Genomic DNA, 56,678 nt, shown 5'->3' on the forward strand with positions numbered 1-56,678 from the left:
GCGCTCACGACTTCACCGTGGTTGACTGCGCCGGCGTAGTCCGCCGCGAGGTAATCGAGCATCTGCCAGGTCTGCGGCACACTCGACGTGGGGTCGTCGATGGCTTGTTGCGCCAACGCAGGTGATGCGCCGAGTCCGAAGGCAAGGAGCAGGATTGCGAGCTTCCGGGTCACTTTACAAATGCGATCTATTCTCATTTGTAAAGTGTACTCTCGTTACGATGTGATATGCAGTGGTCCCAGGATCCGGGACGGGTGCTCCAGTGCCAGCCGGCCATGGCCGATGCCCTGGCTGATGCTTTGGGCAATACGCTCGGCCGTGCTGATGAAAAGCTCGGCCGTGGGCGGGTCGAAGACCTCGCGGGCAGTTTCACCCCACAACGCCAGCCAACGGTGAAACAGCGCCTGTGGAAACGCAGGCAGCGCGCGATGCACGCCCATTGGATTGCCGTGGTATCGCCCGGTGCGCAAGATGAGGGACGACCAGAAGTCGCGCAGCGTGTGCTTGTGCGCGGTCCAGTCGTGAATAGCGGTGTTGAACACCGGGCCCAGTTCCTCGTCTGCGCGGACCTTGTCGTAGAAGCGGTCGACCAGCGTCGCGATGCCGACCTCGTTTGCAGCAGGGAAAAGTGCCATGAGTGAACGTCGTCTCAGTGAGGCGTGCTAGCCCGGTGCGCCATCGCGCCCTGGCGTGAGGTACATCCATAACGATCGCGCCACCCAGGGCGTGAGTGCAAGCAGCCAGAGCGCTGCCGCGGCGATGTACCACGGCCACGGTGGTGACATGTATTCGCCGGCTATGCGAATCAAGGCGACCAGCTGCAGGGCGGTGTAGAGCACCAACAGCAGTCCTGGTCGTCGCGCCTTGATCTGCGTCAGATTTGCGCGCAGGTGCTGCCCCGGCTGTCCACGATGACTTCATGCACGGGTGCGTCCCCGCTTGCCGGCGCATGCTCTACGCCAGGGAGAGGGTCATGATTCGAAAACTACTGACAGGCGGGCTTTTGGCCTTGGGCATGGTTGTGGTGTCGGCGCATGCCGAAGAAGCGCCAGCAGCCTTGCGCGATGTGCTGGTCAAAACCACTCAAGCACTGATGGATGCGTTGCCAGTGGGCGACAAGACGCCCTGGGAGCAATGGGTCACGGACGACGCGGTAATCATCGACGAGTTCGGCCGGGTGGCGAGCAAGGCCGACACCATTGCATCGCTGCGCCATTTTCCCTCTGGCGTCACCGGCAGCATGGAGATGCGCGATCCGCATGCCTGGCTGCACGGCGACAGTGCCTTGCTTAGTGTCGAGGAGTACGAGCGCGAATCCTATTTTGGCCAGTCGTTCGTGGTGCGCTACCGGTCGCTGCTCACCTTCGTTAAGCAGGGTGGTCAATGGAAACTGGCTGGCGCCCAGGACGTCACCATTCCCACGCCACCGTCCAGGCTGGACGTTCCCGGCCTCGTGCTGGATGACTACGTGGGCACCTTTCGCTATGCGCCGGGGCGCGCATGGGTCGTCTCCGTCGATCATGGCGTGCTTGGTTACGTGACGCGACCCGGCGGCCCCGTGAACACGCTGCAGCCCGTGGCGAAGGATGTCTTCATGGGTACCGACGACGAGCGCAACCTGCTGGTCTTCCAGCGCGACGAGCACGGCAAGGTCAGCGCGTTGATCGAGCGGCGGAAATTCAATGACCTGAGGCTGGGCAAGGAAGGCTGACGCATTGCCGCGCCGTTTTGTGTCCCATGGATCCATACAGACATATCGACAAGGAAGCACACGCATGGCATCTCCCGCATCTGGAAAGACAGCCCTTGAGGATTGGAAGGTTCCCGTCAAATTGAAGCTTGCCGCGCTGTGGGCAAGCCTGATGTTCTGCTACATCTACGGCGACTATTTCGGGCTCTTTCAGCCAGGCACATTGCAAAGCATGCTGGAAGGAAAAATGGGGCCGCTCGGGCCCACGACGCAGGGCGTGCTGCTGGGCACCTCCATCCTGATGGCAGTGCCCAGCGTGATGGTCTTTCTGTCGCTGGTGATGAGGCCGCTGGCAGGTCGGGTGGTGAACGTGGTGTTGGGCCTGCTCTACGCGATCATCATGGCCGTGTCGATGCCGGGTGCCTGGACGTTCTATCTGTTTCTCGGCGTCATCGAGATCGTGCTTTCCCTGTTGATCGTCTGGTACGCGTGGCGGTGGCCGCGTTCAGCTTAGTAGGGCTATGGCCCCGGCATTGAGGCGACTCTGCTTGGGGCTAGGGTAGCGACCTGCGCGGATCGGCGGGGCATTGTCGCCGTGTCCGTGCGGGTGCCCGTCAGGGGCTCGCCGGCAAAATCCTGCGACGGATAGCGTGTCTGGGCCGCATTGGGTCGGTGCTCTGGCGGGGGCGGTGCAGGGCCCATGGCTTAGCGGTTAGCATCATCGGCCAGGCTTTTGCCTTGGTCCCGGCTATTGTGGGCGCCTGCATGGCGTCCAGTGATCCATCCGGGGCCAGCATCGTTACCACACCGGGAAGGACACTGAGTGAGCAAGCGAATTCTACTTTTGAGCGTTTCCGCAGGCGCCGGTCATGTGCGCGCCGCCGAAGCGCTGCGCACCTGCGCGGATGGCTACGAGGATGTGTCGACGTTGCATCTCGACGTCATGGACTATGTGCCGGACAGTTTCCGCGCGATCTACGCCGACTCCTACATCAAGCTGGTCAATGCGCATCCGACCCTGTGGGGCATGCTCTATAAGAGCAGCTCGGACATGAAGCCGACGGCCCTGGTGCAAAAGGTCCGCCGCACGACGGAGCGCCTCAGTACGCGCGCCTTGCTCAAAGCCATCAAGGAATTTGGCCCGGATGCGATCGTCTGCACGCACTTCCTTCCCGCCGAACTCCTGATGCACGAAATCCGCCGCGATCGCTTACATGTCCCGGTATGGGTGCAAGTGACCGATTTCGATCTGCACCGGATGTGGGTGATCCCGCTCATGACCGGCTACTTTGCGGCCAATGACGAAATCGCCTTCCGCATGCGGGCTAATGGCATCCCTGCCGAGCAGATCCACGTCACCGGCATTCCGATCATGCCTGCCTTTTCGCGACCGCTGGAGCGCGCGGCATGCGCTGCGCAGTTCGGGCTCGATCCGGCACGACAGACCCTTCTGCTCATGGGTGGTGGTGCGGGCGTGGGTGGCCTGGATGGCGTCGCGAAAGAGCTTCTGTCTGCCGAGGGCGACTTCCAGTTGATCGTGCTCGCTGGCCGCAACGCCAAGGCACTGGCCGCGCTCAAGACCTTGGCGGAACAGTACCCGCAACGTCTGTTTCCCCAGGGATTTACGCAGGAAGTGGAGCGGCTGATGGCCTGCGCCGACGCCGTCATCACCAAGCCCGGCGGTTTGACCACGTCCGAATGCCTCGCCGTGGGCTTGCCGATGATCGTCAATGCGCCCATTCCCGGGCAGGAAGAGCACAACGCGGATTACCTGCTGGAGCAGGGCGCCGCGCTGAAGGCGGTCGACGAGCTTGGTCTTGTCTATCGCGTTCGCCATCTGGTCCGGCACCCGGACAAGCTCGCCGCGATGGGGCGTAGCGCCAAGGCACTGGGTCGCCCGCAGGCCGCTGGCGCTGTGCTGGACGTGGTGTTTGCCGATCTCGCCGGGCGCGCGGGTTGATGGCCAAGGGTTTTCAGTCGCGACGGGCGCTCGTGTTTGCTGTTCTGTGGACCTTGCTGCTCTCCTTCTTCTTCGCGAAGGTGGAGGTGCAGATCGAAGGTGCTGCCGGATGGGCCGCCAATCTTCCGACCTGGCGCATCGAGCATCACTGGATGCTCGATCTTTTCTGGGGCGGGCGCCCGATGACCGGCTACCACGCATGGGTCTTTCCCTGCATGGCGTTGTTCTTCCATTTTCCGCTGGCGTTCGACGCTCATTGGTCGTGGCGGGCGGAGGCGCGGGTGATCGGGTGCGTCATGATGTTCTGGGTCAGCGAGGATTTTCTCTGGTTCGCATTGAACCCAGCCTTCGGCCTGGGGCACTTTTCGCCACAGTGGGTTCCTTGGCATAAGCATTGGTTGGGCCCGGCGCCGACGGATTACTGGGTGTATCTCGCTGTTGCTTTGCTGATGTTCTATCTGTCCAGCCGGCCGAAACGAAGCCGTTACCTCTGAATCACTGGCATGTGTCGGTGCGGACGCTATCCGCATGGGTGGCGTTATCTTGCCGACACGCCTATTGCACAAGACCTCTATGACTGCCGAACGCAATCCACGCTGGGCTTCCGTTGTCGATCGAAGCGGGAACCTTCACCGCATGACCGACTCGCTGTATCGCAGCGAGCAGCCGCTCAAAGGTCACATCGATCTGCTGAAATCATTGGGTGTTGCCACGGTCATCAGCTTCCGTGCGTTTCATTCAGACTGGCGGCTGCTGGAAGAGGCGGCCATGCGCCGACACAGGATTCCGATGCATACGTGGCGCATCCGTGACCGCGAAGTGGAGGAAGCCTTGCGCCACATTCGTACGGCGGAAACCTATGGCGCCGTGTTGATCCACTGCCAGCATGGTGCGGACCGCACTGGCCTGGTCTCGGCGATGTACCGCATGATCTATCAGGGCTGGAGCAAAGAAGAAGCCCTGGACGAGCTGCTGCATGGCGGCTATGGCTTCCATTCCATCTGGAAGAACATCCCTCATTACATTGAGAGGCTGGATCTCGCTGCCTTCCGCGAGCGGCTGGCTGCCTCGCCTGCATCTTGAGGCACACTCGTCGGCTCGCGTTGCCTGCGGTGACGCGCGTTTAATGACACTATCGTGAGCATGGACGAGTTCCTTATGCCCAGGACGCTCGGCAAAGGGCGTACCTACGTCTACATGCTTCCCTGGCGCGAGCAGGATCTGCTGAAGGTTGGCTTCTCGCGGCAGCCGCTGGTTCGCCTGCGCACCTTGCATCGGCGGTTTTTCGATGTGTTCGATCTCGATCGCGGGTGCTTGCTGGAAACCGAGCGGTTAGCGCAGGCACGCCGGATCGAGCGCGACCTTATTCTGCGGCATGCCGAGCATCGTTCGCCGCCACCGCTGGCCGTGCCGGATGCGGCGGCCGGCTACAGTGAATGGTTTCGTGGCGTGGAGGCGGACGTGACGGCGGAGCTGCGCGCGATCGCCGATCGCGAGGGGTTCGTGCTGCATTCTCTGCGCGACTGGGTGCGGCAAGGGTTCGAGAGTCAGGGGGACGGTCTTTACGAGTGGTCTTTGCGGCTGCTCGAGGCCATCGAATACGAGGTCTTCAACGTGCCGGCGGTGCTTCAGCGAGGCGACGCAGCGCACTCCTTACGCTACGTGATGGATGCCTGCGAGGCGGTTGGCTTGCCGCTTGCTCGTTTTTTCCCGGATAGCGCCTTGGCGTGGCGTGCGCTGAACTGAAATAGGCGTGCCATCTCACCAGTGAAGTCGCGCCCGCGCCCGGCTCGCCCGTTCACCCAGGTGGATGCCCGCCCAGGCCACGCCGAAGGTAAGTGGCAGCGCGGCGAAGCGCAGCACCGGCGGAAACAATCCGCTGGCAAGCAGTATCAGGCAGGCAAGCACCAGTAACAGGTCCGCGCCGAGTCGGCGACGCCTGCAGTCCGCCACCTTTCGCGTATAGATCGCCACAGCCTCATCGAAGGCTGGCCGTTCGGCGAGTGATGGGATGCTCCGTTCCCGCGTAGCCCATGGTCGCATGCGCTTTTCCCTCGCCAGCGCCGGCGTGGCGCTTGCAGGCATGGTAGCGAGGGCGACGGTGATGGCCAGATCAAGGAATCGTATGAACCGAGTTTAATGCGGGCGATACGTGATCACGCGCACGCCGTCTCACGCTGGCTTGCGCATACGGAACGCGATGCTGATGCGCGGGCCGATCGGGTGGCTCTGCTTGGGGATGCCGTGGTCGTAGTGCAGTTGCGTATTCCAGTCCATCAGCAGCAGGCTGCCGGCTGCCAGGTCGAGATCGAGGCGTCGGGACGCAGCGCGCTTCTTGCTTCGGATATGCATCCGCCGCGTGGCGCCTAGTGAAAGCAGGGCGATCGATTGGCCCTCCTGCAGATCGTCCAGTCGATCGTTATGCATCGCCACGCTGTCGTGTTCGTTGCGATACAGATTCAGGCCGATGCTGTTGAATGACTCGCCGGTCAGGTTGCGGACGCGATCCAGTGCGGTGCCCAGTGGCCATGGTAGGTCGGGCGTGTCATCAAAAAAGTGGGCGGTCAGGCGCGGCACATCCAGCTCCCGCTCATACATCATGCGGCGCTGCTGTCGCCAGAAGGGGCTGTCGAGCAGACGCTCGTGCCATTGGGCGGCCTCCGGCGCGTCGATGACGTCTTCTTCGTACGTGATCCGGCCGCTGGCGTCATCCAGCAGTACGAGCGGGCATTGGGCGAACAGGGAGAATTGGGACACGGAGTAGACGGCGCAAGGTGAATCAACGGCTCCTGATTATGGGGGCGGTCCGGATCAAATCGAGAGACGCTAGGGTGAAATTTGCGCCGTTGCTGCATCGAGCAGTTGGGGTAACTGCGAGAATTGCGTAGCCGTAAAGGGCGCATGAACATCAGGCGGCAACCGCCCATATCCCCAGCTAGCGAAGATGGCCGGAATACCGTGGGCGGAAGCAGCGGCGAGGTCAACGAGATTGTCGCCAATCATGACGGCAGGAAGACCGGTGAGCCCGGCGCGTTGCAGTGTGCCGTGAATATGTCCGGCGTCAGGCTTCTGTCGCTCCACCGTATCGCCGCCGCAGACCACGTCGAAGCGATCGAGCACGTTCAGATTGTCGAGGAGGGCAAGCGCGGCGGCTTCAATCTTGTTGGTGCATACCGCCAGACGCCAGCCGCTTCGCGCCAGGTGATCCAGCGTGACGCGGACGTTCGGATACAACGCCGCGCCGCCCGGTGGATGGTTCAGATAGTCCTGCAGGAAATCGTCGATGTCTTGCGTGGACGGTGACGCCCCGCGCAAGGCGTAAGCACGGCGGCCGAATGCCGCCAGGCCATCACCAAGCAGCGGAATGGCCTCGTCGCGCTGCAATGGCGTGATGCCGTTGGTCTGAAGGCTCCGGTTGACGGCGTTCGTGATGCCATCCACGGAGTCCACGAGGGTGCCGTCGAGATCGAAGATGGCGACGCGTTCAGTGTGGGTGTGGGGCTTCATGTCGTGCAAAGTCCTTATGGATCGTTTCAGCCGTTTGCCAGCGCAGCAATGCCAGCCTTGGCGATCTCTTCGTCATGCTGCGGCGTATCGGCCGAGATGCCGATGGCGCCAACGATACGGCCGTTCACCTCGATAGGCAGGCCGCCACGCATGAGTACATAACCTCGTGCGGACAGCACGGCAGGTCGTTGGCCATTGGCGGCATCTTCCAGTGCGCCGCTCGGTCGACGGAACAAGGCGGCCGTTCGCGCCTTGCCTGGGGCCAGGTCAACGCCGGCAAGCACGGCAGCGTCGTCCATCCGCACCAGCATGATCGGCAATCCGCTGGCGTCGACGATGGAAATCACACAGGGCCAGCCTTGCGCCTTGGCTTTGGCCTGCGCGCCGTCGGCGATGCGTTTGGCCGCATCCAGTGTGAGCACAGGTTGCAAGGGCAGGTTGCTGGCAACGCTTACCGCGGGCAGTAGGGCGGCTGCGGTACTCAACAAGGTGGCGGCGGCCATGGAGCAGAAGCGGACATTCATGGGTCGGTCTCGGTCGGCTTGGTCGTGCTATTCAAGCGCTTCGACGATTTCATTTCATTGCGGCGTTCCGGGCATACAATTAGGTACCACCTAATAATGAGGCACTGGGCATGGAGCTTCGGCACCTGCGGTACTTCATCGCTGTCGCGGAAGAGCTTCATTTTGCGCGGGCGGCGGAGCGCCTGGGGATCTCGGCGCCTACCTTGACCGTGCAGATCCAGGAGCTGGAGCACACGCTGCGGGCCCGGCTGTTCACGCGGTCCAAGCGATCGGTGGCATTGACGCCGGCTGGCGAAGCGTTTCTTGGTGAAGCCCGGTTAGCGCTGGCGCAGTTCGAGCGGGCGCAAAGTGTCGGACAGCGCGCGGGGCGTGGCGAGATAGGACGGATCGAGATCGGCTACGTGGGTTCGGCTGCCTACTCCGGTGCGCTACAGACGCAGATTCAGCGTTTTCGTGCCGCCCGGCCTGATGTCGAGATCGTGGCGACGGAACAACCTATGGACGAATTGCCCGGCATGCTGGAGCAGGGTAGGGTCGATATCGGTTTCGTTCGCATACCGATGCAGTTGCCGAGTGCGCTCATGGCGCATGCGCTTGTGCACGATGTGTTCTGCGCGGTGTTACCGTCCAGGCATGCGCTGTTGAAGGTGGCAGGCCCGCTTCACGCCAAGGCGCTGGCGGGCGAAACCTTCATCGTTCCCGAGCAACCCTTGGGTACGTATGAGATAGGGCGTCGCGGCCGCTTCACGCCTCGCATCGGTGCCGTGCCTGGCAGTTTGATCGCCGTGCTCACCCAGGTGTCGGTCGGCGCGGGCGTGGCGATTGTTCCCAGTGTGCTCAAGGATGTCATCGACATGCCGGGCGTGCGCTTCAAGCCGCTTGCCGGAAAGCCGGTTATCTCCGGTGTGGCGGGTATTTTTCGTCGGCAGGAGCGTTCGGCGGCCGTCAGCGCATTTATTCAGAAGATGCGCGCTACCGCGGCATTGTCAGTGATCTATCCGCAGCGTCTCTGACGCTGCGTCCCTTGTTCGATCGGCGTGGGCCGTTGTGTCAGAGGGTTTGCGCGGGCGTGGCGGGCAGATGCAGCGCCGCGCGCAGTTCCGCACGCGCCGTCTGGTAGTCCGTTTGCCAATCGGGTTGATGCAAAAGCTCTGCACCGATCACGGTTCCCGCCAGCCGGCCGGCTTCCACGTCACTCGGGAAATGCGCACCCATCACCACGCGGTGCTGCGCGTACAAGTTGGCGCGGGCGAAAATCTCCGCGCGCTTCTCCGGCACCATGTTGGCCAGCAAAATCGCCGTGGTATAGCCGAACGTGGCGTGTCCACTCGGATAGCTCCAGTCGTCCGGCTTCTCCTTGGATAGCGGATGCACCTGGTCAGATGTTACCGAGGGGCGGGGCCGTCGCCAGTACAGCTTGGCATCTGTCACCTCGGCTTTGTCCAACTTGGCGACACGCTCAAAGAACGCGGTGGTCTTCGGCAAGGAGGCCGGTGGCATCGTCGAATCGAGTGCGTCCGCAAAGCGAAATACGGAACGATCCGTGTCCGCCTTGGCCGCCGACTGTTCGTCGGCGGATCGGGATTGCTGCACGGCAAGCACTGCTTGTAGATCCTGGTGCGCCTCCGTCGAGCTTGCGGCCGGCGGGGGCGGTAACACGGTCGACAGTGCGATGAGTGCGTGATCCGAATCACCACCGTCAGCCATCACGGACTGGCTGACCAAAAGCGCCAGCAATAAGAGTGCAGGTCGTTTCATCAGAACAGGTCGGCCGAGATCGTGAAGTTGAAGTTGCGCGCAGGGATGGTCCAGTACAGCGGCGTGCCGTCCGCACCCGTGGTGCCGGCCAGGGCGTTGATGTGGGTGTTGTTGAACAGGTTGTTGAGCTGCACGCCGATCTTGAAGTCCTTCACGTTGGCCATGTGCGGGTCAAACTTGTAGCTGGCGGCAAAGTTGGTGATGGCATAGCCGCCAATCGGCGTGTCGTCTTCCGCGTTGGCTGTGTAGTAGGTCTTGCCGACGAACTTATCGACCAGCGATGCGTAGATGGCGCCGTCGCTGTAGGTAAAGCCCATCGCGGCGGTCTTGTGGGGCGTGTTCGCGTTCCACTGGTTGTCCGAGGTCTGGATCGCGCGGTTGAGCGAGCCGTTGGCGTAGATGCTGAAGCCGGCGCCAAGCATGTACGTGCCTTCCAACTCCAGGCCTTTGTAATGCACGCCGCCGCCGTTGTAGAACTCGGTGATGCCGCCGACCTTGTGACTCTGCACGAAATTGTTGAAGTCGATCTTGTACACGTCACCCGACAGCGTCAGGCGGTCAGTGGTCCAGGTGGTACCAAGTTGGATGTTGGTGGTTTTTTCCGGCGCCACTGCGCTATCGGAAACCGCCGGGTTGGGCACGTACAGTAAATTCAGGTTGGGTGCCAGATAGCCCTTGGCCCACTGCGCATAAGCCGTCCAGTTGGAGGTGAACGCATAGTGGAAGGAGGTCGACGGCAGGGTGGCTTCCCACTTCTTGGAGTACGTGAGCGGTGTCCCCGTCTTCTGGTTCACCGAGGCGTCCAGATCGCGCTCGAAGTTGTTGTACTTCACGCCGCCAATGACATACGCGTTGTCAGTGATGTTCCACTGGTATTCGAGAAACGGCTGGATCGTGATCAGCGTGTCATTCATGCGGCGGTCTGCCGCTGCATCCTGCAGCGTGGGCGCGCCGGGGTTGACCACGGGATTGAGCTGGTTGAGCGTGTCGTCGAACTCATACAGCCAGCGGATGTCGTCCTGGTGGTCGTACCACACACCGGCGCGCAACTCGCCTGGGCCGAGTTCCTTGCCTACGCGGAAAATGTCGCCCCACGAGCGGTTCGTGTTACGCATGTGCTGGCCGGGAACATTGTCGGCACCATAGAACGTGCCGTTCGGCGTCTCGCCGTTCGGATCTTCGCCGTTGAAGCCGAAGTGGTTGTAACCGTAGGTGTAAGCCTTGTTGTCGATCGTCCAGCCGTCGAACTCCGAATGCAGGCCGATATAGCCGAAATTGGTGTTGATCTCGTCCTTGTTGTAGGCGTAATAGGACTGGCTGGTCGGATCGTCATTCAGGGCGTAGTTGACACCGTGCTGCGCGATCTGCGCCTTGGTGGCGCCGGGCGGGATGTACTGGTTCAGGTAGTTCGCCATGCCGACGAAGGTCAGCGTGGTGTTGTCGCTCAGCGGCTGAACCACTTTGGCGAAAACAGTCTGGCGACGCTGGCCGGAATAGGTGAGATAGCCGTCCGATGAGCTGTTCTGCAGATTGATCACCGCGCTGGTGCCGCTGTTGGTGAAGGCGCCCGTGTTGATGGTCGCGCCTTCCACAGCCGTGTCCCAGCTTCCGTAACTGATGTACGGGTTGATGCCGAACTGCTTCTGCGGGTTGAGCGAATCCACCGAGATAGTGCCACCGAACGTGGCATTGCCAAGCGTGCCGGCCGTGCCCGGGCCGCGATCCACTGTGACGGAGTTGGTCTGCTGATTCGTGAAGTACGACGTGGAGTGGTGCGTGAAGTCGTTGGAGTCCATCCACGGAATGCCATCGAACGTCACGTTGTACTGGCCGTCCTGGAAGCCGCGGATGGAGACGACTGCCGCTTCCATCAGGCCGGAGCCGTTCGGCGTCACGGTGTAGACGCTCGGCGCGATGGACGCGATGTCGGTGTAGTCGCCGGTGGGCGGAACGTTTTCCTGGATGTAAGTGCGGCCGATGATCGATTGCGGTTGCGTGGCCACCATGGAGCCTTGCGACAGGGCGACATTGGTCACGGTGTCGGTGCCCGTCACTTGCACGGCATCCAGGCTCTTGGCCTGCTGCGGCGTAGCACTGGTGTCGGTGGCGGCGTTGTCACCAGCCCATGCGGGTGAGGCAATCGCGGCGGCCAGGCAGAGTGCGAGCGTGGTGCGGGAGCGCCCGAGTAGCGCCAAAGTGTGCCGTGTCATGGAGTGCCCGTTGGATGGATTAGAGGGTGTCTTAACGGGGCGACACCGTAGTCCGGGCATATGACAACTTAGCAACAAAATGATTATTCGATAATATGGTTAATAATCGTATTTATTTTCGCTAAGACGATTATAAGTTTTGTTAAATGGATTTTCTAAGAGAATTATAAGAGTTGTTAATTGTATTTCTAAGCTGGTTATAAGGTTGACTGTGCAAGCGGTGCTGCATCAGGCGCGATAGCGCAACGCGTCGATGACAACGCTCATGGCGCGCGACATCTCCCGGCGGTTCGCATAAAAGATATGCAGCCCGGGGAACGTGGAGCACCACGGCTCCAGTACCCGCACAAGTTGCCCGGCATTGGCGTGCTCCGCGACCATGTCGTCGGGTAGAAAGGCGAGTCCGACGCCGTCGATGGCGGCACGGAGCATTTGGTAAGAACCATTACAGGTGAGTTGACCATCGATCCGGACCTGCAGTTCGCGTTTTCCCTTTTTCAGTTCCCACGCGTAAACCCCGCCATGCGTTGGAAGTCTTAGACCAATGCAGTTGTGCGCCGTCAGGTCGGCGGGCGAACGGGGAGCCTCTCTGTTCGTCAGGTAGGACGGCGAGCCGACGATGGCCATTTTCATGTCGGGTGCGATGCGCACGGCAATCATGTCCTTGGCGACTTGGTCGCCAAGGCGCACACCGATGTCGAATCGTTGTTCCACGATGTCGACCAGACCGTAGTCGATGACGATCTCCACCTTCAGGTCCGGGTACTGGGTAAGTACCTTCGCCAGTCTTGGCCAAAGCGCCTTGTTGGTGGCGTAGTCTGTGGCCGTGATGCGGATGGTGCCTGCCGGTTTGTCGCGCAGCTCGGTCAATGCGGCGAGCTCATGCTCGATGTCCTGAAAGCGTGGCCCAATGGTTTGAAGCAGTCGCTCGCCGGCTTCCGTGGGTGCGACGCTGCGCGTAGTGCGGGTCAGCAGGCGCACGCCCAATCGGCTCTCCAGTCCTTTCAGTGTGTGGCTTAGTGCCGACGGAGAAACCCCTCAGTTGTGCTGCAGCGCGCGTAAAGCTGCGTTCTCGGGCAACGGCAAGAAAGGCGAGCAGATCGCTGATGTTCTGGCGCATGGCAAGGCCTGCATGGCTGAAGTCGGAGGGGCGCGGCGCGAAAGCGTGATGCATCTTGCTGCATTGATGAACTTAGCTCAAAAGCCCATGCGGTCCTTCCCGTCTCAGTTCTGCGGGTTTTCGTGGCCTACATTGATGCGGGAGAGGGCGGGCCATCCCCGTGCCCGCTACGCCACGAGGTCATCGACATGAACGAAACAAATAAGGCCGGACGCGCTCGGAATGCCATAGGCGACGTCGCGCCGCAGTTAGCGGCACTTACGGACGATGTGCTGTTCGGTCAGGTGTGGGAAGACGCCGCGTTGTCAAAGCGCGACCGTAGCTTGATCACCTGCGCCGCCTTGGTGGCGACAGGCAAGGTCGAGCAACTGAGCTTTCACATGCCGTTCGCCCTGGAGAACGGTGTAAGCAAGGAGGAACTCGCGGCGATGGTGACGCATCTGGCGTTCTATGCCGGTTGGCCCAGTGCGATGTCGGCCATTGCGAAGCTTCGCGAGCTGCCGTGATCGATATCACGTCGATGGGCCTGACGCACGACGACGAGGGCTGCGCCAGTGCAGCCTGCGGATTCCGGTCGGGCTGAACATCAATTTCGGTGAGCGCCGACGGCCCTACTGCTGGTGATCAGGGATGCCGACGAGCGCTTACGGCTACATTCTGGGAGTGTCCGCTTCGATCCTCGGCGGACATGGATGGCGATGGGGCATTGGCGAGATCAGTTGGCGACCATGATCACAGAACCCGGAAATGCGATTGTCGCCCTGGCGCTCTTGGTGGCGTCTTGGCCCTGTTCCTCCGTGGCAGCTTCAAGCATGCCCAAATCGGTAACTGTTTGTGATTTGGCCCATCTCGGGGCCGATAGTGAAGGACTCGCGTTCCGAGTTCGGGGGATGTACGCCACTGATTTCCGTCATGGGGCTTGGCTTTACGATCTGAAGAACGATGCGTGTTCTATTCTGTTTGGTGTTGAGCAAGGCGACGTGGATGGTTCGGTAAAGCGTTTTGATCAGACCGTTGTTGATGCGGTAATGCATCTTGGACCAGGTGCACGCCAGTTCGTAGATGCCGAGGTGGTCTTTCACTGGGTGGTCGCGGATCCGAATCAGCCCCGCCCGGGCAGTCGCTCTCCGACTGGTGCCCTGGAACTCCGACGCGTATTTCAATCGGCGACGGCATCGCGGTCTGGTGATCCCGTCTCGAACCTTGATAAGCAGGACTGAAACGACGGGCCGGGACGGAAGGACCGCTTTCGACCCATGGCGGACTCCAATAGTTGATTCGGCTATAGGTCAAAACGCTGCCCGTGATCTAGGGCGAGTATCAAGGATGCAAGGAACCCAGCGGCGCAAGATGACGACACTTATCCTGACACCCCGATACACCGACGATACACAAGCGCTCTGGAGAGCTGCGTCGCAGCTGGGATGGACCGTTGAGAGGTTGGGCGGTTGGCGCGTGCCAGACCACTTTCGGTCACGGGACGACATTGCACTCTATGTGGAGGCGTTATTTGCACAGACGATTGCGGAGCAACTGGGACTGGAGCTCCTGAGTCCACCAGAGGATTGGTTGGTGCGGCTGCCCTATGCATACAAGCATCGGAACATACGCCTCACCACGCTTAGTGAAGCTCGAGGGTTGGAAACCGCGGCGTTCGTTAAACCACCGAATGACAAGAGCTTCCCGGCGAGCGTGTATGAGAGGGGATCCTTGCCCACCGAATACGACGACCATATGTCGGTACTTGTTTCGGATGTCGTGGCGTGGGAATCCGAGTTTCGGTGCTTTGTCCTCGACCGTTCGCTGGTCACCTATTCGATCTATGCGAGGAATGGGGAGCTTCAGCGTGACACACAATTTCAAAGTGAAATGGCTGAAGACCGAGAGCTGGAGGATTTTGTGGCTGGGTTGCTGGCCGACCCCCTGGTTGACCTACCTGAGGCAACGGTGATCGATGTTGGCTATATCCAAGGTAAAGGCTGGGCTTGCGTTGAGCAGAACGCCGCGTGGGGTGCCGGCATTTATGGCTGCGATCCAGCCAAGGTGCTTGAAGTTGTTCGGCGGGCAACCGTGAAAACTACACAATAGTTCAAGCGATACATCTAACGTCCGCTTTCGACGGCGGCCTCAACCGATCGATGCAACACTCCTGCTGCTTGCGCAGTCGCTAGTGTGTTGCATCGATCGGTTGAGGCCGCCACCCGAAGCGGACGAACACCTCCGTCGTCAATGGCAGCGCACCTGCAGAAACAGCCTGTTCAAGAGGCCTCGCGATCGCGCAGCGAAGGAATCTGGCTTTTCCTGAAAGTCAGCCATAGCGCAGACAGCAGGAAATACAGGCAGCCGAACGCTGCGTAGGGTGCAAGTTGTGCAATACCCGGCGCATTGCCGAAGGATTGCTTGACGAAGATGATGCCGGCCAGAGCCGATTGCGCGCCGCTGATGATCATGAAAACTTGCCCGCCCAGCTTTCGGCGGCCAATACCCACAGCAAGCTGAAACAGCCCCGCAAGGAGTGCCCATACGCCAAATACCAGCACCGCTCCAGCATTGCCGCGTAACGCGAAGGCCGTGGCCATGCATACCGCCGTGATGATGCTAGTGAGCGCGTTGAACTTTTGCCCCGGGTTCGCCGGCAGCCCTCCGCTTCGTCGTGCATCAATCACGTTGGCGGCCGCATCCCAAGCGGGGTAGAGCACCAACAGCGCGCCCACGACGGCCACGGGTGCAGATCCCAAGAGCACGGCGAGGACAGCCCATGCGAAAGCGACGCCTGCACGAAGGAAATAGAAGTTGCGAAGTGAGTTCATGAGCGGGTCCATGTGGCGGTGAGATATCCGACTAGTAGGTAGGTACTTCGTCGACTGGACCGCCACGGTTACTCCTAGCGCCGACATTTTTTTGATGGCCTGGAAAATCAATGACATATCTACCTAGTGGTAGGATGACCGCATGGCGACGAAACAGAAGCTCATCGACTCTGCCCGGCGACTCATCCAGATGCGTGGCTACAACGGATTCAGCTACGCCGACGTCGCTGAAGAAGTGCGGGTACGCAAGGCCAGCATTCACCACCACTTTCCAGCCAAGTCCGATCTGGCGCTCGCTGTGGTCGAGCAATCGCGAGCGCTGATCCTTGAGCAGACAGCCGCTTTGGCCGCGGGCAACTTTGATCCCGAGGCGCAGCTGCGGATGTACACCGGCTATCGGGAGAAGTGCATCACCGATGCCTCGGCGCCCTTTTGTGTTGCCGGCATGCTCGCCAGTGAATTGCCGACGTTGCCTGACGATCTTGGCAAGTCGGTACGCGCGCACTTCGTGGATTTATCCAACTGGCTTGAGATCGTTCTTACGCGCGGCGCGCAGATGGGCCGGTACCACCTGCAGGGTTCGGCCCGACAGGAGGCGGAATCGTTCATGGCTATGGTTTATGGCGCCATGCTGACGGCACGCGCTTATGGTGATCCCAAAGTCTTTGCCGCCATCGTTGCAAACGGTTTGAAGAGGTTGGCCTCGTCGGCTGCGCCTAAGGCCGCTAGAACGAGGTGACTCAAGGTTGGGCCAACATGTCCAGTTCGTCGCGGGAATTTGGGCACTTCGATCTTTTTGGTTCTAATGCAATGGGTTAGTTTCCAAACGATCAATCAGCCCGCCCATTGCTGACATATCGCCAGGGTGTTGCGTTGACCCATTGAGCACGCAACCCTGAGCGGACCTTGGGACGGTGCGGTTCGATAAGGCAGGCGGTCGGGCTTCGAACCGTACTCAGCACGCAGGGGCTGGTAGGGCTCGGCTAGCTGGTCGGTATGCGCGCCTACTGGCCGCGCAGTATGGGGGTCAGTCCCTGACGATCGGGCCTGAGAGGTACTGCTCATCGGTGACCGGTTCCATCCAATTCACATTGGTGCCGTCGAGCATTTCGGTGATCGCTACATGAGTCATGGCGGTGGTGTCGGTGGCGCCATGCCAGTGGCGACGCTGACATGGACACCAGATGACGTCGCCGGCGCGAATCTCCGTACGCGGGCCGCCTTCGCACTGCGTCCAGCCCACGCCGTAGGTCACGATCAGTGTTTGTCCCAGTGGATGGGAATGCCACGCGGTGCGTGCGCCTGGTTCGAACGTGACGATCGCGCCACCGCTTCGCGCGGGCTCGTAGGCCTGGAAGAAGCTGTCGATCCGGACGGAGCCGGTAAAAAAGTCGGCTGAGCCTTTGACAGACGGTCGCGAACCATTTCGGGTGATCTTCATGCGGAGACTCCATTTGATATCGACGCGCGCGTCGCTGCGCTTGCCGCGCAACGCATCACGTGTTCTTGGTCAAATGGTATGCCCGGAATCATGGCGTGATAATCCACGTCCGCCTGCATTCACTTGTGAACAACGCTCAGCAATCACTCGCTTGCCAGTGGCGCATCAAGGTGGTTTCTGGGCGGGTGCGTAGGCGATCCATCCCTTGAACGTGAAGCCCGCATAGAACAATTCGATGGATGTGAAGCCAGCCTGTCGCATCAGAGCCACATCGTGCTCCGGGGAGATCAACGGAAGCTTGGCATCGATAGCAATGATGGCTGCTTTCGCATTCGACTCCGCGATGCCGGATGACATCGCGAACGCTGCGTATCGGGCCAGCCAGCGGGCCTTGTCGGGTGCTTCCTGCGGAAAACTGTGGTGTGCCACCACCAAGGGAGCCCCTGGCTTCAGGCGGCGTCGTAGTGCCGTGAGTGTGTGCAGTCGTTCCTCGGGCGTGAGGAAGTGCAGGGTCAGCAGGCAGGTGGCACCGTCGAAGCGTTCATCGGGAGCGTCGCCGACATAACCTTGCAGCAGCTCCACGCGTGAAGCGAGCGGCCCCAGTGTGTTTTCCGCCAGCTTGAGCATCTCCGCTGACGGATCGATGCCTAGCAGTCGCCACTGGGGATGTGCTTCGGCAAACACCTTTAGTTCAAGGCCGCCACCCGCGCCGAGGACGAGTACGCGACCATCCGTCGGGACACTCTCGGCCAGAAGGAGTGATGCCATGTGCTGAAGGGCGTGAAAGCCGGGGACTTGCCTGACAGGTCCCTCGGCGTATCGGGCAACGGCGTCGGGGTCGGAAAACGAGGACACGATGTGCTCCCGATGAAGTGAGCTAGTCAGGTTGATGGACCGTCGCTGCCGCTTCAGCCTTCCGGCCAGACAAGCGAGCGATGGATCTGCGCTCCCGCCCAGGCACCGTCGCCTACAGCAAGAGATACCGAGTGCGGCGCTCGAGCCACATCACCGCAGGCGAAGGCGCCTAGGATGCTGGTTTCCTTGGTTTCGGCCGTCCAGAGCTGTTTGCCCATGGGGGTATCCATCAGTTCGCAACCCAGGTTGCTGGCGACGGGGCTGGATGGTGTGCAGCGCGAGGCGGTGAACAGTCCGGCGAAAGGCAGTCGTCGTCCGTCGGCAAGCAGCACGTCGGCGTCGCCATCGAGCCTGTCGATGAGTGCTTCCTCGATGACTACGCCGCGCTGGATCAGGTCGCGTCGCGCATCTGCGTCGAGGGAAACACAGTCGTTGGTCAGAAAGGTGACTTGCCCCCATTCCGGAAGCAGCTGCGCCTGATGTACCGACATCGGCCCGGTAGCGATGACGCCGATACGGCCTTGATCGAGTTCGTAGCCGTGGCAATAAGGGCAATGGAACACCGCCTTTCCCCAGCGTTCGGCCAGTCCGTCAATGGCGGGGAGTTCATCGGACACGCCTGTCGCAAACAGCAGGCGTCGGCCAAAGTGGGCCTCTCCATCATCTAGCATCACGCTGAAATCGTCCTTGCTGCCGGATGCTGATGTGACCACCCCATCAATCCAGCGCAGTGATGGATAAGCCTGCAACTGGCGACGCGCCTCGGTCGCGATATCAGCGGGGCTCGCGCCGTCCTGTCCAAGGAAGCCGTGCGAATGACTGGCAAAACGGTTGCGTCGCTGGCCGGCATCAATCACCAGTACCGTCTTGCGGGCACGTACCAACTGCAGTGCCGCAGCCATGCCGGCATAACTGCCTCCAACCACGATGACATCGTGCATGTTCTAAACCTTTCGTGTGCGCCGTTGTTGTGCGTGCCGCCGCGCAAAGTCGGTGGCAAGGTCGGCAAGAGTGACGTGGGCGAAGCGCTCTAGCAGGACGGCTTCCGCTTCAGAAATGGCGTCTGCCAGCGCGGCGTTCACGGCCTGCTCGACCAGGCATTCGGGTCTTTCGTTTCGATTGCCGATAGCGAAGATCGCCGGTTCGCCGAGTGCTTCGTGCAGATGAAGCAGCGTGACGCGGGAGAGGTCGGCGGCAATGCGCCACCCGCCGGCATGCCCTCGATCTGACGTGACGAGTCCCGCGTCGCGCAGCAGTCCCATGGTTCGCCGAACAACGACCGGGTTGGTGCTGAGGCAATCGGCCAGGGCACCGGACGTCATGGGCTGATCCTGCTCCGCCATGTGCAGAAGGGCGTGCAAGACAGAGGAAAGGCGGCTGTCGGATTTCACGTAACAACGATAGTTACATGAAATCCGACGGGCATCAAGCGCATGGCGAGAGTTCTAGCGCCGGACCATGACGGCTCCGGCGATGAGCATGGCGGCGCCGAGCCATCGGATTGGATGGGCGATATGTTGCGGCACGCCAAAGAGGCCGAAGTGATCAATGGCGATGCCCGCCGTCATCTGTCCCACCACGATAAGGGCCAGCACGGTGGCTGCCCCGAGTCGTGGAATCATCAGAATCGCCGTGCCCACGAAGATCGCGCCGAAGACGCCACCCATCCAGGACAGGGGTGTTGTCCGGGCCAACAGCATGTCGCCAAGGCGAGGACCCTTGGTTGCCAGGGCGAGCATCAGCATGACCATTGTGCCGATCAGGTAGCTGGTAAAGCCCGCCCACCATGGAGATCCGATCGCGGCGCGCAGATTGGCATTGAGTACTTGCTGCACGGCCATGCTGATGCCCGCGCCGATCACGAGCAGGTAAAGGCAGGCATTGAGTGCGATGGTCATGAAGGTTCCGGCACGAGAGGGGCTGTGTGCAGAAGCGTAGGCTTCACTGGCCGCACTGTCTGGAACGAATGTGACCTGCGCTATCGGGCTCGGTAGCGCCCAGGTGTCACGCCAAAGGCGCGGCGGAAACAGCGCCCCAGGTGACTTTGGTCTGCAAACCCGGACATGACCGCGGTGTCGACGAGTGGCGTTCCCGCGCGAAGGAGCTTTCGTGCGTCGTTAAGTCTGGAAGTCATCGCAAAGGTTTTGGGTGGCATGCCATGAGCGCGTCGGAATGCCCGTGAGTAGCCCTCGCGACTCATGCCGATGTTCGTGGCGGCGAGGTGAACTGGGGTCATAAAGTCACTGGGCAATGACGGCGTGCTTTCGACAGAGGATGCGCGATGCTCGGGGAATGCATGAAAAAGTATTGCCGGCGAAAAGTTCTCCTCGTTGCGCCAGTCACCCTTCAGGCGAGTAAGTAATGCAGCCACGTCTAGAGTGCGGGCAAGGGTGTAGATGTTCAGGCAGGTTACGCCGTGTGGTTGTGGCAAGGATCGATGGGGCAGGCCGGATGGAATGCATATGCCTTCGCCGGCCTTTACGATGACCACTTTGCCGCCAATGATGAAACGCCTGCGACCGGTGAGCACGAAAGTGATCTGGTCTTCATCGTGAAAATGATCGGGAAGTGCCACCTCGGTGCCGTGCACCAGCGCAAGCTCCACGATGTCCTCGATGCCCGGGCTCCAGTACGTCCACGCGCCGCTGGGGTTTGCGACGGAAACGATGCGGTCGATGGCGAGTGCGGAGTTCAATAGGGTTCCCGGGAAGACGCTTGCCTAGCCGGATGGGGAGGTGGTGGCGCGGGGCGCTTCGCATCCATTCTAGATCCACGTGCCACCGGTTTTTGCTGTCGTCTCCCGGATAGCTTGCGTTATCACGTCTGTTTCTCCATGGGGCGTGTCGGGACTGGGCAAGTGACGGCTTTAGAGGTAATGCTGTGATCCGGGATGGGCGCTTTCGATGCGGGCGGCCACGGTCGATGGATGAGAGCCTGATCTTTGTGTCACGCCACCAGGAGCGACGCCATGCTGATCATCAAGGGAAGTCTGGGGTTAGAGTCGGACGGGCGAAACTTTGGCGGACACGATCGCATCGCCCTGTTGGCCAAGATAGGTGAGCTGGGTTCGATCGCTGCGGCAGCGAGAGAGGTTGGCTTGAGCTACAAAGGGGCCTGGGATGCTGTGGATGCCATGAACAATCTGGCAGACGAGCCCCTCGTTCTGCGCGCTGTGGGCGGGCGTAGCGGCGGCGGTGCTGGCCTGACGGATCGCGCGCGCCGACTGATTGGCGTCTTTGGCCACATGGAGGCGTTGCATCAACGATTCATGGAGCAACTGAGTGCTTTCGCTGATGATCCCCTTTCCGACATCGACCTTGTGAGGCGATTCCTGATGAAGACGAGTGCGCGAAATCAACTGGCTGGCGTGGTGGCGTCGGTAGAGGCTGGTGCGGTCAACGACGTGATACAGCTCGATATTCAGGGCGGGCAGCGGTTGGTGGCCGCCGTGACGAGCGAGAGCACCAAGAGCCTGGGTCTGGCGCCCGGAAAAAAAGCGTTTGCCTTGATCAAGGCATCCTCGGTCATTGTTGCGATCCCTGACGGCTCCGTGCGGCTTTCGGCACGCAACCAGTTGGCCGGCGCTGTCTCTTACATTCGGCGTGGCGAGGTCAATGCAGAAGTGGGGATCGAGCTCAAGGGCGGCACCGTACTGGTAGCCATCATTACGCTTGCCAGCGTGGATGCGCTTGGGTTGCGCGAGGGCCTGGATGCAATGGCCATCGTCAAGGCATCGAGCATTATTCTGGGGACGCTGGAATGACCCTCGCGGCGTGCGGAGCGCTACGCGTTCCCGCACGCCGTTGGTCCTGCATCGCTAGCTCAGAACTTGTAAGAGATCATCAGCCGGTTGTAGGTGAATGATTCATTGCCCGGATTGAGGTTGGCGATGCCACCCACCGAGCGTTCCCAGCGGTCGCGCAACTGAAAGCCTTTGAGCGCGCCGTCGAAGTTGTAGATGATGTCCAGGTACAGGTCGTGGCTGTCGCCACGCTCAAGTGCCGTGTACTTCGCGTAGGCAGCCACCAGTTGCAGCTTCTTGTCGAAGAAGTTGTACAGCGCGCGACCCTTCCAGGCATGTCCCGGGCCGATTTCCACCAGGCCGCGAATCATCGAGGTGGTGAATAACGGGTCGGTGCCGTAGTTCACCGTGTACGGTGAAATCAATGCACCGTCGCCAACGGCGCCCGATTCGCCATCCAGCTTGTTGTAGGCAAAATCGATGCGTCCGTCGTAGATCGACGTACCGATATCGGCGCCCCAGGCTTGCGCCTTGACGCGATCGCCCGCCACGCCCACCAGCTTGGTCTTCGTCTCGACCAGAATGTTGTCGCTGCCACTACCGTTCTGGGTGAGTGCCTGTACGGCGATGAACGGATTGAAAGGCGTTTCGGTAGTGAACGTGTAGCTGCCGTTGATGTAACCCATGTGCGCGAAGCGCAGAAAGTCGTAGTACCACGCTTCGGCCTTCAGGCCGCCGTTGACGTAGTTGGTGCCTGCCGCCCACGTGCCCGGCGTCTTGGGTGAGTTGATGGGCAAGGAGCCGTTGTTGCCGTACATGGAATCACTGTCGAACTTGGACGGGTAATACAGGTTGTCCGCATACATGCCGTTGGATGTGCGGCTCTTCCAGCTGTACTCGCGAATGGCGTAGATGTTCCAGTCCGTTACCGGCGTGAAGCCCATCAATAGCGCGTTGTAGGACGAAGGGATGACGCGCGAGTCGTTGTTGCCCATCCATGGCGTGTCCAAATACTGGTAGCCACCGCGGAAGAGAAACCAGTCGCGCTTGTACTGCACAAACGCCTGGCTCCATGCGCCCAGCGAACTGTTGGGGCCCATCAACGAGGTGTCTACTTTCGCCGGGTTGTCGCTCTTGGTGCCAAGCATATTGGCCGTGACGAACGATCCGCCGAAACTCAGGCCGCCGAGCACCGTGCCGGTTTGTGCATTGATCAGGGCGGCAAGGGATAGTGCATGCGCATCGGGCGTGGTGCGGGCGTCGTACATGCGGTTGAAATCGTATAACCGCAATTGGCCGTCCACATGGCCGTTGGTAAAGAGGTCGTTGAAGCTATCGTCTGCGTGGGCTGATGAGCATGCCGCGATAACGCAGGCGGAGAGCATCCACAAGCGGGAGTTGCGCATAAACACCCCTTTTCATTTCTCTGAGCCGCGGTGATGGGAGCGCCTGCCGAAACAGCGCAGGCGCGCGTGACGACCGTACAAACGCAGGATCCTATCGATATCACCTTCACTATATAGCGGCTGGAAGCTTTGGTGAAACCGCCCTGGAACAAGGCAACGGGGCTTCATGCCGCATCTTTTTGCGATGCGGACGAATTGAGGGGAGGGGCTGCCTTTCTGTCGTCCGGGCGGGGTTTCCGCCCGCATAGTGAGATGCGCCCGATCGTCTTGGCGGCAACGAGCGATCAGCCCCTTTCAGCCGGCCCGTTCCATGGCTGGCCTGCGGCGACGCGCTCGCCAGAACAGAAACCCTGTGACGAGCATGAAGGTGGGTAGCGCGGCACCAATGGCGAGCAGCGCACGCCATATGCCGCCGCCGACAGCGGCGGAATGGATGGGAAAGAGCGCGTTGGCCAGGCGTGCCCCGGGGCCTAGTCGGGTGGCATCTTCACCACCCAGCACCTGGGCGGTGTAAGGGTTGAGAAAAAGTGTGCTCCTGCCGCTCGGGTTCCATTCCCCTGGGCGCCGCACACGCATGACGAGCGCAGCGCCGGGGCGCACCGGCAAGCTGATGCGCGTGATGATGGCGTCCGCGGCCGCCGCGTGTGCGGCCTCTAGCAAGTCGGGCCAGCGGACGTCGCCGCCATCGCTGGTTACCTTGGGCGGCCGAGCCGGCTGCGGTTCGCCAAAGGCCTGGATGAGCCCGGTGCGCACCGCGCCGCGATACGCCATGGTGGTGCCGGTGCCGATGGTTACGAGCAATAGGGGAAACGCGAGCACGCCGACCATGCGATGCCAGCTTGCCCAGCGCAGGATGGGCGGATGCGCGTGCGGCTTCAGGTGGGTAACGGCCCGGCGTCGGCCTGGCCAGTAAAGCCACAGGCCGGAAGCAAGCATGAAGAGTCCGGCGCATGCCACGATGCCGAGTACGGTTTCGCCCGTGTCACCCGAGAGCAGATGGGTGTGCCAATCCAGCAGAACCAGCAGCACGTCGCGGTTCGCGGCACGCACCAGCAAAGGGTGTCCGTCGACGGGATCGAAATAGTGGCGGTCGCCGTTCTTTGCGACACCCTCAAACGCGGTCAATCCATCACCGGGCAGGGCGATGCCGCGCAGTTGCTTGCCTTCACTGGTGGCGAGTATCTGTTCGAGCGCTGGCCCAAGCCCCGTCTGCTCGGGAACGGTGCGACCGATGAGCTCGGGATGCGTCATGGCAAGCAGTGGCCGCTCGAACAGCAACACGCCACCGGCCAGCATCACCAGGGACAAGAGCACACCGAGACTAAGCCCAAGCCACAAATGCAGCGTCTTCAGCGCGTGGCGGAAACGCCGCCGTTGGTGTGCTTGCGGCGTGCCGCTCATGAAGCCTTCCTCAGAAATCGAATGATGCCTGCACGTAATACGTGCGCGGCTGCCCCACGTAAAGCCCGTCGTTGTTGTCGGTGGACCGCGTGAAGTAACGGCGGTCGAAAAGATTCTTCACGCCCAGGCCCAGTTTGAGGTTCGAGAGTGACGGCCCGAAGGCATATTCACCGCGCACGTTCCAGGTGGTCCAGCCGGGGATGTTGCCGAGGTCACCGTCTGGCGTGCCTATCGTCTGGTAGATCGTGGGGTGCGCGGGATCGAAGCTCGGCGAGCCTGGGGAATGCTGGCGCGACTGCGAGAACGCATCGAGATTGAACGTCCATGCGGTGCGCTGGTAGCGCAGGCCAAGGTTGGCCGTGCGGCGCGAATAGAACGGCAGGTCACGTCCCGCGAACGAACCGTATTTGTACATGGCATGCGTATAGGTGGCCGTGCCCCACAGGGTTAGGCCCTGTAGGCGGGGGTCATACGCACCTAGATCCACATGCCCGCCGGACTCGATGCCTTTGTGCGTGGTGGCGCCGAGACTGGTCCAGCCATCCACCGAGTCCGGCACGCCGGGCAGCTTGCCCACGTACTGGAGTTCGTGGTCGAAATTGATGCGGAACAGCGTGAGTTCTCCGCCCCAGGCTCCGTTGTCGTAACGCGTGCCTATCTCGTACGTGCGTGCCTTCTCGGGCTCCAGGCCCTGAGCGAACTGGTTGCTCGAATCCTTCTGGCTGATCTGGAAATACTGCAAGGCACCGAATGACGTTTCGGCGTTGGCATACAGCTTCCACGCGTCCGTCAGGTGGTAGATCACGTTGAGCGAGGGCAGGGGCTGCGAGTAGTGCTCGCGGCGGAAGGTCGGGCCTTTCACGATAACGGTGCTACTGGGATGCGCCTGCCACCAGCTATTGATGCGCTCATAGCGAAGGCCTGGCGTGATGGTCCAGTTGCCGACATTGATGGTGTCGTCCACGTAGAGCGCGTTGGCTTCGTTGGAGCCGGTGTTGTTGCCCGTGAGTACGTAGGGCGCCTCATAGATGCCACTGTCGAATGGCGTGTAGCTCAGTCGCGAGACGAACTTGTTGTTGCGCAGCGTGCGCTCGTTCATCCATTCGGTGAGATAGCGATAGCCCACGCTGATCTCGTGCGTCCACTGCCCCCAGTCGAACAACTGGGAGTAGCGCGGCTCGATGGCGAAGGTGTGGTAATTGCGCGGGTAGGCGTTGAGCTGGTGCGTGTACAGGCCCGTGGCCGCGTTCTGCGTGATGGTTTCGATATGGCTGCCGCGGAAGCTTTGGGTGTAATACGTCTGCACCTCGAAACTGCGCCGGTCATCGGTGTGGCTGTAGCGCAGTACGGCATCCTGGCGGCGACCGTGGAAGTCATCGAACGGACGGCGCGACTGGAACGGGTCGGCGTTGTAGTCGGCCTGAGTGAGGCCGCCGGGCATGCCTGCCTGGCCGTCGTAGTAATGCAGGCTGCCGCTGATCTCATCGGTGGAACTGAGAGCGTACTTTGCCTTCAGCATGAGATCGTCGATGCTTTCGTTGTCTTCCTTCTCGCGATAGCCCGGACCGAGGGAGCCGTTGTAGAGCAAGGCGAGGCCAAGGCCCGATGCTGTGGTGCCGCCAAGGAACAGGTTGCTCTGTGTGCGGATGCCGCCGTACTCGCCGCCCTGCAACTGCACGCCCGCATCGCCGCCGAAGTTCTGCGGGATGTCGCGCGTAACGAAGTTGATGATGCCGCCGACATTCTGCGGCCCATAACGCACGGAGCCGCCCCCGCGCACCACATCGATGGCCTGCAGGTTGCCCAGCGCCACCGGCGCCATCGAGACCTGAGGCTGCCCGTAGGGCGCCACGGCAATGGGTACGCCATCCAGCAGCAGCGTCGAGCGCGGTGAGAGGCGTGAGGTCAATCCGCGCACGCCCACACTAAGCGACACATCGCTGCCGCCGGTGCCGTTGCTCTCCTGTACTTGCACGCCCGGCACTTTGCGCAATGCGTCGCGCAGGTTCACGGCGCCGGCTTCGCGCATGTCTTCGCGACGAATGACGGTGCGTGCGCCGGGATGGTTGGCCACCACGTTCTGGTTCGCTTCGCTCAGCCAGTCGCCCACCACGGTGACGCCCTCCAGGTTGGCGGGCTTCTTGGCATCGGTGGAGGCGGGTAGCGGGGCAGGTTCTTGCTGGGCACTGGCAACACCGGTGTAGGCGGTGCCGGCAAGCGCCAGCAGGACGGCGCGTCGAAGGGAGGGCATGGCGAGGAGGCAACTTCTTACGAAAAGTCGCACATCCTAGTTGCGAATGATTATCATATCAAGCATTGGGCCGGCTGCCGTGCGGACGGCGGCGCTGCTTCACAATGTGCATAACCAAAGACTGATATCTGTCTGCTGTCAGTGGCGTGCTGATATGTCCCTTCGCGCGTCACTTATGTGGTGAACATGACACTCATGACGTGGTACTGGAGCACATCTTGCGTACTCGCCGCTTTATGTCTTCCTGAAGGCGGGGGTGTTTCACTGCCGCTTCACAGCCGAACCGCTGTCATCAATACTTTGCGCGTGCGTACAGGGTCGAATTGGACTTTGGAGGGGAGCAATGCACGTAGGACCGAGGGCGGGGGCCCTTTTGCGACAAGCCGGAGTGGCTGCGATCTACCTGGTCGCGCTCATGTTGTTTCGTCAGATTTCCATCCCACACTGGATATTGCTGACTGGATTTCACCTGGCGGTTCTGATGCTCGTACCGTACCGGTACTGGCCAGCGCTGTTTGTGGGTGACTTCGTTCGTCTGGCCTACATCAGCCTTACATGCCTGGATCAATACGGCCCACTCTGGGCGGTAGCGAACAGCATTCCTTCGATCGCGTACGAGGCGCCGATCGTGTGGTGGTTCCGCGAGCGCTGGCATTTGTTCCCGGCGAAGGGCGCAGTGAACATGGTGGCCTTCGTTGCGTGCGCGCTTGTCATCGCGGCCATCGCCACCGTGGAAACCATTGGTCAGGTGCAACTCGCGCCGCTGCCGCCGGGCTACGACATACAGTACGGTGAAGTGATTGCCCGGTTGATGCTGGGCAACTTCATGGGCGTGCTGACCATCACGCCTTTTGCGTTGGTGATTTACCAGAGTTTCGTCGCCGCGAATCATCGTGTATCCAGCTGGATTCACCAGGTCCTGGACAGTCGGCTCTTTCTGGAAAGCGTCTTCATGGTGGTGCCGACGCTGGGGTTTCTGGCGTGGATCGGTGAACACGACGATCACACGCGCATCGTGGCGCAGATGGCCATGTTCCTGCCGGTCATCGTCATGGCGTTCCGTCATGGCTGGCAGGGCGGTGCGATCGCCGGCACGATAGCCAGCATCGGCACGGTGCTGCTGATGCCGGCCACCAACGATCACGCCACACTGCAGGCCGAGACACTGGTTGCCATGGCCATATCCACCATGTTGCTAGTGGGGGCGCGCCGTCCCATCTCGACCGACGTGCGGAAGAAGAGCGGTTCGACACGCGCATGGCGATGGCGTTGGCCCAGCGCAACGTGGCCCTGGGTGAGGCGCAGTTGCGCGTCACCGCTCAGGCACTGGATCAACTGCGCGACTCCATTGGTGGCGTATTCGGGATGATGCTGGGGCGCTTGCGGCATTTGCAGCCTGTAGCGGACGACGCAGGCTTTCGCCGGCAGGCTCAGATTGCGCAGGAGCAGATCTATCTGCTGACTGATTGCCTCAGTCCTTCCCAGCTCCGGGAGCGCGGCCTCCCGGCGGCGCTGGTTCACGGCAGCCTGGCGCAGACCCTCCAGGAGGCCGGTGTCAAATACTGGTGCGACCTGCGTGGTCCAGTGAGCCTCTTTCCGCAGTCAATGACTTTGGCCGTCTATCGCATGACATGCGAAGCCATCGCCGACGCGCTGCTTACGCGGGATGCGTCCGATGTGTTGGTGAAGATCCGCTGCGGTACTCGGCACGGCGGATGGATCGTTCTAATGATCGAGACAAAGCGCCACCCGGTGAGAATGCAGCACGTCGACTGGGCGCTGGCGCATCGGCTTCGGGCTAGTGCGACGGGCTTGGGGCGCAAGGCTATCGAAGATCGTGCCGCCACGTTCGGCGGCCAGGTGCGGGAACGAGCCTTGCGCCATGGCCGTCGATTGATCGCATCACTGCACGAACCGCACCCCCGCGACTGATCGCGGGGGTATGGGAATTGCCGGATTACTGAATGCCCTTGATGTTGCACTCGATCGGGTCGCAGGTGCCCTGCGGCGTCAGTGCATTCACGCGCATCGTGCCGCCACCCAGTGACTGGATGCCTTTGATATTGCACTCGATCGGATCGCAGGTGCCCTGCGGTGTGGCCGCATTCAAGCGTACCGCGCTGCTGCTCTGAGCCTGGATGCCTTTGATATTGCAGTCGATCGGATCGCAGGTGCCCTGCGCCGTCGCTGCATTCAAGCGCAGCGTTCCATCGCTCAGGGGTGTGACCGTCACGGCCGTTTGCCCATCGTTGTAAACGTTGGCCGGGTTTGCCGTAGCGGTGGCCGTGGTGGGAACTGCAGCCGGCTGGTTGGGCGTGGTCACCTGTTGCGCAAAGCGACCGATCGGCAGCGTGATGAACTGACCACCCCCGGTACCAACACTGCCCAGCACATTGCCGTTCGTGTCGTTGACCTGGATGTAGTTGATGCCACCCAGTGCAAAGACGTACACGTGGAAATGCGGGTTGGTGCTGACGTCGGAGGCATTTGGCCACGCCTGGCCTAGGCCAGTGGCCGGTGTGGCTGCCATGGCGGCGCCGGTGAGGGTGGCGAGCGACACCGCGAGAACTGCACGTGACAACAAACGCATAAAGGACCCCTTATGGGCTGATGGAAACGCAATCCATGTTTCGAGGCAGAAATCTATCACCCAACGATGAAGGGCAGGCCAACAATTTTTTCGAATGAGTCATTCGTCCTGGTGATGACTCCGTTGGGACTGAGACCTCCTCCCGGCTCCTGTTGCCTCCCTAATACCGTTTCTGTTGGCAGGGATACTCGATCCAAATGTCTCATTGGCGTCCAAATGAACCGCGTCTGCTTCGCTCAGAATGATGGCGAATGGCCAGAAGAAGTATGCCTTCCGGTGAGTGCGCCTCCCCCAAAGACAACAAAGGCCGCGTAAGCGGCCTTTGTTCTTCGTATCAATGGTAAGCCTTTACACGATGGGCACTTGATTGACGTTGTTCTTGGGGTCCAGCCAGAACGCTTCGTTCGCGAAGCGACCAAAGATGTCGCGCGGCAGGGTGGGTTGGCGCTCCATCGCTTCCACCTTGGGTCGAACGGAATGCAACCCGGGCATGCCGACGCGGGCATCGAACTCATCCGCGTTGTACTCAATCTGGTCGAAGTCGTGTTCGAACCAGGGTTCGCCGAGGAATTGGTAGACCGCACGCATCGCCGTGCCCGGGTCACTTACCAGACTTTCGTAGGTCAGCATCAACAAGTGCTCTTGCGCATATCGACCGTAGAATGCTTCCTTGGTGGCTTGGTAGGCGAAGCCCACCATGCCCCGGGGATCAGTCAAGGCCTCGATACGCGAGTACACCGTGGTGTTGGTGTCGAAGCGAAATACCTTGCTGACACTGACCGGCTGCTTTTGTACCAATCGCTCCATGCTGTCCAGCACCCACGCTAGCTGGCGCACGCACGCGATGACCTTCACTCCAGGGAACAGCGTGTTGAGCAACTGCATCCGGCTGCACCACAGCCGGCTGGTGTCGAACACCACGCCGGCATCCGCTTGAATCGAGTAGAAGTTCTCGACCAGCCCGCGCAGCACGGCGATGCGCTGCTCGTCGGAGACATCGAACGAGAAATCGTTCTTGCTACTGGCTTCCGCGATCACCACGCCCATGATGTCGGCGAGCGGACTGGTCATGCCTGCGCGGAAGCGCGGATTCTGATTGAGAATGGCGGCCAGTAGCGTGGTGCCGGCGCGCGGCAGCCCGGAAATGAAATGGAACTTCCGTGGCGGGTGGCTGGCGTCTGGCGTAGCAGGCATACGGACAATCTCCTAGTGATCAGTGGCGGGGCTGCAAGATCGCCCTCGATTCAGGGGCTGGTGCTGTTGACGCGCGCATGCGCATCTCGTAGCCGACTTCGACCATGCGGGCTTCTCCCTTGCCCGATACGCGAAGTAGCAGCTCCTCGGTAGCGCGTTTGCCCATCTCGCGCACAGGCTGATGAACGGTAGTCAGTGGCGGCCACACCTGCGTCGCGATGGTGGTGTCGTCGAAGCCGCAAATAGATATCTCGCCAGGAACGGAAACCCCAGCCTCTGCAGCGGCCCAGATTGCGCCAACGGCCATATCGTCATCAGCCGCAAAAATGGCAGTGGGTCGGCGTTTCAGCGCGAGCAGGTGGCGGGTGGCGGCCACGCCGGACTCGAAAGAAAACTGGCCCTGGACCATGTACGCAGGGTCTTCCTTCAATCCCGCGCGCTTCATGCCGTCGCGATAACCGGCGAGGCGCCAGATGCCTGCGCCGTGCTTGGGGTCGCCAAGGATGTGCGCAATGCGACGATGCCCCAGTGACGCAAGGTGTGCCACCATTTCCGCAGCGGCTTCGCGTTCGTGCAGCATCACGCCGATGCAGTCCTTGGGTTGGCGCGGGGCGATCGACGCAAACGGAAGCTCACTCTCGCGCAGGTACTTGAGCAGCTTCGCGTGATCGGTGATGGGCGGCGTAAGAATCAGTCCATCCGGTTGGTGTCGGGAAAGAATGCCCTCGACGCGCTCCACGAAATCCGGTGCGGTGGACACTAGGGGCTGCACCATCATGCTGTACTGCCTGGCTTCGCATGCTTCCAGTACGCCGGCCTGGACTTCCATGATGTAGCTCGGCGACAAGTTGTCGTAGAGCAGGCCGATGGAGAAGGAGCGGTTTGTCGCCAGACTCCGCGCTGATGTGAGTGGCCGATAGTGCAGCTCTGCTACGGCGGCCAGCACACGTTCCCGCACCGAGTCGCGCACGTTTGGCTCGTTGTTGAGTACGCGCGATACGGTCTTCTTCGAGGTGTCCGAAGCACGGGCGACGTCATTGATGGTCACGCGTGACATGGAGGCCTCTGTGTCTTCAATGAACTGTTCCTCGTGTAGCGCCAGTCGCAACACGTTGGGTGGAAACGTTCCAGCCCGTCACTTCGACGACAGGATCGGCGGTTCCCTGTGCAGTGTATTGCGCAGTCAGGACGATCGATTCACCCGGCCAAAGCGTGATGTCATTGTCAGTCCAGCGTATGGGCAGTGCAAGGTCGCCGTTCGCGCCGCGTCTGATCGATACGTGCTGGAAGAGCGCCACAGCCTTGGATGATTCGGGCACGGATAGGGTGACTGTGGTCACGTTGTCATTGCCCTCGCGTCGCGTCGTGGCGTGGACTTCACTGGTCGCGGCCGGCAGTGATGCCAGTGCCGTCAAGTCTGCGTATTGCGTCAGCGGGGTGAGATACCAGTTCGACTTCGCCCAGTCGAGCACGTCTGTCCGGGTGGATAGCCAATAGACGTTGCGGCTGATTGGCTTGCCGTCGGAAGCAGTGAGGTCGAGCTCGATAAAGTACGTGGGTGACAGCTTGGCGATGGTCGGCAGCGTTGCCAGTGGCTGCGCGTGGTTCCCCGCGAGGTCGATGCCTTGCAGATGCTTCTCGTAGAGCACGCTGCCGTCCAGATTGCGCACGCGGACGCCCGCCTGCAGGCCATGGACATCGTCAAGCGCATGGTTCACCAGCACGATGTCCTTCGAGTCATACGAGTATTGAATGTGTACCAGCTCGTTGGCTTTTTTCGCACCGAAATAGGCGCCGGCAGGGTTCATAAAGTAGTCGTACAGATGCCAGTGCAGCGAGGGCCAGGCGTTGTTGAGCATCCAGTAGATCACGCCCGTGGCCGGCTTCGCGGCATTCATGCGTGCGTTGAACGCCTCGAACTGTGCGCGAACGTTGTCGTAGTTGTCGAGCTGCGCCTTGGCGACGTAGTCGGCCAGACTGGTAGGTGTGCCGTAACGATGCGCGAGCGCGTTGTCGAACGGCGTAAGTACGGCGAATTCCGACCAGTCCGCGGATGCGTGGTATTGCCTTGCATCGGGGTATTTCCACAGCGCTTCCTGCTCCTGTGGCGACAGCATGCGCTGCACGTCCTCCAGTCGCGGGATGTCCGCGCCCGCGCTGACTTCGGAATCGAAGCCAAACGCACCGCCGAGCTTATCCGCGTACCAATAAGCAGGCGGAATCCAGTCGTACGGCCCGGCCATTTTCATGCCGGAAGGGCCGGTTTCAGCGGTACCCTGATCGGCCGCCGCCGAGATGATGGGGAGCGACCAATCCTCCGCGTGCAGCGTATCGACGTACATCTTGGCGATGGGCGGCGGAGGTGCATTGTCGCTGCCGATGTAAAAGCCGATCACGGAGGGATGGTTGCGAAGCAGGCGCGCTTCGCTGGCCATGGAGTTTTCAGCGACTTTCAGGTCGGCGGCAGTCCATGGCGAACCGCCGGTCTTTGCGGCTGACTCCCACTTGTCGCAGCACTCCCAGCCTGCCAGCACGAGAATGCCGTTCTGGTCGGCAAGGTCATAGAACCGCTGGTTTTCCAGCTTGCCCTCGCTGCGAATGGTGTTGAGGCCGAGGTTGAGCACGTAGTTGAACTCGGCGTCCATGCGAGCAGGGTCGTCGCGCAGAAACATGTCTGGCGCCCAGCCGCCACCGCGGATCAACAGCGGTTTCCCGTTGATAAAGAACTGCCGATAGCCCTGCTTGGTCAGGCTTGAGCTGACACTGCGTATACCGAACGTCGCCGTTGCCCGGTCGGAGGTGGTGCCCTCGACGGCGGCGGTCATCTCCAGTGAGTACAGCGGATGGTCGCCCATGCCCACTGGCCACCAGATCTTTGGATGGTCCAGTGCAAGTCCTGGCGTGGTGGCGGGGGAGAATGAAACGACTTGCGTCTGCCCAGATGCGAGATGGACGGTTTGCTGCAAAGCGACGCCGGCCACGGTGCCGGCGATCGTCGCGTCATGTGCCACGGTGTCGAGATTCTTTGCGGTGACTTTCACCGTCAGCGTGGCGTGCGAGAGATCCGGCAGCGATAGCGCCGAAAGAACCTCTGGGTAGCTCAAGGCGACGGGGCCTGTTTGCACGATATCCACGCCGCGCCATGGCCCCATGTTGTTGTCCGGTGGCGTCGGGTTCCAGTCCACCCAGCCAATCGACAGGCTCTTTCTCGGATCGGCGGGATGTATCTGCATGGCGAGGACATTCGCGCCCGCGTGAACCCAGCGCGTTACGTCAAACTCGTAGACAGGATAGGCGCCAGCGACGTCGGCGTGATCAGCGACCTGATGGCCGTTAAGCCAGACGTCGGCACTCGCGATCAGGCCATTGGCGCGCAGCAGTGTGTGCCGTCCTGCGGGATTCTTCGTCAGCGTGATGTCGGTGCGGTACCACCATGGCGTCACGAAGAGGTTGCCGCTGGCGTCCGGCACCTGCACGGCACGCAGGTTGTCGCTATAGAACACGTCGTTCTTGAATGCGTGATTTTCCAGCAGGCCCGCCATGACGGTCGCCCGGCCGCTGACGGGATACCATTCTTTGGTGGCAAAACCAGTCGCAGAGATATCGGCGCCACCTTCCTGCGCCTTGGCGCTGTCCTGGATTTGCCAATGATCGATGGCGGTGACGATGCCCGCGTCGACCGGCACTTTGGTGGCGGCGTAGGGCGTCTGGGCGTGTGCGTCCGGCGCGAAAAAAACCGCCATCGCGACCATCATGCAGAGTGTGTGTTTGGCTGGCGTTTGCATGGCGTCAGTGCTTCCCGAGATAGGTTTCGCGTACTTCCACCGGCGCGAATGGCCAGGACTGGTTGAGACGGGCCCAGATGGCAAATACCACCAGGCCAGCGGCGATCCATAGGCCAGACAGCACCAGCGACAGCGTGGAGGCCGACACGTACACGTAGACCCATCCCACCAGTGCGATGATGCAGGGCACGGGATAGAGCCATTGCTTGTACGGCCGCTCAAGATTCGGCTGGCGCTTGCGCAACACGACCAGTGCGGCGATCTGCGCGATGGACTGCACGATGATGGTCGCGGCTAACAGCATGTTGATGACTTCGGTGAGGTCAAAGAACGTGCCGATGGCCGTCACGACGCCCATCGTGAGCAATGCCACGTGAGGGAAGCCGTGCTTAGCGTGCAGGTGCCCAAACACGGAAAGAAACACCTTGTCCTGCGCAGCCTGGAACGGCACGCGTGACCCACCCAGCAGGCCGGTGAATACCGAGGCGAACGCAGTCACGATGATGAGGACGGTCATGACGGCGGCAGCCAGATGCCCCCAACTGCGCTCCACCACCAGCGATGCGACGGACTTGGATTGGGCGATTTCCTGCCACGGCGCCACGCCAAGTACGCTGATGTTGAGCAGCAGGTAGACGACCATCATCGCGATCACGGAGATGATGATGGTGCCGGGCATGGTTCGTCCCGGGTTGCGCAGTTCGTCGCCGATGTAGGCCGTGGTGTTGTAACCGAGATAGTCGTAGATGCCGATGATCAGTCCGGCGCCCAGGCCCATGAAGAACTTGCCGCCAAACGTGTCTGCCGGATAGGCAAAGGCATAATCCGCATGGAAGTGCGAGAAGCCCGCAGCCGACACGCCGATGACGGAAACCAGCATGATGACCCACAACCCGATCGTGATCGCACGCACCGATTCGATGCGGCGATAGAGCATCCAGGTAACGACAGCGGTTGCCGCCAGGCTGATCGCGTGCACCGACCACCAGCCCAGGTTGGGGAAGAAGAACTCCAGATACTCCACCATGCCGATGATGCCCGTAGACATCAGCAGGGGAATCGCCAGCAGCATCGTCCAGATGAACAGGAAGGGCATCAACTTGCCGGTGCGGTACTGGAACGCTTCGCGCAGGTAGACGTAGGTTCCGCCGGAGCCCGGCATGGCCGCTCCCAGTTCAGCCCAGACCAGGCCGTCGGCCATGGCGAGGATGGCGCCGGCAATCCAGCCGATGACCGCCTGCGGTCCACCCATGGCCGCGACCATGATCGGGATGGTGATGAACGGCCCGATGCCGCACATCTGCGTCATGTTGATGGCAGTTCCCGAGAACAAGCCGATAGAGCGGTGGAAGCTGTTGTCGCGAACGGGCTGGGGCGCGCTGGAATCCTGCATGCTGGCCTTGTCGTGATGGGGTTCGAACGGAGTGTCCATGGGGTTGCCCGTGAAAACGATCGTGTTGCTTTCGATTCAACCCGTGTCGCGCGATCCCCACACCCGCAAACGCGGGTGTGGGGATGCCGCCAGGCCTAGGTCCGTGCGAGAGGTTGCTCCGTTTACCACTGCCCGCGCACACCGAACATAAACATGCGCTCGGAGAACGTCGAGTGCGCAGGCTGGTCCGGCCACACCAAGTAATACTTTTGGTATTCATTGGTGAGGTTGGTGCCGTCGAGGAACACTTCGGCGTATTTGCTGAACTTGTACGAGATCGATGCGTCGAGGTACTTCTGTGGCGCTTCGTACATCTCCATGCCCGTGATGCCACCCACACTGTCCATCACCGCGCGCCGCGAACGATAGTTGTACGCAACGCGAGCCTGGAAGTGATCGTCCTGATACCACAGGATGAAGTTGCCGGATTTGGTGGAGTTGTCCTGGAACGGGATCTTGTGGCCGGCCAGATCCGTCTCGCCCGAGTTGCTGGGTGCGTAGGTGCCGTTTATCTCCATGCCCGTCTTGGACAGGAAGCTCGGAAGGAAGGTAAAGCCCTGGCGATAATCGAACTCGGCGCCATGGATGCTGTTGCCGGTGCCCTGCACGGGCTGGGTGATCACGATGCAATGATCACGAACGACGCCGTCCTCATCCGGCAGCGTACAGTTGGTCACGCTGCCGTTCTTGATAAAGCTGTCCACGTCGATGCGGAACAACGCAAGGCTGAGCATGCTGGTGGGGTTGATGTAGTACTCTAGCGATGCGCCATAGTTGGTGGAGCGCCACGGATTGAGGTTCGGGTTACCCGTCGAGGTGCCATTGGCAACACGGAAGATCGGCCCCTGCGGCGTTTCTGCCAGCGAGTAGTTCAGCTGCAAACCACCGGCCCAGGTGCTGAGATCCAGCGGCATCATGTTCTTGGAATACGCCAGTCGGAACTTCAGGCTCTCGGTCAGATCCAGGGAGAAGTTGGCCGACGGCAGCACGTCCTGATAGCTGCGCTTGGTCTGGGCGGTGCCCGCGTCGACCGGTTCGTCGCCGTAAGAGCCCGGAGCGCCACTCAGGTGCTGAGTGACATCGAGATTGGTGTGGATCATGCGCACGCCGATATTGCCGGCATACGGCATGTCCCAGAGGGTGCCGTCGAAATCACCTTGCAAGTAGCCCGACAACTCCTTCAGCTGCACGGCCCAGGTCGTTCCTGGCTCCGCCACCTGGACCGTGTCGGGGTAGAGCGATTTCCAGAACGAGATGGGATTGACCATCGCGTTAGGGTTGACCGCCCAGAAGTTGATGCCCGAGCCGAGCAGGTTGGTGTATTGCTTGAAGTTGCCTGATAGCGGGGCGGCTGCATTGGGCATCTGCACGGCGGACAGCGGGCCGGCGCGGTAGTAGCCCGTGGCGTTGCCTGCCGTGCAGGAGCCGCTATCCATGACCACGTCGGCACCGACATAACGCACCAGGCATCCGTTTGGATCGGTGGCACCCATGCCACCATAGACCGGCGTTTCCAGGGTCCAGCCGTCGTTGCTCGCGCTGCGGATGCTGTTGCGCAGGCCGAACTCCAGCTTGAAGCCATCCTGGAAATCGAACTTGCCATCAAAGCGCAGCGCGTTGAGTGCCACCTTCCGGTCGTAGTCGCCGGAAGACTCCAGCGTTTTCATCGTCCAGCCGTTGGGGTTGGCGAAATCGGAAGCCAGCGAGGCGGGCATGCTCACCGTGAGGTAGCGACCGCCGAAGTTGGCGACGATCGGCACCGTGTTCTGCGGAATGCCGTTAGCGTTGAACACGCGATTGCCGCCCAATTGCGCGGGATAGACCATGGTGCCCGGCGGCACCGAGTTCGGATCGACGCCGTCCATCAGCACGTTCGGCCACAACGCACCATCGGAATCGGACACGTTGACGTCGGTTTCCTGGTTCGACTGAGATGCGGTGTCGTGGATGCCGCGAACGCTTCCCGTGAACGGGCCGCCGTCGTCGTAGTCCAGTTGCAGGTTGAGATTCTTGGCGACGGAACTCTTCTGGATGATCTGCGAGTACGACTCCACATCGCCAGGCCACTTCTCGTACACCTGTGTGGTGTAGAACTGCGAGCCTTCCCAGCCCGGCTGCGGCGTGCCGTAGGCACCAAGGGCAGGGCTTCCCGTATTGCGTGACTGCAACGGCACGTAGGTCGCGCCCTGCCAGTTGGTGGAGTTGAACTGGATGCCGTAGTTGCGGTCGTACTCGCGCTGCTGCGAATAGAAGTAGTCGCTGGTCACGCTGAAGCCGCTGCCCAGGTCCATCTGGAATGAGGCATTGCCTGACTTGCGCTTGCGCTGCGTGATGATGTCATTGAGGCCGATGTCCTGGCTGCCCATGAAGACGCCATTGGACTTGCCGTCGCCATTGACGTCTACGCTACCGTCCGCGTTCTGGACGATCTTCGACGGAATGGGCGCGCCATTCCATGGCGTCAGGAAGCCGTTGTAGCCGCCCGCGCTGGCGGCGTTCTCGCCGTTAAGCACGACACCGTACTGGTCGAGGCCTTCGGTGGAATTAAAGCGCCGGGTGTTGGAGAAATCTCCCGAGATCAACAGGCCCCAGTGGCCGCTGTCGTTGTACGAAATGAGCCCGTTAGCCTCCGGCCCCAAATGGTTGGTGGTGGTGCCACGCTCGCCATTGGCGGAGTAACTGTAGGTAAATCCGCTGGGGAGATCCCAGGGGCGGTAGGTATGCAGGTCGATGGCGCCACTGATGCCGCCGTCGGTCTCGTTGGCGGTGGATGATTTCACCACGTCCACGCCATGGAATAGCGTGGAGGGAAGCATGGTGAAGTCGGGCTGCTGCGAATCGATTTGATCCGCCGTGATGAACACTTCGCCGTTCAACATGGTGCCGACCTGCGGCAGGCCACGCACATCCACCGAAGTACCTACGCCTGCGTCGCGATTGATCTGTACGCCGGTCACGCGCTGCAGGGAGTCGGTGATGGTGGTATCAGGCAATGCGCCGATATTCTCGGCCGTAATGCTGTCCTGAATGTTTGCGGCATCGCGTTTAAGGTCGATGGCGCGCATCTGCGACGCACGAACGCCGGAGACATTCACGGCCCCAAGCGTGGCTGCGTTCTTTTGTGCGTCACTGCCGTCAGCCTTGGTGTCGGCTTTCTTGGCGTCAGGCGCCGGCGGTGTAGCAGTTTGGGCCGGGCTGGCTTGCGCCGCCTGGCCGTCTGTCTGGACATCAAGAAATGTCGATGCTGATGCCGTCGTCGACACGGCGGCGAACAGCGACATGGTGACGGCAAATGACAATGGATGCTTGCGAAGTACGGTGGACATGGGCTTTACCCTCGTTGGTGTTGCCTGTCGAACCTCAGGTGCTCCGTGGAATTCGGAAAAACGCGTACCGCGCGGCGGTGCCTGCGATACGCACGCCGTTGTGATGCAACTGCTCGTTGTCCCCAACTTTGGCCTTGCGAGCCAAAGAGACTTACGTGGTGCTACTGCGCGGACCCCAGACTCCGCGTATCACTTACTTCGAAAACATCACTCGCCCTAACGCCCACTGGCCATCGCGTGGATCGCCGGTAGCGAAGACGCATAGGGTGTGAACGCCGGCCCCCGCCGGCGTGCCAACCTTTGCGTCAAGACGTACTTGCCCCTTCGCCTGCGCGACGCCATCCAATGGCAAGCTCGCAAGCAGCGGGCCCGTGCAGGAATCAGCATGAATCTCGAGTTCGCCGGCTGCGCTGATCTTGCGGCGCACCACGGCATCCTTGGCTTCATCGCCGAAGCGCCATGCGATGCGCTCGGCAGTGATCACGACCTGTTTGACGCCACCTAGCGACGCTTGCGGCCAAAGCCAGCACGCGTTGCCGATGTCGACGGAGTAGACGGGCCTGCTTCCCTGCGTTGGCGTGCTGCCCTCCAGACGCGAGGCGGGCTGCTTGGAACAGGTGGCAAGCTCGCTGCTGTCGCGACTCAGTAGGGTGGTTTCATCCAGCACTTGGCTGCGCGGCGCGGCAAGTTCGAAGCCATCCTCCGCAAACGTTGCGGCACGCAAGGTGGTGTTGCCCGGCAGTGTGAGCGGCTGAGCATAGGCTGTGGATTGCGCGGTTGGCTCGGAGCCATCCGTCGTGTATCGAATCGTGCCGAATTCCGCCTGGTTGGAAAGCTCGACCCGTAACGCGCCATGGCTGGCTGCGGCTACCTGGAAGGTGGGTGCGAAGGCATTGTCGGCGTAGTGGATGCCTAGCGCGCGGTAGCGCGCCAGTTCTGCCGGCAGGCGTTGGAGGAAGTCGTGCCAGTCGCGTGTGCCCGCAGGTGACCAACCAAGCTCGGACAGGGCCGCGACGCGCGGAAATATTGCATGCTGGTCGTGCGCAAAGGTGGGCATCTGCTCGGCCCATAGGCCGGCCTGTACCCCGATGATGTGCTGGGCTTCTGCGGCGCTCGCACCGTTTGGGATAACGACGGTGTCATAGGCCTGCCGCAATGTCGCTGCGGGTGGCGGCCCCGGCCAATCATCCGGGAGGTCGGACTGATAGTGGTCGAAGTACAGCGATTCCTGCGGTGTCATCACCACGTCGTGGCCTTGCTTGATCGCAGCGAGCGCCACTTGCTCATTGTGGTCGCCGTGCCAGGACATCACCACTTGCGAGGCCGGCAGCGTCGCACCGGCAACCAGTTCATCGTCCCAGCCCACCGGGGTGCGTCCGTGTTCGATGAGATGCGCAGCGACCTGATTCATGAACCAGCCCTGCAGCTCATCCATGTTCTTCAAGCCCAGCGTGTGCATCTGTGCACGCACTTCAGGCGATGCATTCCATTGCTGCTTGTCGGCCTCATCGCCACCAATGGAGATGTATCGAGAAGGGAACAGCCGCATCACGTCGTCAAGCACGTCATCGACGAACTGCAAGGTTTTCTCGTTGGGCTTGAGTAGCCACGGGCTGACGCCCCAGTCGGTCCACACCTCGGGACGCTTGCCGGTGACGCCCAGCCACGGGTAGGCGGCGATAGCTGCCTGCGAATGCCCGGGCAGATCGATTTCTGGCACTACGTCCACATAGCGCTCGGCGGCATAACGCACGATGTCACGTGCTTCGGCTTGGGTATAGAAGCCGCAATAGGGCAGGTCGGCAGAACCGGTCAGTTCGCTGTCGAGACCCACCGCCTTGCGGCACGCGCCGATTTTCGTGAGTTCCGGATACTTGGGGATTTCGAGGCGCCAGCCTTGATCCTCGGTGACGTGCCAGAGCAGCACATTCAGCTTGTTGAGCGACATCCAGTCGATCAGCTTCTTGATGTCGGCCACGCTCTGGTAGTGCCGGCCGGAATCGAGCAGAAGTGCGCGCCACGCAAAGCGCGGGTAATCATCGATGACGCCATGAGCAACCTCGACGGGCGCGCCATGCGTCCATCCGGCCGGTGTCAGCAATTGCCACAGGGTGACGCTTCCGTAAAACGCGCCGCGTGGCGTGCGTGCCGTGACCAGGATGCCGTCGTCATTGATGGTTAGGCGGTAGCCGGTATCGCCCGTGACCTCGGCGCTCGCATTGACGTCGAACGTGATCGCCGGATGCGCATCACTCGTGGATGCCATGCGCAGATGCAATCCCTGGGTGTCGGCCACACGTTGCACGAATTGCTCGGCGATGGCCTGCACTTGCTGGCGATCCGCGCCGCGCACGGCGATCAAGGCGCCATCCGTGATCTTGGTCGCGCCCGATACGGCCGGAGTGGCCTTCGCGGGCTGCGGGAGTAACGACCATACGGGAGTGGCTGGCGTGGCGACGACCGCTCCCGTCGTGACCAGCCACGCGACGGCCATTCGACAGAAGAACCTGAATGTCGCGCTGCGGCTCATGCGCCGGCCCCGCCTGCCGCGATGGGCATCGGCGCGCCCACGCCGGGCACGCTATGCCTGAGATACCACTTGGCTGCGCCGTGTACGCCGCGGAGGCCGTGTTCGGTTACCCGTACTGGTATCTGGGAGAGCAATGCGCGCGCACTGCGCCCATGCAGGAATCGCTCCTCGAAGGCGCTTCGCTCGAGCAGCTCGAAAATGGATGACAGGAAGCCGCCGGCCAGAAAGACGCCGCCGGTAGCCATGAAGGTCATCGCGAGGTTGCCGGCAAAACTTCCCAATGAGGCGCAGAAGATCTCCACGGCTTCCACTGCTTGGGCATCGTCGCCTTTCATGGCTGCCTTGGTGACGGCTTCGGGCGCTGCCAGCTTCGGCGCGTCTCCATGCATGGCGCACAGTGCCACGTAGACCGCCAGCAGGCCCGGACCCGACACGACGTGCTCGAACGGTACATAGCCGCCATCCGGCGCCAGGTGGGCAAGAATCTGCCGTTCGCGAAGCGAGTTTGGTGCGAAATCCATCTGGCCAGCTTCGGTTCCCAGCACGAAGCCGCCGCCTGCGGCGGGGATGTGTACCGCTGCACCGAGGCCAGTGCCTGGCCCAATCACCAGGGTCGGGCCGCCGGTAGGTGTGGCGGGCCCGCACAAGTGGCGCCCGCCGTCGGCAGAAGCGTCATCGAGTGCATACGCCAACGCCTCGAAATCGTTGAGTACGGCAACTTCTTCCAGCCCCAGCACGTGACGCAGTTGCGGCAGGTGAATAGGCCAGGGAAGGTTGTCGTTCACCACCTCGTTGCCCATGATCTGGCCGGCGCAAGCGAGTACGCAGTGCTTCACCGGGATCTTCACGTCGGCGTCGATAAAGGCCTGCAGCAGTTCCGACAGCATCGGAAACTCCGCGCAAACGAATACGCGATAGGCGAGCGTCTGTACTCCGCCGGCGCCATCGTGCGAGGCGCGCATCAGCGCAACACGCCCATGCGTGCCGCCAATATCGGCCGCCAGAAACGGCGCCGCCGGAATCCCCGTCAGTCGGTTTGAATGATCTGTTGCCACGTCCAGCGCGCCCTCTCGCATTGGATCTGTTATCAGCCTGTAACGACATTGACACCGGTGTCAAGCCGTGGCGCAGCATGGGTGAAAAAATGCCGGCGGGGCGGGGCCATGCTGCGGCCCAGTGATGCTCAGGGTCAGTTGCGGCTGGCCATCAATGTCCCGGATCACGCCAGCCACCCGGCCAGCCTTGTGCGAAAAGTTGGCCTGGTGTGCGCTGGGGTGGGCGAGCGCAATGGGCTTTTGATGATGGTGAGTGCCACCGCTCTCGCGTGAACGAGAACGGTGGCGTCGACACGGCTACTCCACGATATTCGCCGTGACGTGATACACGCGACCACCCCAGCCATCATTGGGGAAGGCATCGGACACCTTGAGGTAAATCGGCTTGGCGCCATCGGTGGCGACGCCAAGGTATGGTGTCAGATCGATGCCGCGAGCGGCCTTGTTCGAGCCGTCGGTGATCGGCTGCATCTCTTGCAGCACGGTTGTCCAGTGCACGTTGTCGGTGCTGACTTGCACCATGAATTCGTTGTCGATGGTGAGGATGACTTGCGCCGAGGTGGTATCGGCCGGGAAGGGAAATCGATACGTGAAGTGGGCCGTGCCGTCGGCGAAGCGGTTCTGCACGCCGTTGCTCTGCGAGCCGTCGGGGTCGAACAGCCACGGGGTCTCGTTGACCGTGCCAGTGTCGAAGTCGATCTTGTGCGCGATCAGCACATCGGCCTGGGTAGTGAAGTGCAGTCCGATCGCGGCGAGGTTTGCGGTGATCAGGTGATGCCCGTCAGTTGCGGAACTCGGCACGGTCACTTTCAGTGAAAGCGTGTCGCTTGCTGGGGCGGCGTTACCGTGCGGCTGCAGGCGTATCAGACTGGCTCGCGGGGAGATATTCCACCCGGCAGGTGGGTCGATGGAGGCGAGCGCTTGCAGCGGGAAAAATCCGGTCGCCGAGGCACGGAGATCGATCGCAATAGCAGTGGCACCTGACGCGGACGGCATGACCACCGGCTGTGCCGGAGACATCGTCGCGGCCAACGACGCCAGTGGCGTCAATGCCGGTACATCGCCGACCAGGGCGCTGAGCGCGCTGGCCTGAGTGCGCCAATCGAATACATTGGGGTGGTCGTCGCTGGTGGCGCCGGACCAGCGCGTACCAAGCCGGCCGGCGGCATCGCGATCGTTGTTCCAGATGCCTTCTGCCTGTGCGTCGAGAAATGCCGCGTACTGGCGATCGCGGGTGGTGTCGACAAGGTCAGTCCAGTAGCGCATGAAAATGCCCTTGAACTGTTTGCCGTTGTCATCACAGGTCTGGTCCGCAGCATCACAGCTCTCGGTGAGGATGCCATCGGTCACCAATGCGTTCGGAGCGATCGCTGCATCAGCCAGGCGTCGCACGCTTGCCAGAATCTGCGGATCTCTGGTGGCACGCCATAGTTCCAGGCCGGCACCTATCGCCATGCCTTGGTTGTAGGTCCACACAGTCTGGCCATTGTTGGTGCAGGAATCAGTGAGGCCGTCGTTGACCAGGCCGTTGGCATTGATCATGCCGCTGCCCTGAAACCACGCCCAGGCAGTGCGGGATCGGGTCAGCCACACGTGGTCACCCGGAATCCGGTTGTGCAATTCGGCAGTGAGTCGTATCCACAAACCGTTGGTGACGGCGTTCTTGTACGTGCGCTCCGCATTCCACCACACGCCACCACCGCAGGTGCTTGTGTCCCAGTAGCCGTCGACGTAATTGGCGATGGTGACGGCCATATCCAGGTATTTCGGGTTCCTCGTCAGGTCATAGGCTTGCACCCATGCAAGGCCCCACCACTCGGAATCATCGATGGCTCGGCTGGTGAAGTTGCCCAGCAGGGGATCTCCTGACAGTACGCCGGCAGGAAATACGCCTTTGTCTTTTTCGAAGGTGTTGTCGAGCTGGCCGAGATAACGGCGATCACCGGTACGCTGCATGTAGTCGCCGATGGTTTGCAGTGCTACCGCCGAATTCCACCAGCTCGACGGAAACCAGGCCTTGTTCGGGTCGTAGGAGCTCATCAATACGTCCGCCGCCACTCGCGCGCGGGCGACGGCTGTCGACCCGTCGGCTTGTGGATTGGCCGGATAGATTTGTTCGGCAGCGATCGAAGGGAGGGTGGCGCTTGTGATGATCAGGCTGACTACAACCAGCCATGTCCGAACTCGTATGCGTATGGCTTCGAGCTTCATGATCAGGAGTGCTCCTGTCGGATACCCACGAAGGGACGAGGGGCGGACCCTCGACTGAGCGCGACCGGTCCGTGGGCGGTGATCCGGCGCGGAAGCGTGCATCTTTGCGGATGTTTAGACGTCTAAATTTGTGCGGACGAATCGATATGGAGTCCCCTCCATATTTTGTCCGGAGCACTACTATTCCCCGTATTAGATCGATCTAAATTTGAAATCTAAAAAAAGGCCATAAAGCGATGGCCTCGATAACCAGACAATCGGAAAGCAGTGCTGACGGCGAACTTTAACCTGCTCTTGCACCACAATGCTTGTTGCATTGCAGAAGGCCGAGGTCCACGCCATGCCTCTTTTGATTCGGGCGATGCATCGCCGCTACGTTTCACCTGAGAAAAGCACGAGTGAGATACAGCGATAGGATGAAGTCGCAACGCAAGGCCGCCATTCGACTAGGTCTACTTTTGTGCGCATGCCGCAGAGCACCGTCGATGCTTTCACATTGGTGATGGTTATGCGAAGAGTCAGGCGTGCAGGCGTTGCGTCGGCTACTTAACTTCTTTGGGGCATTGGTGAGTTGGCCGTCCATCGTGCTAGCTTCGCCAGTGCCGCCGGGTGGCGGCTAACCAACTCAATGGAGTGACGTTATGAATACGCTAGAAACCAAGATCGAGGATGTGGTCAGCGAGGGCAATCTTTTTGCCATTCAAATCGACGGTCCGATGCAGAAGGATGCTGTGACCGGCGTTTTGGAACTGAAGCCAATGGGCTTCCCGCAGGATGCCCGCTGGTATTACAGCGGAGGTTAAGAGGGCGCTTGGTTCACTGAGTTTTTGTTCTAGCGATGTAGCGCCGTCCCTCTCTGGGGGCGGCGTTTTGTCTTCAGGGAGTTTCTATGCTCAAGGCTGAGATCGCGCTGCATGACTTGTCATGCCATCCGAGTTGGAATAATGGCGTGCTGGCGATAGGAGATAGCTGGGTAAAGCCTCACCTGCATGCTGCGTTGGAAACGCTGTTTGTATGTACGGAGGGGCAGTGGTTACTGGTGGTTCGCGAACGTCACGCCACTGCATCTACGTCTGAGATGGACATCACCGGCCCCGTCAGTGCGGAGCGGTTCGATGAAATCTACCGCGCATGCCTCGTGTGGCCTCTCGATTACGTGATGGTCGAGGTGGCACAGGCAGGGCATCGGATGAGGGTCCGGTCAGGTGCCTACGGTGTCGCTCCTGTCTATTGCCGCACGACAACGAACGCGCTGGCGATCTCCTGGGACCTGGCCGATTTTCTTGCGCCCCCTCTTTCGATGAATATCGACATTGCGAGCCACTTTCTCGCGCTCGGCTCGATCTACTCCGCGCAGCACATCTGCTCCGGTATCACGATGCTTACCGAGCGAGCGTCGGTTTTTGTGGAGCCTGGCAAGGCGCGCTATCAATACCCTGCTGCGGTCGATATGGCCGTGGCGTCGCCAGCGCAACTGGATGCGGATGAGGCGGAGGAGGCCTTCGGGAAGCTCCTGCACGGCATCGTGATGGCGCGCCCCGCAGTGGCCAATGAGATCGCCGTCGAACTCAGCGGCGGTATGGACTCGGCGACGGTTGCCAGCGCATTGACGAAAGCCTATGGCGCGGTTGCCAGTCGCGGAATCCTGCTGAGTGGTGATGAGCGCACGATCCAGGTGGAGCGGCGCGAGAAGATCGCTCAGCGGCTCGGTCTGCGTGATCAAACCGTGGATATCGATGCTCATCTGCCGACGCTCGATCTCCAGCCGGGCGAGCGAATGGTGTATCCGCACGCCGAGTTGTACATCGAGGCGTTCGATAATCTTTCGGGGAGCGCAAAAGCGCAGGGGCGCGAACTGCTCTTTACTGGTGTGGGTGGCGACGAGCTTTTCCCCGCCTATCAGGACGAGGCCGTACAAAAGACGGGCACCGATGGCTCGCTGGTGGGAGATGCGAGAGAGTACGCGGGCAAGCTGCTGACGCCACGCGCGCGGTCCGCCATTCAATCGTCACGCATGTTCGATGCACCCACCGGGCCCGTGCCGGTCTCTTCGTTGCTTGCGGGCGCTTGCCAGGCGCCTCATATGCTTCGGCATGGTCTATGGCCGGTTAATCCCCTAAGTGATCCCCGGCTGGTGGCCTTTTGCCATCGGCTTCCGCGTGCAAGCCGACATGGCCGCGCCACGATGCGGGGGTATCTAGGTACGCGCCTTGGTGACGACGTTTTCCCTTTGCACTATGTCAAGGAGACGTTCGCGCGCGTGCTTCCCGAGCTGATCTCGCGGCACGCAAAAACATTGGCGTCCCAATTGCGCGAGTGCGCGCTGGCGGACCTCGGCCTTGTTGATCACCGCGCCGCACTGGCGTTGCTGAATCAGGTGGCGACTACGCGTAGTGATGCGCCGGCGGCGCCACTGATCGCCTTCCTTTGGCTGGAGAGATTCGCCCGGCAGCTGAGCAGAGGTTCGGAAATCAATGCGGTGGGGAGCGGGCGGGTATTCAAATCTGCATGATGGGTATCGGCATCTATGCAGAAATGGCGCGCTAGATCGCGAGCTTGTAACCGACGCCGTAGACGGACTCGATGAGTTCTTCGCCGCCCGCTACTTGCTCGAGCTTGCGTTGGAGAACTCTGGCGTTGGTCGCGCTTACCACTCGGCCACGCTCCCGTCGGCGTGGCGCCACACTGGGTTGTGCCAGCGGTGGCCTACTTTGGCGCGCTCGGTGACGTAGTCTTCGTTCACTGCAATGCCAAGGCCGGGGCCGGTGGGGATATCCACGTAGCCATCGTTGTAGGCGAATACGCTGCGATCGGTCACGTAGTCCAGTAAGTCGTTGCCAGTGTTGTAGTGAATCCCCAGGCTCTGCTCCTGGATGAAAGCGTTGTGGCAAACACCATCAAGCTGCAGGTTGGCTGCCAAGGCGATAGGGCCAAGCGGGCAGTGCAGGGCGAGCGCTACGTCGTAGGCTTCGGCCATCGCGGCGATCTTGCGCGTTTCGGTGATGCCACCCGCGTGTGAAGGATCGGGCTGAATGATGTCGACACCACCTATCTGCAGCACACGCTTGAAGTCGTAGCGTGTGTACAGGCGTTCGCCCAGCGCAATGGGCGCGGGTGAGATGGAAGCCAGCTCCGGCAGTGCTTCCAGGTGATCGGAGAGCACGGGCTCCTCGATGAACATCAGTTTGAACGGGGCCAGTTCACGCATCAGTACCTTGGCCATCGGCTTGTGTACGCGGCCATGGAAGTCCACGCCGAGGCCGATGTTGGGGCCCACTGCATCGCGCACAGCCTGCACGTTCTCCAGTACGCGTGTGACCTTGTCGTAGCTGTCGACGTAATGCAGCTCCTCAGGGCCATTCATTTTTACTGCGGTGAAACCACGCTCTACGGCGGCCTTCGCGGCAGCGGCGGTATCGGCCGGTCGGTCGCCGCCGATCCACGAGTACACACGGATGCGTTGGCGCACCAAGCCGCCGAGCAATGCGTGCACGGGTTGACCAAGATCCTTGCCCTTGATGTCCCACAGCGCCTGGTCGATGCCGGCGATGGCGCTCATGAGCACGGGGCCGCCGCGATAGAAGCCGCCGCGGTACATCACGTTCCACAGATCCTCGATGTGGCGTGGATCCTTGCCTATCAGGTAGTCCGACAGTTCGTCCACGGCGGCGGCGACGGTGTGTGCGCGGCCTTCCAGTACCGGTTCGCCCCAGCCGCTGATGCCCTCGTCCGTGTCGATGCGAAGGAAGCACCAGCGCGGCGGGACCAGGAAGGTGGTCAGGCGGGTAATCTTCATGATCGTGGAATTTCCTTAGGTATGGCTGGGCCAGGCGCGAGCGAAGGTCTGCGCGGCAGCGCTGACCGTGGCCGCATCCTGGCCGGGCTTGTAGAGGGCGGAACCCAGGCCGAAACCCGTGGCGCCGGCATCGAGATAGACCTGCATGCCGGCGGGCGTGATGCCACCTACGGGCAACAGAGGTGTGCTGTTCGGAAGTACTGCGCGCCACGCGCGCAGTACTGCAGGAGTGACGAGTTCGGCGGGGAAGGCCTTAAGCCCGTCAGCGCCGGCGTGCAGTGCGGCGAAGGCTTCAGTGGGCGTTGATACCCCGGGTACACAGAACAGACCTGCGCGTTTGGCAGCGGCGATCACCGCCGTGTCGGCGTGCGGCATGACGATCACTCGGCCGCCTGCGGCGGCAACTTCCTCCACCGCTGCGGGCGTGAGCACGGTGCCCGCGCCGATCAGGCAGCGCTCGCCGAGTGCGGCATGTAACCGGCGGATGCTCTCCAGCGGCTGCGGCGAATTAAGGGGTACTTCGATAATGCGCAGGCCTGCATCGGCAATGGCGGTGCCGATGGCGACCGCTTCGTCGGGACGAAGGCCGCGCAATATGGCTACCAATGGCAGCGGATCCAGCCAGTCGCGGAACTGCATCAGTGAGAAATTCCTGCAAGAGATGTATCGGGTTCGAGCAGTCTTGCGGCGATAGCCAGGCGCCACAGGCCGCGTGCGGCGGCGTCGTCCGCCGCGTCGATAGGGTGGATGCCGAACAGGGCGGCGGCGCGGTGGTAAAGCGTGCGCTGTGCCGTGTCGCCGACCAGCAGTGGTGGTGCGTCCGCGTGCAGCCAACCTTGCGTGGAGGCAATGCGCCATTCCTCGCCGATCATCAGGCCGGACAGGTACGACGGCACCGAGGTTGGCGAGAGTTGTCCATCCAGTACCAGTGTGCGCGCGGAGAAGAGGCGCAACAGTGCGCCGGCTTCGCCGCTGTCGCGGGCGGCACGCACACCGGCGTCGAAGGCTTCGGTATCGATGTCGCTGTTCTCGCCGTCGGACACGACTGCGCTGAGGATGGAGTGGTGGCGCAATAGAGCGAATAGTTCGCCCGTCATCAGCGTCGTGATGTGGGTGATGCGGCCGTCGTGCGTCGTTACCCACTTGCTGTGCGTGCCAGGTAGCACCAGTGTGCGTTCGCCGGTGGCATCGCTGGGTAGTGCGCCGAATACCTGGGTCTCCTCTCCGCGCATCACGTCAGGGCCAGTGACATCGCGCACGCCGGGCACGATGTGTAGTGAGCGGCCGTCGCCAGCGTCTACCGAACGGATGCCGGCTGCCAGCGCGCCGAGGTCGGCGGGTGCGTTGATGTAAGGCACCTCGAGCCAGCCCTGACGGCTGCCAACCATGCCGGCACTCAGTAGTGGCAGGCCGGTTGGCCAGCCGGCGAGTACGTCAGCCAGCGCGCCTGCAAAGCCGCCATGGGGAAGTTGGCGGACACCCCAGGTGCGATGGCGGCGTTCGCTGACCTCGCCATGGGCGTCGAACAGGAAGGCGCGCAGGCTGGAGGTGCCCCAGTCCAGGCCGATCAGTCGCATCATCGATTCAGCTCTCTGCCGAGCGGCCCTTCTGCATGTTGGCGCGCGACTCCTCCACCACGCCAAGCATGGCGAGGCGGGCCGCCTCTGGGTCGCTGCGACGAATCGCTTCGAGCACCTTGCGGTGGGCGGGCAGTGCGGACTTGAAGTTCTTGGCGGTACGCGCGGACAGCACAAAGAATGTGCCAAGTGCGTTCTCGATCACCGTGAACAGCGAAATCATCAGCTCGTTGTTGGTGGCATTGAGTACGGCCTCATGGAAAGCAAGATCGGCGACCGCCCAGGCCTCCAGGTCGACGGCGGCTTCCATGGCCGCGTAGGCCTCGTCGATCTGCTGCAATTGTTCGTAGGTGCGCTGTTTTGCGGCAGCAACGGCGGCACCCGGTTCGATCACCTCGCGCATCTCTGCCAGCTTGCGCACGAAGTCTTCGGTGGGCATCAGTTCGCAGCGCCATGCCAGCACGTCGGCGTCGAGCTGCTGCCAGGAGCGTGCGTCGCGCACGCGGGTGCCAACCTTGGTGCGCGATTCAACCAGCCCCTTCGCGGAGAGCACTTTCATCCCCTCGCGCAGCGCTGTGCGACTCACCTCAAGCTGCTCGGCGAGCAGTTCCTCGCGAGGGAGTAGTTCGCCGGGCTTGAGGCTGCCACCAATGATGCGTTGACCGAGTTCGTGAACCACATGGCCGTGCAGGCTGCGAGTGGGCGTGGTTGCAGCCCGTGCTCGGCGTGCACGTACGGAGGAGGGTGGGCTGGAGTGTTTGGTCATGGGGTGCACCTCTGCATGGCAGTCGGCCTAATTGTCACACAAGAAACTATTTAGCAAAGGCGCTATGTCGCGTTCTTTGCACTACTTTAATACTACTAATGGTCTTTGTGGCAAGGGCGAATAAATTTTTTTGCGACTTGTGATGCGTCGCCACATGGCATTGATGATGACAATTTTCGCTTTATATCCGGAGGATATGTCTTATTTCTTCGCCGTGCTGGCATCGGTGCTGTTGCGCCGCACCTAAAAAGTCGCTCTAGGTGGCGGCAAGTTCGTGTTGTTATTAATCATACCATATGCTCATATGCCGATCCACGCGGACCGGCCTTCTTGTCGGTTGGCGTCGCACAGAGGGTTCGCTTCGGTGAACTCGAGCGACCTCGGCGGTCGCTGCCATCACCTGGTGGCACGGCTACCAAACAAGAACAGCGTCTTTGGGAGAGGAAGACATCATGCAGACGAAGAAGCTCACGGTGGGCATCCGCAATGCGTTGTTGTGCGCGTTCGGCGCCGCATGCGGGTTGGGGGTGAACGATCTTTACGCGCAGGTCGCGACGTCCGCTGCGGCGCCTGCGCCTGCGCCAGCGACATCGGCCGCGCAGGATGGGGGCGCTGCCGCCACTGATGCGCAAAAGAACGCAACCAATCTCAATGCCGTGCAGGTGACCGGTCAGCTGGAGTCGCTGCTGCGCGCGCAAGAAACCAAGCGCGATGACATCGGCGTGGTCGATTCGGTGTCCGCTGCGGAAGCGGGCCAGTTCCCTGACCAGAATGTTGCCGATGCATTGCAGCGCGTACCGGGTGTGTCGGTGAATCGCAGTGGAGGCGAATCCTCCCAGATCACTGTGCGCGGCTTTGGCCCGCAATTCGTCAACGTGCTGGTGAATGGGCGTGACATGGCCTCATCCTCAACCGACCGCGCGTTCGATTTCGACGTGCTGCCGGTGGAGTTATTGCAGCAGGCGGTGGTCTACAAGACCGGCATGGCCAACCTCGACGAGGGCGGCATCGGTGGCACCGTCAATCTGGTGACTGCGCAGCCCATGGATTTCAACGGCTTCCACGCCTCTGCGAGCGCGGGTGGCATGAACGACACCTCGGCTGGCGGCAAGGTCACGCCCAAGGTGTCGGGCATCATTGGCAATACCAACGCCGACCATACCTTCGGTTGGCTGGTCTCGGCGGTTTACTACAAGCGCGACCACGAGACCCAGTCGGTGGATACCTCCGGCTGGATGCATATGGGCTTCCCGTGGGTAAATCCGAACTACACGGACGTCTATCTTCCGCAGAGCCTGCAAGGCTCGGTCACTCACGAGAAGCGCACTCGCCAGGCGCTCAGTGGTGCGATCGACTGGAAGCCTATCGACGACCTCACTGTGAAAGTGGATGGCTTGTACTCCGAGTACAAGGTGGACTACGGCTACAACGCTTTCGGCCTGTATACCAATCCGTATGTGATCGACTCCATCACTCCGGGCGCAAACAACACCGCGCAATCCTTCAGCGAGAACGCGACGGGCGGCATGTCAAACGACTACATCAAGGAGTCCAATCCACGTGACTCCAAGAACATGCAGTTTGGCCTCAATCTGAACTACCAGATCGACAAGGACACGCAAATCGATCTTGATTCCTCGGTTTCGCGCGCCTGGAACAAGCAATCGGCGAACGGTTACTTCGTGGTGGTGGGTACGCGCAACATCGGCGTCAATCCGGCTTGGACCAATAACGGCGACAGCCTGTTACCCAGCTACACCGATTTTCTCTCGCCCACCGACGTCAATGATCTGCATGCACACGTGACCAACGAGGGTACGCAGAGCCCGAATGTGAGCAACGGCATTTTTGCGAACCGACTGCACCTTTCGCACACGTTCCAGGAAGGCGTGCTGTCCCGGTTGGACTTTGGTCTGGAGCAGTCGTCCCAAACCAAGACGATGGATACCTACAACACGCCCAACAGTTTCGGCTGTGCGGAATATTGTGGTTACGTAGCGACCATCCCTGCTTCAGCGATCGGCGCGCACGTGGCGAATTTCGGCTCGCTGGTCGGCGGCGTCTCGCCGGGCTTCCCGTCGCAGTGGGTCGACTATGACGTCAACAAGCTGTTCGCTTATCTCGCCACGCCTGCCGCGTACAATCAGCTGCCGAACGCCGACGCTTTCAAAGCGCAGTTGGACGCCAATGGCGGCAGCTTTGGTGCAATCCCCGATCCACAGAAGTACAGCCGCATCCACGAACTGGTGCGCGCGGCCTACGCGATGGGTACGCTCGACGGCAACATGGGCGAGATGCCGTGGGAATTGAACCTGGGCCTGCGCTATACCAAGACCGATACGACCTCAGAGGCCTATTCGGTACCGCTGGTGTCGCTGGTAGTAAATCCCAATGACCCGACCAATGCGATCCCGACCTACGGCTCGATATCGCCGATCAGCGCACACGGTAGCTACAGCAACTGACTGCCGTCGGCGAGCTTCCGCCTGAACCTGCGTGATGACCTGCTGTTCGGCGCCGCTGTGTCCAAGACGCTCACGCGTCCGGATCTAAGCAACCTGTCTGCTGCGGTCGGCTACGATTTCCGTCCCACCGACCAGACCATCACCAAGGGCAACGCGGAGTTGAAGCCCTATCTCTCCAAAAACCTGGACCTGGGCTTGGAGTGGTACTTTGCCGATACCAGCTACGTGTCGCTGGATACCTTCTACAAGAAGGTGGACAACTTCAGCACGCTGGTGACCAGCACCACCGAGGTGCTCGGCTTTCCGTTCCTGCTGACTGAGCCTGTGAACCTCAATAGCGCCGCCATCAAGGGCGCGGAGTTCACCTTCAATTACCAGTTCACCCACTTGCCATCGCCGTTCGACGGTCTGGGTGTGGCGACCAATTACACCTATGTGACCAGTAGTGCATCGGCCAGTGGTAGCGAGATCAGCACCACTGGCAAGTTCGCCATCCCTGGCATTGGTAACTCATCCAACGCGAGCCTGTTCTACCAGAAGGGTCCGGTGGAGTTGCGTCTGGCCTACAACTGGCGCCAGGCCTACCTGAACTCGATTGCCGGTGCGCAGGGTCAGCCGACCACCGTCAAGTCCTATGGGCAGCTCGACTTCAGTGGCACCTACCATCTGAACAAGAACGTCTCGTTCTACCTGCAGGCAACCAACCTCAATAACGAGAAGATCTATCAGTATCAGGTGTATCTGGATCGCGAAAGCTACGCCGAGGCCGATGGCCGGACGATTGCTGCTGGCGTGCATATCGACTGGAAGTAAGCTGGTTTGACCTAGTTCGTGGCGTATCTGCGGCGAACTGTATCGAGCGGCTGCGTCCATCAGGGCGCGGCCGCTTGCATCATGAAGGGTATGGATATGATCGAACTGAGCGGCATGGCGTTAGCGGCAGGCATTAGTCCGCCATTCGGCGGCGGCCTGGCCTATTTCGACGCGTGGCGCGAGGGCGTCAGGGTTCCGCTGATGCGGCCGCTACGATCACCCGCGATGTCGCCGGGTGCGTTCGAGCCGAACCGACTGGCCTGCTATCCGTTGGTGCCCTGGAGTAACCGCATCGACCGCGGCGGTTTTGAGGTGGATGGCGCGCATGTCGCGCTGTTGCCGAACCGTGCGGATGATCCGTATCCGATTCACGGCACCGCTTGGCAGCGGGCATGGCGGGTGGAGCAAGATGGGCCGGACGGCGCTTTGCTCGTGCTCGACGATGCGACGCCGGGCGCCTATACCTACCGGGCGGAGCAGCGCTATGCACTGCGCGGCGACACGCTGCGTATAGCGCTGACGGTGCGCAACGAGGGTGGAGCGCCGCTGCCGTTCGGACTCGGGCTACATCCGTTTTTCCTGCATCATGACGGTGCGCGCTTGCGCGCTGCGGCGACGCAGGTGTGGCTCAATGATGGCCATTCCCCGATTCCGGTCGAACGTGTCGCGGTGCCGTCAGCCTGGGATTTTCGCACCGGCCGTGCGCTGCCCGACGATGAGATCAACCACTGTTTCGTCGGATGGAATGGCCGGGCGACCATCGAGTGGCCGGGGCTAGGGTTGGCGCTCGACCTTGCTGCTGATATGGATGCCTTCATTCTCTACACGCCAGCGGGCACTGACTTTTTCTGCTTTGAGCCGGTGGATCATTGCATCGATGCTGTGCATCGCCCTGGTGGTGCGTTCGCCAATGGCATGACGCGATTGGCGCCGGGTGAGCGGCTGACACGGCATGTTGCATTCCGTGTGCGCCCGTTGGCAGCGGACGCTGCGCCGCCTTCTCCCTTTGGCCCCTGATGTTGCGAGGTTACTTTCCATGAATGCAAGCACCCACCACTTCAGCGCCACAGGTCAGCCGCGTCTACGGGGCAAGTGCGCACTGATCACCGGTGCGGGCAGTGGCATAGGCAGCGCCATCGCTGAACTGTTCGCGCGTGAAGGTGCGGATCTCGTTCTGCTTGACCTCACCGTGCCTCCCGCCATGGAGGTCGGTGAGTGGCTGATACAGGCGACCGGCCGCCGCATCGTTACGGTGAGTGCGGATGTGTCTTCGTTGGCGCAGGTGGAGGCGGCGTTTGCCGAGGCGCTGGGCGCTTTCGATGGGCTGGATATCCTGATCAACTGCGCTGGCGTCAACGTGTTTGGCGATCCGCTTCAGGCGACGGAAGAGGACTGGCGCCGCTGCCTGGATACCAACCTCGCAGGCGCATGGCACTGCATCCGCGCAGCCTTGCCATCCATGCTCGCGGCGGGCTACGGCCACATCGTCAATATTGCCTCGGTGCACGGACACAAAATCATTCCCGGCGCGTTCCCGTATCCGGTCGCAAAACACGGGCTGATCGGGTTGACTCGTTCGCTGGGTATTGAATATGCCGCGCGCGGCATCCGCGTTAACTCGATCTCGCCGGGGTTGATCATGACGCCGGCGGCTGAACGCTATTTCCAGTCCTGTCCCGATCCGGAAGCGGAACGTCGCCGGCAGGCAGAGCTACTGCCGTGCAAGCGCATCGGCCAGCCGGAAGAGGTAGCCTATGCGGCGTTGTTTCTTGCCAGTGACGAGGCGCGCTTCATCAATGCCACCGATCTGCTGATCGATGGTGGGCGCAGCCAGATCTACCACGACTGAGCACTTGCTCTGCTGGAAGGCGGGAGATCGCTCCCGCCAGTCTGGTCTCAAGCCGGGCTGCGGCGACGATTCAATCCGAGCGGCCCGTCAATCGCGCTTCCATCGCCTCCAGCGGTACGCCGGTCGTTTCGGGTACGCGTCGCAGAATGAACACGAAGCCGCTCGCGCAGATCAATCCGTAGGTCCAGAAGCTGCCCGCAGGCCCCAGGCGCGCATTGAGCCAGGGAAAGCTGTAGGTAAGCACGAAGCAGGCGGTCCATAGGGAGAACACACCCAATGCCACGGCCTGCGCGCGGATGCGGTCAGGGAAGATCTCGGCCAGTAGCACCCAGGTCACTGGCGCCAGTGTGGTGGCGTACACCGCAATAGCCGCCAGTACCAGCAGTAGCACGGGCAGGCCCGTCACGTGCAGCGCGTAGGCAGCGCCGATCAGTGCGTAGATGATGGCCAATGCACTCGCGCCGACCAGCATCAGGCGGCGGCGCCCCCAGCTATCGACCAGCCGCAGCGCGAGCACGGTGAACACCAGGTTCACCGTGCCGGTGGCGACGATGGACTTGAGCGCATCATTCACGTCGAAGCCGGCTGACGCGAAGATGTCCTGCGCATAGTTG

The 56,678-nt window shown here is 61.3% G+C and carries 53 protein-coding genes and 1 pseudogene (2 of these 54 cut by a window edge); 20 read left to right on the top strand and 34 right to left on the bottom strand.

From position 1 onward, the window contains the following. The 3 genes in view from DYST_RS02530 to DYST_RS02540 are tightly spaced (at most 42 nt apart) and all read right to left on the bottom strand, a layout consistent with a single transcriptional unit that may run on beyond the window. Positions 1–173, bottom strand: the 5' portion of a protein-coding gene (locus tag DYST_RS02530; RefSeq protein ID WP_343214852.1) for an FTR1 family protein. 1,750 nt of this gene lie to the left of the window's left edge; 173 of the gene's 1,923 nt are visible here — the first part of the coding sequence; the start codon lies at positions 171–173; its stop codon lies off the left edge, out of view. 42 nt (positions 174–215) lie between these two features. Continuing rightward, entirely contained in the window at positions 216–635 is a 420-nt protein-coding gene (locus DYST_RS02535) for a group III truncated hemoglobin (RefSeq protein WP_239949803.1), read from the bottom strand. A 27-nt stretch (positions 636–662) separates the two neighbouring features. Next, complete coding sequence (locus DYST_RS02540) at positions 663–839, bottom strand: hypothetical protein (RefSeq protein WP_239949805.1); 177 nt, start codon at positions 837–839, stop codon at positions 663–665. A gap of 134 nt (positions 840–973) precedes the next feature. Between DYST_RS02540 and DYST_RS02545 the strand changes: the two genes are divergently transcribed. The 6 genes from DYST_RS02545 (at position 974) to DYST_RS02570 (ending at position 5,396) form a co-directional block, all read left to right on the top strand. Further along, positions 974–1,711, top strand: a complete 738-nt coding sequence (locus DYST_RS02545) for a DUF4440 domain-containing protein (RefSeq protein ID WP_239949807.1) — start codon at positions 974–976, stop codon at positions 1,709–1,711. Positions 1,712–1,775: 64 nt separating this feature from the next. After that, positions 1,776–2,204, top strand: coding sequence for a DUF6326 family protein (locus DYST_RS02550; protein WP_102304618.1), 429 nt, complete (start codon positions 1,776–1,778; stop codon positions 2,202–2,204). Positions 2,205–2,513: 309 nt separating this feature from the next. Beyond that, complete coding sequence (locus DYST_RS02555) at positions 2,514–3,650, top strand: MGDG synthase family glycosyltransferase (protein WP_239949809.1); 1,137 nt, start codon at positions 2,514–2,516, stop codon at positions 3,648–3,650. Continuing rightward, on the top strand, positions 3,650–4,144 hold the full coding sequence (locus DYST_RS02560) for a hypothetical protein (protein ID WP_102304616.1): 495 nt from the start codon (positions 3,650–3,652) through the stop codon (positions 4,142–4,144). Before DYST_RS02555 ends, DYST_RS02560 begins: the two co-directional genes overlap by 1 nt. A gap of 142 nt (positions 4,145–4,286) precedes the next feature. After that, positions 4,287–4,733 carry a tyrosine-protein phosphatase gene (locus DYST_RS02565; RefSeq protein WP_239949810.1) on the top strand — a complete coding sequence of 149 codons (447 nt, stop codon included), beginning with the start codon at positions 4,287–4,289 and terminating at the stop codon, positions 4,731–4,733. 75 nt (positions 4,734–4,808) lie between these two features. After that, a complete protein-coding gene (locus tag DYST_RS02570) occupies positions 4,809–5,396 on the top strand; it encodes a GIY-YIG nuclease family protein (protein WP_239949812.1) in 588 nt (195 codons plus the stop codon). 15 nt (positions 5,397–5,411) lie between these two features. Here the strand turns inward: DYST_RS02570 and DYST_RS02575 are convergent, their stop codons facing one another. The 4 genes from DYST_RS02575 to DYST_RS02590 form a co-directional block, all read right to left on the bottom strand. Next, positions 5,412–5,693, bottom strand: coding sequence for a hypothetical protein (locus tag DYST_RS02575; protein ID WP_102304613.1), 282 nt, complete (start codon positions 5,691–5,693; stop codon positions 5,412–5,414). A 129-nt stretch (positions 5,694–5,822) separates the two neighbouring features. Beyond that, positions 5,823–6,407, bottom strand: coding sequence for an alpha-ketoglutarate-dependent dioxygenase AlkB (locus DYST_RS02580; RefSeq protein WP_239949814.1), 585 nt, complete (start codon positions 6,405–6,407; stop codon positions 5,823–5,825). A 69-nt stretch (positions 6,408–6,476) separates the two neighbouring features. Continuing rightward, positions 6,477–7,157 carry an HAD family hydrolase gene (locus DYST_RS02585; RefSeq protein WP_239949815.1) on the bottom strand — a complete coding sequence of 227 codons (681 nt, stop codon included), beginning with the start codon at positions 7,155–7,157 and terminating at the stop codon, positions 6,477–6,479. 26 nt (positions 7,158–7,183) lie between these two features. Continuing rightward, entirely contained in the window at positions 7,184–7,681 is a 498-nt protein-coding gene (locus DYST_RS02590) for a GlcG/HbpS family heme-binding protein (RefSeq protein ID WP_239949817.1), read from the bottom strand. Positions 7,682–7,791: 110 nt separating this feature from the next. Here DYST_RS02590 and DYST_RS02595 point away from each other — a divergent pair, with 110 nt between their 5' ends. Beyond that, positions 7,792–8,694 carry a LysR family transcriptional regulator gene (locus DYST_RS02595; protein ID WP_239949819.1) on the top strand — a complete coding sequence of 301 codons (903 nt, stop codon included), beginning with the start codon at positions 7,792–7,794 and terminating at the stop codon, positions 8,692–8,694. A gap of 37 nt (positions 8,695–8,731) precedes the next feature. Here DYST_RS02595 and DYST_RS02600 read toward each other — a convergent pair whose 3' ends face one another. From DYST_RS02600 to DYST_RS02610, 3 genes and pseudogenes are all read right to left on the bottom strand, one after another. Next, positions 8,732–9,439 carry an acid phosphatase gene (locus DYST_RS02600; RefSeq protein WP_239949820.1) on the bottom strand — a complete coding sequence of 236 codons (708 nt, stop codon included), beginning with the start codon at positions 9,437–9,439 and terminating at the stop codon, positions 8,732–8,734. Continuing rightward, positions 9,439–11,649, bottom strand: coding sequence for a TonB-dependent receptor (locus DYST_RS02605; RefSeq protein ID WP_239949822.1), 2,211 nt, complete (start codon positions 11,647–11,649; stop codon positions 9,439–9,441). The genes DYST_RS02600 and DYST_RS02605 overlap by 1 nt, the downstream gene beginning before the upstream one ends. A 228-nt stretch (positions 11,650–11,877) precedes the next feature. Then, positions 11,878–12,769: pseudogene (locus DYST_RS02610) on the bottom strand (LysR family transcriptional regulator). Between the two features lie 188 nt (positions 12,770–12,957). On the opposite strand from DYST_RS02610, the gene DYST_RS02615 reads away from it, so the two are divergent. From DYST_RS02615 to DYST_RS02625, 3 genes are all read left to right on the top strand, one after another. Continuing rightward, positions 12,958–13,275, top strand: coding sequence for a carboxymuconolactone decarboxylase family protein (locus DYST_RS02615; protein ID WP_239949824.1), 318 nt, complete (start codon positions 12,958–12,960; stop codon positions 13,273–13,275). 384 nt (positions 13,276–13,659) lie between these two features. Continuing rightward, positions 13,660–13,989, top strand: coding sequence for a hypothetical protein (locus DYST_RS02620; RefSeq protein ID WP_239949826.1), 330 nt, complete (start codon positions 13,660–13,662; stop codon positions 13,987–13,989). 106 nt (positions 13,990–14,095) lie between these two features. Continuing rightward, a complete protein-coding gene (locus DYST_RS02625; protein WP_239949827.1) occupies positions 14,096–14,857 on the top strand; it encodes an ATP-grasp domain-containing protein in 762 nt (253 codons plus the stop codon). 170 nt (positions 14,858–15,027) lie between these two features. On the opposite strand, the gene DYST_RS02630 is transcribed toward DYST_RS02625, so the two are convergent. Then, the gene (locus tag DYST_RS02630; protein WP_239949829.1) at positions 15,028–15,696 is read right to left on the bottom strand and encodes a hypothetical protein; all 669 of its coding nucleotides are present in this window, start codon (positions 15,694–15,696) and stop codon (positions 15,028–15,030) included. A gap of 25 nt (positions 15,697–15,721) precedes the next feature. Between DYST_RS02630 and DYST_RS02635 the strand changes: the two genes are divergently transcribed. Then, positions 15,722–16,318 (top strand): TetR/AcrR family transcriptional regulator, encoded by a 597-nt coding sequence (locus DYST_RS02635; protein WP_239949830.1) that lies wholly within the window; start codon positions 15,722–15,724, stop codon positions 16,316–16,318. Positions 16,319–16,606: 288 nt separating this feature from the next. Here the strand turns inward: DYST_RS02635 and DYST_RS02640 are convergent, their stop codons facing one another. From DYST_RS02640 to DYST_RS02665, 6 genes are all read right to left on the bottom strand, one after another. Continuing rightward, on the bottom strand, positions 16,607–17,020 hold the full coding sequence (locus tag DYST_RS02640) for a (R)-mandelonitrile lyase (RefSeq protein WP_239949831.1): 414 nt from the start codon (positions 17,018–17,020) through the stop codon (positions 16,607–16,609). A gap of 165 nt (positions 17,021–17,185) precedes the next feature. Further along, positions 17,186–17,875: a class I SAM-dependent methyltransferase gene (locus tag DYST_RS02645; protein WP_239949833.1), complete on the bottom strand. Its 690-nt coding sequence runs from the start codon at positions 17,873–17,875 to the stop codon at positions 17,186–17,188. 53 nt (positions 17,876–17,928) lie between these two features. Beyond that, on the bottom strand, positions 17,929–18,816 hold the full coding sequence (locus DYST_RS02650) for an NAD(P)/FAD-dependent oxidoreductase (protein ID WP_239949835.1): 888 nt from the start codon (positions 18,814–18,816) through the stop codon (positions 17,929–17,931). A gap of 3 nt (positions 18,817–18,819) precedes the next feature. Next, positions 18,820–19,266 carry an RrF2 family transcriptional regulator gene (locus DYST_RS02655; RefSeq protein ID WP_239949837.1) on the bottom strand — a complete coding sequence of 149 codons (447 nt, stop codon included), beginning with the start codon at positions 19,264–19,266 and terminating at the stop codon, positions 18,820–18,822. Between the two features lie 54 nt (positions 19,267–19,320). Then, positions 19,321–19,773, bottom strand: a complete 453-nt coding sequence (locus tag DYST_RS02660; RefSeq protein ID WP_239949839.1) for a DMT family transporter — start codon at positions 19,771–19,773, stop codon at positions 19,321–19,323. An 80-nt stretch (positions 19,774–19,853) separates the two neighbouring features. Beyond that, positions 19,854–20,570, bottom strand: a complete 717-nt coding sequence (locus DYST_RS02665; protein ID WP_239949841.1) for an AraC family transcriptional regulator — start codon at positions 20,568–20,570, stop codon at positions 19,854–19,856. Between the two features lie 273 nt (positions 20,571–20,843). Between DYST_RS02665 and DYST_RS02670 the strand changes: the two genes are divergently transcribed. Beyond that, entirely contained in the window at positions 20,844–21,638 is a 795-nt protein-coding gene (locus DYST_RS02670; RefSeq protein ID WP_239949843.1) for a TOBE domain-containing protein, read from the top strand. A 59-nt stretch (positions 21,639–21,697) separates the two neighbouring features. Here DYST_RS02670 and DYST_RS02675 read toward each other — a convergent pair whose 3' ends face one another. From DYST_RS02675 to DYST_RS02685, 3 genes are all read right to left on the bottom strand, one after another. Then, a complete protein-coding gene (locus tag DYST_RS02675) occupies positions 21,698–23,023 on the bottom strand; it encodes a hypothetical protein (protein WP_102304539.1) in 1,326 nt (441 codons plus the stop codon). 294 nt (positions 23,024–23,317) lie between these two features. Then, positions 23,318–24,424, bottom strand: coding sequence for a PepSY-associated TM helix domain-containing protein (locus DYST_RS02680; protein WP_239949845.1), 1,107 nt, complete (start codon positions 24,422–24,424; stop codon positions 23,318–23,320). Between the two features lie 10 nt (positions 24,425–24,434). Beyond that, a complete protein-coding gene (locus tag DYST_RS02685) occupies positions 24,435–26,675 on the bottom strand; it encodes a TonB-dependent receptor family protein (RefSeq protein ID WP_239949846.1) in 2,241 nt (746 codons plus the stop codon). 343 nt (positions 26,676–27,018) lie between these two features. Between DYST_RS02685 and DYST_RS02690 the strand changes: the two genes are divergently transcribed. Next, the gene (locus DYST_RS02690) at positions 27,019–28,044 is read left to right on the top strand and encodes an MASE1 domain-containing protein (RefSeq protein ID WP_275666919.1); all 1,026 of its coding nucleotides are present in this window, start codon (positions 27,019–27,021) and stop codon (positions 28,042–28,044) included. Beyond that, positions 27,933–28,607 carry a hypothetical protein gene (locus tag DYST_RS02695; protein WP_239949848.1) on the top strand — a complete coding sequence of 225 codons (675 nt, stop codon included), beginning with the start codon at positions 27,933–27,935 and terminating at the stop codon, positions 28,605–28,607. The genes DYST_RS02690 and DYST_RS02695 overlap by 112 nt, the downstream gene beginning before the upstream one ends. 25 nt (positions 28,608–28,632) lie before the next feature. Here the strand turns inward: DYST_RS02695 and DYST_RS02700 are convergent, their stop codons facing one another. The 9 genes from DYST_RS02700 to DYST_RS02740 form a co-directional block, all read right to left on the bottom strand. Continuing rightward, positions 28,633–29,265 (bottom strand): hypothetical protein, encoded by a 633-nt coding sequence (locus DYST_RS02700; RefSeq protein WP_199179052.1) that lies wholly within the window; start codon positions 29,263–29,265, stop codon positions 28,633–28,635. A gap of 348 nt (positions 29,266–29,613) precedes the next feature. Beyond that, positions 29,614–30,459 carry a sulfotransferase family protein gene (locus tag DYST_RS02705; protein WP_239949850.1) on the bottom strand — a complete coding sequence of 282 codons (846 nt, stop codon included), beginning with the start codon at positions 30,457–30,459 and terminating at the stop codon, positions 29,614–29,616. 19 nt (positions 30,460–30,478) lie between these two features. Then, positions 30,479–31,516: a LacI family DNA-binding transcriptional regulator gene (locus tag DYST_RS02710; RefSeq protein WP_239949852.1), complete on the bottom strand. Its 1,038-nt coding sequence runs from the start codon at positions 31,514–31,516 to the stop codon at positions 30,479–30,481. Positions 31,517–31,532: 16 nt separating this feature from the next. Next, the gene (locus DYST_RS02715; RefSeq protein ID WP_239949854.1) at positions 31,533–34,202 is read right to left on the bottom strand and encodes a glycoside hydrolase family 2 protein; all 2,670 of its coding nucleotides are present in this window, start codon (positions 34,200–34,202) and stop codon (positions 31,533–31,535) included. A 46-nt stretch (positions 34,203–34,248) separates the two neighbouring features. After that, a complete protein-coding gene (locus DYST_RS02720) occupies positions 34,249–35,676 on the bottom strand; it encodes an APC family permease (RefSeq protein ID WP_239949855.1) in 1,428 nt (475 codons plus the stop codon). A gap of 122 nt (positions 35,677–35,798) precedes the next feature. Further along, positions 35,799–39,002, bottom strand: a complete 3,204-nt coding sequence (locus tag DYST_RS02725; protein ID WP_239949857.1) for a TonB-dependent receptor — start codon at positions 39,000–39,002, stop codon at positions 35,799–35,801. Positions 39,003–39,195: 193 nt separating this feature from the next. Continuing rightward, positions 39,196–41,496, bottom strand: a complete 2,301-nt coding sequence (locus tag DYST_RS02730) for a beta-N-acetylhexosaminidase (RefSeq protein WP_239949859.1) — start codon at positions 41,494–41,496, stop codon at positions 39,196–39,198. Positions 41,497–41,528: 32 nt separating this feature from the next. Next, positions 41,529–42,587 (bottom strand): glucokinase, encoded by a 1,059-nt coding sequence (locus tag DYST_RS02735; RefSeq protein ID WP_239949861.1) that lies wholly within the window; start codon positions 42,585–42,587, stop codon positions 41,529–41,531. Between the two features lie 297 nt (positions 42,588–42,884). Then, positions 42,885–44,798, bottom strand: a complete 1,914-nt coding sequence (locus DYST_RS02740) for a glycoside hydrolase family 76 protein (RefSeq protein ID WP_239949863.1) — start codon at positions 44,796–44,798, stop codon at positions 42,885–42,887. A gap of 641 nt (positions 44,799–45,439) precedes the next feature. On the opposite strand from DYST_RS02740, the gene DYST_RS02745 reads away from it, so the two are divergent. Continuing rightward, the gene (locus DYST_RS02745) at positions 45,440–45,601 is read left to right on the top strand and encodes a hypothetical protein (protein ID WP_158241400.1); all 162 of its coding nucleotides are present in this window, start codon (positions 45,440–45,442) and stop codon (positions 45,599–45,601) included. Between the two features lie 86 nt (positions 45,602–45,687). Further along, on the top strand, positions 45,688–47,310 hold the full coding sequence (locus DYST_RS02750) for an asparagine synthase-related protein (RefSeq protein ID WP_239949865.1): 1,623 nt from the start codon (positions 45,688–45,690) through the stop codon (positions 47,308–47,310). A gap of 135 nt (positions 47,311–47,445) precedes the next feature. Here the strand turns inward: DYST_RS02750 and dgoD are convergent, their stop codons facing one another. The 4 genes from dgoD to DYST_RS02770 are packed head-to-tail and all read right to left on the bottom strand — an operon-like array spanning position 47,446 to position 50,937. Continuing rightward, the gene (gene dgoD, locus DYST_RS02755) at positions 47,446–48,594 is read right to left on the bottom strand and encodes a galactonate dehydratase (RefSeq protein ID WP_102304550.1); all 1,149 of its coding nucleotides are present in this window, start codon (positions 48,592–48,594) and stop codon (positions 47,446–47,448) included. 15 nt (positions 48,595–48,609) lie between these two features. Then, the gene (locus DYST_RS02760; RefSeq protein ID WP_239949867.1) at positions 48,610–49,233 is read right to left on the bottom strand and encodes a 2-dehydro-3-deoxy-6-phosphogalactonate aldolase; all 624 of its coding nucleotides are present in this window, start codon (positions 49,231–49,233) and stop codon (positions 48,610–48,612) included. Continuing rightward, positions 49,233–50,174 (bottom strand): 2-dehydro-3-deoxygalactonokinase, encoded by a 942-nt coding sequence (locus DYST_RS02765; protein ID WP_239949868.1) that lies wholly within the window; start codon positions 50,172–50,174, stop codon positions 49,233–49,235. The genes DYST_RS02760 and DYST_RS02765 overlap by 1 nt, the downstream gene beginning before the upstream one ends. 4 nt (positions 50,175–50,178) lie before the next feature. After that, complete coding sequence (locus tag DYST_RS02770) at positions 50,179–50,937, bottom strand: FadR/GntR family transcriptional regulator (protein WP_239949870.1); 759 nt, start codon at positions 50,935–50,937, stop codon at positions 50,179–50,181. A 452-nt stretch (positions 50,938–51,389) separates the two neighbouring features. On the opposite strand from DYST_RS02770, the gene DYST_RS02775 reads away from it, so the two are divergent. The 4 genes from DYST_RS02775 (at position 51,390) to DYST_RS02790 (ending at position 56,064) form a co-directional block, all read left to right on the top strand. After that, positions 51,390–53,402, top strand: a complete 2,013-nt coding sequence (locus DYST_RS02775; RefSeq protein ID WP_239949872.1) for a TonB-dependent receptor — start codon at positions 51,390–51,392, stop codon at positions 53,400–53,402. Then, positions 53,403–54,215, top strand: a complete 813-nt coding sequence (locus DYST_RS02780; protein ID WP_275666966.1) for a TonB-dependent receptor domain-containing protein — start codon at positions 53,403–53,405, stop codon at positions 54,213–54,215. Positions 54,216–54,311: 96 nt separating this feature from the next. Then, positions 54,312–55,232: an aldose 1-epimerase gene (locus tag DYST_RS02785; protein WP_239949876.1), complete on the top strand. Its 921-nt coding sequence runs from the start codon at positions 54,312–54,314 to the stop codon at positions 55,230–55,232. A gap of 19 nt (positions 55,233–55,251) precedes the next feature. Further along, the gene (locus DYST_RS02790) at positions 55,252–56,064 is read left to right on the top strand and encodes an SDR family oxidoreductase (RefSeq protein ID WP_239949878.1); all 813 of its coding nucleotides are present in this window, start codon (positions 55,252–55,254) and stop codon (positions 56,062–56,064) included. Between the two features lie 70 nt (positions 56,065–56,134). Here DYST_RS02790 and DYST_RS02795 read toward each other — a convergent pair whose 3' ends face one another. Further along, on the bottom strand, positions 56,135–56,678 hold the end of the coding sequence (locus DYST_RS02795) for a sugar porter family MFS transporter (RefSeq protein ID WP_239949880.1). Its footprint extends 890 nt past the window's final position; 544 of the gene's 1,434 nt are visible here — the last part of the coding sequence; the start codon falls outside the window, past its right edge — the gene reads right to left on this strand; its stop codon occupies positions 56,135–56,137.

This window comes from Dyella terrae (assembly GCF_022394535.1).
In the GTDB taxonomy this organism is placed as follows: Bacteria; Pseudomonadota; Gammaproteobacteria; order Xanthomonadales; family Rhodanobacteraceae; genus Dyella.

Bases quoted from the DNA above. Each gene is read 5' to 3' on its own strand.
- DYST_RS02535 (WP_239949803.1), bottom strand. From the start codon at position 635: ATGGCACTTTTCCCTGCTGCAAACGAGGTCGGCATCGCGACGCTGGTC.
- DYST_RS02545 (WP_239949807.1), top strand. From the start codon at position 974: ATGATTCGAAAACTACTGACAGGCGGGCTTTTGGCCTTGGGCATGGTT.
- DYST_RS02550 (WP_102304618.1), top strand. From the start codon at position 1,776: ATGGCATCTCCCGCATCTGGAAAGACAGCCCTTGAGGATTGGAAGGTT.
- DYST_RS02560 (WP_102304616.1), top strand. From the start codon at position 3,650: ATGGCCAAGGGTTTTCAGTCGCGACGGGCGCTCGTGTTTGCTGTTCTG.
- DYST_RS02565 (WP_239949810.1), top strand. From the start codon at position 4,287: ATGACCGACTCGCTGTATCGCAGCGAGCAGCCGCTCAAAGGTCACATC.
- DYST_RS02570 (WP_239949812.1), top strand. From the start codon at position 4,809: ATGCCCAGGACGCTCGGCAAAGGGCGTACCTACGTCTACATGCTTCCC.
- DYST_RS02575 (WP_102304613.1), bottom strand. From the start codon at position 5,693: ATGCGACCATGGGCTACGCGGGAACGGAGCATCCCATCACTCGCCGAA.
- DYST_RS02585 (WP_239949815.1), bottom strand. From the start codon at position 7,157: ATGAAGCCCCACACCCACACTGAACGCGTCGCCATCTTCGATCTCGAC.
- DYST_RS02590 (WP_239949817.1), bottom strand. From the start codon at position 7,681: ATGAATGTCCGCTTCTGCTCCATGGCCGCCGCCACCTTGTTGAGTACC.
- DYST_RS02595 (WP_239949819.1), top strand. From the start codon at position 7,792: ATGGAGCTTCGGCACCTGCGGTACTTCATCGCTGTCGCGGAAGAGCTT.
- DYST_RS02600 (WP_239949820.1), bottom strand. From the start codon at position 9,439: ATGAAACGACCTGCACTCTTATTGCTGGCGCTTTTGGTCAGCCAGTCC.
- DYST_RS02605 (WP_239949822.1), bottom strand. From the start codon at position 11,649: ATGACACGGCACACTTTGGCGCTACTCGGGCGCTCCCGCACCACGCTC.
- DYST_RS02615 (WP_239949824.1), top strand. From the start codon at position 12,958: ATGAACGAAACAAATAAGGCCGGACGCGCTCGGAATGCCATAGGCGAC.
- DYST_RS02620 (WP_239949826.1), top strand. From the start codon at position 13,660: ATGTACGCCACTGATTTCCGTCATGGGGCTTGGCTTTACGATCTGAAG.
- DYST_RS02625 (WP_239949827.1), top strand. From the start codon at position 14,096: ATGCAAGGAACCCAGCGGCGCAAGATGACGACACTTATCCTGACACCC.
- DYST_RS02630 (WP_239949829.1), bottom strand. From the start codon at position 15,696: ATGTCATTGATTTTCCAGGCCATCAAAAAAATGTCGGCGCTAGGAGTA.
- DYST_RS02635 (WP_239949830.1), top strand. From the start codon at position 15,722: ATGGCGACGAAACAGAAGCTCATCGACTCTGCCCGGCGACTCATCCAG.
- DYST_RS02640 (WP_239949831.1), bottom strand. From the start codon at position 17,020: ATGAAGATCACCCGAAATGGTTCGCGACCGTCTGTCAAAGGCTCAGCC.
- DYST_RS02650 (WP_239949835.1), bottom strand. From the start codon at position 18,816: ATGCACGATGTCATCGTGGTTGGAGGCAGTTATGCCGGCATGGCTGCG.
- DYST_RS02660 (WP_239949839.1), bottom strand. From the start codon at position 19,773: ATGACCATCGCACTCAATGCCTGCCTTTACCTGCTCGTGATCGGCGCG.
- DYST_RS02670 (WP_239949843.1), top strand. From the start codon at position 20,844: ATGCTGATCATCAAGGGAAGTCTGGGGTTAGAGTCGGACGGGCGAAAC.
- DYST_RS02675 (WP_102304539.1), bottom strand. From the start codon at position 23,023: ATGCGCAACTCCCGCTTGTGGATGCTCTCCGCCTGCGTTATCGCGGCA.
- DYST_RS02680 (WP_239949845.1), bottom strand. From the start codon at position 24,424: ATGAGCGGCACGCCGCAAGCACACCAACGGCGGCGTTTCCGCCACGCG.
- DYST_RS02685 (WP_239949846.1), bottom strand. From the start codon at position 26,675: ATGCCCTCCCTTCGACGCGCCGTCCTGCTGGCGCTTGCCGGCACCGCC.
- DYST_RS02690 (WP_275666919.1), top strand. From the start codon at position 27,019: ATGCACGTAGGACCGAGGGCGGGGGCCCTTTTGCGACAAGCCGGAGTG.
- DYST_RS02695 (WP_239949848.1), top strand. From the start codon at position 27,933: ATGGCGATGGCGTTGGCCCAGCGCAACGTGGCCCTGGGTGAGGCGCAG.
- DYST_RS02700 (WP_199179052.1), bottom strand. From the start codon at position 29,265: ATGCGTTTGTTGTCACGTGCAGTTCTCGCGGTGTCGCTCGCCACCCTC.
- DYST_RS02705 (WP_239949850.1), bottom strand. From the start codon at position 30,459: ATGCCTGCTACGCCAGACGCCAGCCACCCGCCACGGAAGTTCCATTTC.
- DYST_RS02710 (WP_239949852.1), bottom strand. From the start codon at position 31,516: ATGTCACGCGTGACCATCAATGACGTCGCCCGTGCTTCGGACACCTCG.
- DYST_RS02715 (WP_239949854.1), bottom strand. From the start codon at position 34,202: ATGGCGGTTTTTTTCGCGCCGGACGCACACGCCCAGACGCCCTACGCC.
- DYST_RS02720 (WP_239949855.1), bottom strand. From the start codon at position 35,676: ATGGACACTCCGTTCGAACCCCATCACGACAAGGCCAGCATGCAGGAT.
- DYST_RS02725 (WP_239949857.1), bottom strand. From the start codon at position 39,002: ATGTCCACCGTACTTCGCAAGCATCCATTGTCATTTGCCGTCACCATG.
- DYST_RS02730 (WP_239949859.1), bottom strand. From the start codon at position 41,496: ATGGCCGTCGCGTGGCTGGTCACGACGGGAGCGGTCGTCGCCACGCCA.
- DYST_RS02740 (WP_239949863.1), bottom strand. From the start codon at position 44,798: ATGAAGCTCGAAGCCATACGCATACGAGTTCGGACATGGCTGGTTGTA.
- DYST_RS02745 (WP_158241400.1), top strand. From the start codon at position 45,440: ATGAATACGCTAGAAACCAAGATCGAGGATGTGGTCAGCGAGGGCAAT.
- DYST_RS02750 (WP_239949865.1), top strand. From the start codon at position 45,688: ATGCTCAAGGCTGAGATCGCGCTGCATGACTTGTCATGCCATCCGAGT.
- dgoD (WP_102304550.1), bottom strand. From the start codon at position 48,594: ATGAAGATTACCCGCCTGACCACCTTCCTGGTCCCGCCGCGCTGGTGC.
- DYST_RS02760 (WP_239949867.1), bottom strand. From the start codon at position 49,233: ATGCAGTTCCGCGACTGGCTGGATCCGCTGCCATTGGTAGCCATATTG.
- DYST_RS02765 (WP_239949868.1), bottom strand. From the start codon at position 50,174: ATGATGCGACTGATCGGCCTGGACTGGGGCACCTCCAGCCTGCGCGCC.
- DYST_RS02770 (WP_239949870.1), bottom strand. From the start codon at position 50,937: ATGACCAAACACTCCAGCCCACCCTCCTCCGTACGTGCACGCCGAGCA.
- DYST_RS02775 (WP_239949872.1), top strand. From the start codon at position 51,390: ATGCAGACGAAGAAGCTCACGGTGGGCATCCGCAATGCGTTGTTGTGC.
- DYST_RS02785 (WP_239949876.1), top strand. From the start codon at position 54,312: ATGATCGAACTGAGCGGCATGGCGTTAGCGGCAGGCATTAGTCCGCCA.
- DYST_RS02790 (WP_239949878.1), top strand. From the start codon at position 55,252: ATGAATGCAAGCACCCACCACTTCAGCGCCACAGGTCAGCCGCGTCTA.